Raw genomic sequence first — 54,672 nt, 5'->3', positions numbered from 1 at the left:
CGACCTGGAGTTGGCGCTCCACGCGGGTGAACACCTGGCCGTGGTCGGCCCGAGCGGCATCGGCAAGTCCACGCTTGCCGCGCTCACCGCTGGCCTGCTGCGTCCCGACCGCGGCGACGTACGGACCGCGGGCCGCCCCGCGCTCGTCCCGCAGGAGGCATACGTGCTGACCGGCACCGTACGGGAGAACCTGGCCTACCTGCGGGAGGACCCGGTGCCCGACGCCGAACTGCTCGCCGCGGCAGGCGCGGTGGGCGCCGGCCCCCTGGTGGAGGCGCTCGGCGGGCCGGACGCCGAGGTCGACCCGGCCCGGTTGTCCGCGGGGGAGCGGCAGCTGCTCGCGCTGGCCCGGACCTACCTGTCCCCGGCGGGACTCGTCGTGCTCGACGAGGCGACCTGCCACCTCGACCCGGCCGCCGAGGCCGTCGCCGAGGAGGCGTTCGCCCGGCGTCCCGGCGGAACGCTCGTGGTGATCGCGCACCGGATCAGCTCGGCGCGGCGGGCCGGCCGGGTCCTCGTGCTGGACGGCACACACGCGGTGTGCGGCACGCACGAGGACCTGCCGACCCGTTCGGCGCTCTACCGCGACCTGGTGGGCGGCTGGTCCGCCGAGGCAGTGGCGGGTACGGGCGCGGCTACAGGTACGGCTACGGCTACGGGTACGGCGTGACGCGTACGGCGCGGTGCCGTATCCGACCGCCGTGCCCGGCGCCCGCCCGCCCGTACGCCGACGGCCGCCGTCACACCCATCCGGCGACCTGGGAGATCCGGATCGCGTCCACCCGGTTGCGGGCCCCGGTCTTCCGGGTGATCGAGGCGAGGTAGTTGCGCACGGTGCCGTGCGACAGATGCAGCCGGTGCGCGATCTCGGTGACCGGGGCACCCTCCGCGCTCAGCGACAGCACGCTCAACTCCCGCCTGGTCAACGGCATTTCGGCGGCGTGCAGAAACTCCACGGCGAGCGACTCGTCGACGAACCGTTTCCCCTGCGCGGCCTGCCGTACGGCCGTCGGGAGCCGGTCGGCCGACCGGTCCTTGTTCACGAACCCCAGCGCGTGCGCCTCGTGGGCCCGCCGCAGATCGCCGGGCTTGCCCGCGCCGGTCAGCACCACCAGCGCGCACCGGGCCCGGGTCAGCCCGCCCAGGGCCCCCGCGGTGGCGAGCCCGTGCGTGGTGGGGTGCAGCGGGCCGGTGCCGGCGGCTCCCCGCGACGCGGTGCTCCCGTTCGCCGCCCGGCCGCCGCTCACCGTGCGGGACCCGCCGCGGCCGCGCGTCCCGCTCCCGCCCCGTGCGGCGCCCGGGCTCGTACCTGCTCCCGCGCCGGCCGGGTCCCGCACCGGTCTGGCCGGACCGTCGAGCGGGCCGCCGCCCGCGCCGACGTGCTGCCGCCAGCCCGTACAGTCCGCGTCCACCACGCAGACGTCCGGCCGTAAGGCCCGCGCGGCCTCCGCCAGCAACGGCCAGGCCGTGTCCGTCACCTCGAAGTCCGCCTCCCGGCCCAGCAGCGCCGCCAGCGCGGAGCGCAGCAGGCAGGTGTCATGGGCCACCAGTACACGTATCACCGGGTCATCCCCCTCGCGTGGTCGCATCGGTGCGCCGCCCTGATCCCCCTGCGGGTGATGTCCGCGACCCCCGGGACGAACGCGAACCCATTCATACCCGGCGGATCACCCCGTGCGGGTGAACTTCCGTCCCAGCCGGGGGCAGAACAGGAGTGGCAGGAGGCGCCAGGAGCGCACTCTGCGCCGACGCGCGCCCTCCCTTCGAGGTAATCGACGGTAGTTGCGCCGATACCGAACGTGGTCGTGTGATAGGGGTGCGCGTGAGGTGCGCGGCCGGGCCGGGCGAGGGTGCCGCTACGCCGCCGCCGTGTCGAGCAGGCCGCAGACCGTGCGGATGTCCTCCGTCACCTCGGCGACCGAGGTGCGCCCCGAGATCCAGCCGACCAGCGCCGCGTGCCAGGTGTGCCCGATCACCCGGACGGCCGAGAGCAGCGCTTCCGGCGGCTCGGCGGCGGCGACGCTTCCGGCGGCCTCGGCCTCCGCCGCCCCCGGTCGGCCCATCGCCTCCACGATGATCGAGGTGGTCAGCCGCGAGGCGGTGTCCACCTGGGCGCGGACCGAGCGGTCGGCGAAGATCATCGCCCGGAACATCGCGTCGGCGAGCAGCGGTTCGCGCTGGAGCGCACGGAAGGCGCGCAGCAGGGTGTCGGCGACGCGGGTACCCGGGTCGGGGGCGGTCGGCGGCCGGGTGCGCAGCGCGCTCTGCAACTGCCCGAGCTGGTCCTCCATGACCGCCACCAGCAGGTGGATCTTGGACGGGAAGTAGCGGTAGAGGGTGCCCAGGGCGACGTCGGACAGCTCGGCGACCTCGCGCATCTGCACGGCGTCGAAGCCGCCGCCGCAGGCCAGTTCGGTGCTGGCGGCCAGGATGCGGTCGCGCCGGGCCGCCTGCCGCGCGGTCAGTGCCGGGGCCGGTGGCCTGGGGTGTGCGCTCATCCGTCCTGTCCTTAGCCGTGCGGTGCCGAGTCCGGCCGGGGTCGGGGCCGGGGCCCGCCGCGCCGTGGCCGGTGCCGACGCCGCGCGCCCGGGTCGGGGGTGTGTGCATGATGGCAGCCGGGTGCGGGAGGGCGTGCCCCACCCCTGTACGATCTATCTGAAACTTGTTCTAGATTAGCGCGACCGGTTACGCTCCGGCCCAATCGCAGCGAGAAGGGAGCCGGAGTGACCTCTCCGTCCGGGCCACTGCGGATCGCGCTGCTGAGCTACAAGGGCAATCCGTTCTGCGGCGGCCAGGGTGTGTACGTCCGGCACCTGGCCCGCGAACTGGCCGCACTCGGCCACCGCGTCGAGGTGATCGGCGCGCAGCCCTATCCCGTACTGGACGCGCTCGGCGAGGGCGTGACCCTCACGGAGCTGCCCAGCCTGGACCTGTACCGGCAGCCCGACCCGTTCCGCACCCCGCGCCTGGCGGAGTACCGCGACTGGGTCGACGCGCTGGAGGTCGGCACCATGTGGACCGGCGGCTTCCCCGAGCCGCTGACCTTCAGCCTGCGCGCGCGCCGCCACCTCGCCGCCCGCCGCGCGGACTTCGACGTGGTGCACGACAACCAGACCCTCGGATACGGCCTGCTCGGCCTCGGCCTGCCGCTGGTCACCACGATCCACCACCCCATCACCGTGGACCGCCGCCTGGAGCTGGCCGCCGCCCCCGACCTCCGCAAGCGGATGTCGGTCCGCCGCTGGTACGGCTTCACGCGCATGCAGAAGCGGGTGGCCCGGCGGCTGCCGTCGGTGCTGACCGTCTCCGGGTCGTCGCGGCAGGAGATCGTCGCGGACCTCGGGGTGCGGCCCGAGCGGGTGCACACGGTGCCGATCGGCGCGGACGCCCGGCTGTTCGCGCCCGACCCGTCGGTGGCCGAGGTGCCCGGGCGGATCGTCACCACCTCCAGCGCGGACGTGCCGCTCAAGGGCCTGGTCTTCCTCGTCGAGGCGCTGGCGAAGGTCCGTACCCAGCGGCCCGACGCGCACCTGGTGGTCGTCGGCAAGCGGCCGGAGCGGGGGCCGGTGGCCGACGCCGTCGCCGCCTTCGGGCTGGCCGACGCGGTCGAGTTCGTCAAGGGCATCAGCGACGCCGAGCTGGTCGACCTGATCCGCAGCGCCGAGGTGGCGTGCGTGCCGTCGCTGTACGAGGGGTTCTCGCTGCCGGCGGCCGAGGCGATGGCCACTGGCACCCCGCTGGTGGCCACCACCGGGGGCGCCATACCGGAGGTGGCCGGGCCGGACAACGAGACCTGCCTCGCGGTGCCGCCCGGTGACGCGGGCGCGCTCGCCACCGCGCTCGAACGGCTGCTGGCCGCACCGGAGTTGCGGGCGCGGCTGGGCGCCGCCGGGCGGGCCCGGGTGCTGGAGCGCTTCACCTGGACGCGTGCGGCCGAGGCGACCGCCGAGCTGTACCGGGCGGCGATCGCCGCGCACCCGGGGCCGGTTCGGGCGCCGCTGCCCGCCGCGGGCCGTACGCATAGCGCCGCGGACGCGGGCAGGAGTACTCCTGCCGGCGCCGACCCGGCGGCAACTCCCGTACCGGGTGCGGCCGCCCCGCCCGGTGCGGCGGCGGACGGCCGGGACGGCGACGACCGGGACACCGCACATCCCTCAGACCCCGTGGGGAGCAACCGCTGATGCTGACCGTCGACTTCACCCGTTTCCCGCTCGCCGCCGGCGACCGCGTCCTGGACCTCGGGTGCGGGGCCGGGCGGCACGCCTTCGAGTGCTACCGGCGCGGCGCGCAGGTCGTCGCGCTGGACCGCAACGGCGAGGAGATCCGCGAGGTCGCCAAGTGGTTCGCGGCGATGCGCGAGGCGGGGGAGGCCCCGGCGGGCGCGTCCGCGCTGGCGATGGAGGGCGACGCGCTCCAACTCCCGTTCCCCGACGAGAGCTTCGACGTCGTGATCATCTCCGAGGTGATGGAGCACATCCCCGAGGACAAGGCGGTGCTCGCCGAGATGGTCCGGGTGCTGCGGCCCGGCGGCCGGATCGCGGTGACCGTGCCGCGCTACGGCCCGGAGAAGATCTGCTGGGCGCTGTCCGACGCCTATCACGAGGTCGAGGGCGGCCACATCCGCATCTACAAGGGCGACCAGCTCCTGGACCGGATGCGCGAGGCGGGCCTGAAGCCGTACGGCACCCACCACGCGCACGGCCTGCACGCGCCGTACTGGTGGATCAAGTGCGCGGTCGGCGTGGACAACGACCAGGCGCTGCCGGTGAAGCTGTACCACAAGCTGCTGGTCTGGGACATCATGAAGAAACCGCTGGCCACGCGGCTCGCCGAGCAGGTGCTCAATCCGGTGGTCGGCAAGAGCTTCGTGGCGTACGCGACGAAGCCGCGGCTGCCCGAGCGGGCGGCTGCCGCGGAAGCGACGACGGGCGCCGGGTCCGCCGCCGGCGCCGGGTCGGCCGCCGACTCCGGGTCCGCTGTCGGCGCGGACCGCGCGAAGTGACCTCGCCGAGCCGCGGGCAGGGCCGCCGCACCGAGCGGCTGGAACTGCCCGGCGTCCTCACCGCGGAGCAGGCCCGGCGGACGGTCGCCGCGATGGCCGCCGCGCAGCGCAGCGACGGCGCGATCCCGTGGTTCCGCGGTCACCACCTCGACCCGTGGGACCACACCGAGACCGCGATGGCCCTGGACGCGGCCGGCGAGCACGACCGCGCGGCGGCCGCGTACGACTGGCTGGCCCGGCACCAGAACCCCGACGGCTCCTGGTACGCCGCCTACCACGACGGCAGTGCCGACCAGCCCACTGACCTCGGCCGCGAGTCCAACTTCTGCGCCTACGTCGCCGTCGGCGCCTGGCACCACTACCTCGCCACCGGCGACGAGGCGTTCGCCGAGCGGATCTGGCCGACCGTGCACGCCGCCGTCGAGTACGTCCTGGCGCTCCAGCAGCCCGGCGGGCAGATCGGCTGGAAGCGCGAGGCGGACGGCACCGCCGTCAACGACGCGCTGCTCACCGGCAGTTCGTCGATCCACCAGGCGCTGCGCTGCGCGCTGGCCCTCGCCGAGCACCGCCGGGAGCCGCAGCCGGACTGGGAGTTGTCGGCCGGGCTGCTCGGCCACGCGGTGCGCCGCCACCCCGAGCGGTTCCTCGACAAGTCCCGCTACTCCATGGACTGGTACTACCCGGTGCTCACCGGCACCCTGCGCGGGCCGGCCGCCCTCACCCGGATCGACGCCGGCTGGTCCCGCTTCGTGGTCCCCGGGCTCGGGGTGCGCTGCGTGGACCCCAACCCCTGGGTCACCGGCGGCGAGTCCGCGGAACTCGCCCTCGCCCTCTGGGCGGTCGGCCGCACCGACGACGCCGTCCGGGTCCTCGCCGACATCCAGCACCTGCGCGCCGAGGACGGCCTGTACTGGACCGGGTACGTCTTCGCCGACCGCGCGGTGTGGCCGGTCGAACGCACCACCTGGACCGCGGCCGCCCTCCTCCTCGCGGTCGCCGCGCTGGGCGGCGAACCGGCCACCACCGCGGTCTTCGCCGCCGACGCCCTCCCCACCGCCCTCCCGTCCCCCTGCTGCTGACCGCTCCTCGGCCCGGCCTGGCCCGCCGCCACGCCCTACCCTTGGGGGATGAGCGACGGGAATGGGGCGCGGGCCGTCCGGGTGCTCCTCGCCGAGGACCAGGGCATGATGCGGGGGGCGCTGGCGCTGCTGCTGGACCTGGAGGACGACATGGAGGTCGTCGCGCAGGTCGGGGCGGGGGACCGGATCGTGGCCGAGGCGCTGGCGGCGCGGCCGGACGTCGCGCTGCTGGACATCGAACTGCCCGGGCGCAGCGGGCTCGACGCGGCCGCCGACCTGCGCGGGCAACTGCCGTCCTGCAAGGTGCTGATCCTCACGACGTTCGGCCGGCCCGGCTACCTGCGGCGGGCGATGGAGGCAGGCGCGGCCGGGTTCCTCGTCAAGGACGGCCCGGTGGAGGAGCTGGCCGGCGCGATCCGCCAAGTGCTGCGCGGGGAACGGGTGATCGACCCGGCCCTGGCGGCGGCAGCGCTCAGCGCCGGGCCCAGCCCGCTGACCGCCCGCGAGCGGGACGTCCTCAACGCCGCGGCCGACGGGGCGACCGTCGCGGACATCGCCCGGCGCGTCTTCCTCTCCGAGTCCACCGTGCGCAACTACCTCTCCGCGGCCATCGGCAAGACCGGCACCCGCAACCGCATCGAAGCCCTCCGCTCCGCCCGCCAGCACGGCTGGCTCTAGCCGCGCCTTCCGCGACGGCGGTGGCGGGTCGGGGGCTCATGACGCGGGGTTCTTCGTGGTTCCGGCTGCGGTGTGCTCGGTCAGGAGGGTGCGCAGGAAGGTGAGCGACTCGGTCGGGGTCAGTGCGGTGTCGCGGAGCAGGTCGTAGGCCAGTCGCAGCGGTTCGACCTCTTCCGGCTCCTCCAGGACGTGGCTGCCGCAGCTGCTCGGCGCGTACGCGACGGTGCGCCCCTGCGGGAGGTAGACCAGCTCCAGGGAGCCGTGCAGCGGATGCGGCCCGGTGTCGAACGGCACCACGTGCAGGGAGACGCCCGGGAGTTGGGCCATCTCGATGAGGTGTTCCAGCTGCCGGGTCCAGGTCTGCGGGTCGCGTGCCTTCCGGCGCAGCACGGCTTCGTCGATGAGGGCCCGGTAGTGGACCGGGTCCTCGTCGGTCAGCCGTTCCTGCCGCGCCAGCCGCCCGGCCACTCGCGCGTCGGCCTGCTGGGGGCTTCCCGTGCGTGCGGCCCGTACCTGCTCCTCCGCGTACGCGCGGGTCTGGAGGAGGTCCGGCACCGCGCTGAGCGCGTACTCCTGGATTCCGGCCGCCCCGGCCTCCAACGGCCCGAGCCCGATGAACGGCTGGTCCTTCGTCTCCCGTTTGGCCAGGTGCCACAGCCGCACCAGCAGGTCCCCGGTGCCGTAGACCTTGTCCAGCGCGGCGGCCGCCTGCACGGTGCCGAGCCGCTGGCCCCGCTCCAACCGGTGCAGGTACGACTGCTCGTACAGACACAACTCCGCGAGCTGCACCAGCGTTTACCCCGCCTCCTGCCGCAGGCGCGCCAGCTCGCTCGCATACCACTTCCGCGCTGACAGACCCTCCCAGTCGGCGCTCTTAGCGCCACCGTCCTTGCTCATCGCGGACCTCCTGCTGCTCGTGGACGCCGAGTGCGCCGTTGAAGGGGAGGTCACAGAATGTCGTTGATCCCACGCTCAAAGCGACGACACTTGGGGTGTCATTCCGGCGTCATCAAGGGCGTCATTCGGGTGTCATTCCGACCCGCGGCGGACTACCGTGACAGGCATGACGACAGCGACTCCGAACAGCACGCTCCGGGCCGTCCGCATGGGACTGCTCATGAGCCAGGACGAGTTCGCCCGCGCGTTGCGGGCAGCGGGGGAGCGCGCCGGGCAGCCCAACGACGCGAGCAAGCGGCTGGTCCAGCGCTGGGAGGCAGGTACCACCGCGGCTCCCCGTCCTGTCTACGCCCGCGCGTTGGAGTCCATCACCGGCCTGCCGATCGAGTCTCTCGGCTTCGCGCCGGCGATCCCTCAGGCGCGCGTGGTGGAGGACGGCGACGGCGGCCACGACGTCGAACCCGCGCGGCCCGGCGGCACCGCTCACGCCACGACGCCCGGCCGCGGGCGCGCCCCGCAACCCGCGCCGACGGGCAACTACAGCGGGGTGTGGCTGAGCCGCTACGAGTACTACTCCAGCAGCCGCGGGAAGACGTTCACCGGGCTCCACCACGTCGTCGTGCTCCAGCACGGCAACCGGCTGACGGTCCGCAGCATCCCCGGCTCGTCGGACTCGACCCTCACCGTGGACCTCACCATCGACGGGAGCGTCGTCACCGGAACGTGGGTGGAGCAGACGGCCGGTGACAGCTACTACCGCGGTGCCCGCTACCACGGCGCCATCCAGATGCTGGTCGAACCGACCGGGCGCCGTATGGCGGGCAAATGGGTCGGCTTCGGCAAGGAGATGGACATGAACACCGGGCCATGGGAACTGACCTTCGAGGACCCGTCGACGAACAAGGCCACCCTCGCCCGGTTCGCCCGCCTCCCCGGTGAAGCTCCTGGCACCGCCGAGTAGCGAGGGACACCGAGGGGCCGGACTCTGGTGCGGCTAGGCGCGTTTCGGGGTGGGGTTGGGGAGGAGGGGGATCAGGCAGGTGGCGGTGGCGACGAAGGCCGCGGCGATCAGGAAGGCGAGGCCGTAGCCCGAGGTGAGGGCGTGGGCGGGGTCGGCGCCGTGGGTGCGGCGGGTGGTGAAGCGGTCCGCGGCGGCCGTCGCGAGGATGGTCAGCCCGAGGGCGCCGCCGAGTTGCCGTGAGGTGTTGAGCAGTCCGGAGACGACGCCCTGCTCGCCCATGGCCACCCCGGAGGTCGCGGCCGCGGCGATCGGCGTCATCAGCAGGCCCGCGCCGAACATCGTGAGGATGCCCGGCCCGAGGATCGTCCCGGTGAAGCTGCCGTGCACGGTGAGCGTGCTCTGCCACACCAGCCCGGCCGCCGACAGCACCCCGCCGGCCGCGCCCACCAGCCGGGCGTCCGTCCGGCTCATCAGGCGCGGCGCGAGCTTGGAGCCGACGATGATCGCCACGGTGTGCGGCAGGAACGACACCCCGGCGCGCACCGGGCTCCAACCGAGCACGTTCTGCATGTAGAGGGAGAGGAAGTACCAGGTGGAGAAGGTCGCCGCGCCGCACCCGAGCAGCACCGTGTTCGCCGCCGACACCGACCGCACCCGCAGCAGCCGCAGCGGCATCAGCGGCGCCACCGTACGCGCCTCGACCAGGGCGAAGGCCGCGAGTAGCAGCGCGCCCGCGGCCAGCGGCAGCAGCGAGCGCACCGAGGCCCAGCCGTAGGACTCGCTCTGCGCGATGCCGTACGCCAGTCCGGCCACGCCCGCGGTGACCAGTACCGCGCCCGGCACGTCCAGCCGGCGGGCCCGCTCCGCGCGGCTCTCGGTCAGGCAGAGCGCCGCACCCACCAGCACCAGGGCGCCGACGGGCACATTGACCAGCAGCACCCACCGCCAGGACAGGTAGTCGGTGAGCAGCCCGCCGACCAGGCCGCCGGCCGCGCCGCCGCCGGCGCCGACCGCCGTCCACGTGCCGATCGCCCGGGTGCGCTCGGAGCCCTCGGGGAAGGACGTGGTGAGGATGGACAGCGTGGTCGGCGCGAGCACCGCTGCGCCCAGGCCCTGCACCGCGCGGGCACCGACCAGCATCCAGGCGTCCTGCGCCAGCCCGCCGGCCAGGCTCGCCGCGGTGAACAGGCCGAGGCCCACCAGGAAGGTGCGCTTGCGGCCGAAGAGGTCCGCGGCCCGCCCGCCCAGCAGCAGGAACCCGGCGAAGGTCAGCGCGTAGGCGTTGACCACCCACTGCTGCCCGCCGTCGCCCAGGGACAGCGCCGAACGCATCGACGGCAGCGCCACGTTGACCACCGACACGTCGAGTACGACCAGGAACTGGCCCGCACACACCATCGCGAGCACCGCCCACGCGGGAGCTGCCGCACGGCCGCCGGTACGGGAGGTGGGCGCCCGCCGCCCCAGGAGTTCGCTCATACGACCATCCTCCCGGCTGCCCCGCCCCACGGCATCGGGATTTCGACCTACCCGCGACCTACGCCCGACCTACCCCCGACCTACGCCCCGCGCCACCCCCAACCCGCGCACGCGCCGGCGCCAGAAGCCGCGAACCCACCCGCTGGACCTATCGCACGGTGACGACAGCAGCCGAGCATTCCTCGAAAACGTCGCCCGAACGGGGGACTTGCCGAGCGGGACGCCTGACGACCGGCCGCCGCGGACCATCATGAACGCTGGCCCGCACCGCAGTTCGGCCCGATCCGGCGCGGCGCCGACCACGGATCAGCACGGGCATGGCACGGGCATGGCACGGGCACGGACCGTCCCCGAACCGCACGCGCCCGCCGCCCGCAGGCTCGTCGCCATACCTCCGACCGATCACGAGGACCGACGAAGGACCGCCAGATGCCAGATCGTTCACCCGCCGGCCGCCCGGCCGGACCGCACCCGCTCCCCGGCACCCCGGCCCTCGCCCTCGGGGCGGCGGCGGTCTGCGCCCTGGCCTGGGCCGTGCTCACCCTCGGCGCACCACGGGAGGCGCGCGGCTGGGTGCAGACGGTCTCGATCGGCTACGGCGTGCTGCTGGTGGCGGCCGTGATCTGGGCCGGCAGCGCCTCGCACCGCCGGCACCGCACGGCCGACCGGCTCGCCGCCGCCGACAGCAGGAACGCCGACCTGCGCCGCAAGGCCACCCAGGCCGAGGCGTTCGCCGACGGCCACCAGCGGCAGCTGGCACGGATGGCCGCCGACGCGGACGCCGTCGCCGCCGAACTGGCCGCCGCGCGCGCCGAGACCGAGCAGTTGCGGGTCCGCCTGGAAGCGGCGGCCGCCGACGCGGGCGTCCTGGCCGACACCGCGATCCCGCGCACGGTCGAGATGCTCGGCTCCGGCGCCTCCGCGGCCACCGCGCTGGCCGCCGCCCCCGCGCTCGCCGACCCGCGGCACCGCCGGGTACTTGAGGTCTTCACCGCCGAACTCGCCGGCGCCGCCCGGCTGCGCGCGGCCACCCTCGCCGCGTGCGCCAACGCCGCGGGCCGGGTCCAGGCGCTGACCACCACGATGATGGCCGACCTGCGCGAGATGGAGAACCGTTACGACGAGGACGTCCTCGGCGACCTGCTCAAGCTGGACCACGCCACCGCGCAGGCCGGACGGCTGGCGGACAGCATCGCGGTGCTCACCGGCGGCCGGTCCGGGCGGCGGTGGACCAAGCCGATCGTGATGGAGAGCATCCTGCGCGGCGCGATCGGCCGGATCAGCGCCTACCAGCGGGTCCGGCTGCACTCCACGTCCACCGCCGCGGTCGTCGGCCACGCCGCCGAGGGCGTCATGCACGCGCTCGCCGAACTCGTCGACAACGCCACCCGGTTCTCGCCGCCCACCGAGACGGTGCACCTCTACGTCGAGGAGCTGACCACCGGCGTGGTGATCACCGTCGAGGACGCGGGCCTGGTGATGAGCCCCCCGGCGCTGCGCCGCGCCCAGCACGCGGTCTCGCACGACCCGCTGCGGCTGGGCACCTTGTCGGGCACCCGGCTCGGCCTGGCCGTCGTCGGCGGCGTCGCCGGGAAGTACGGGCTGACCGTCAACTTCCGGCCCTCCTCACGCGGCGGCACCGGGGTACTGCTGCTCATCCCGCAGCACCTGATCACGCGGCCGCGGGAGGAGACACCCGCGCACGGTACGCCGCAGGAGCCCGCGGAGCGCGAACGGGACCGGGACCGCGGCGCACCGCGTACGGCGGTGCCCGCGGCGACCGGTCCGGCCGCCTCCGGCGAACCGGTGATCGGCCCGAGCGGACTGCCGATGCGGCAGCCCGGTCACACCGCCCCCACCGCGCCCCTGCCGGTGCCCGCGCCCGCCGAGGGCACCGCCTGGTCCAGTCATCCGCCGGCCGGCCCCGATACCGGCACCGAAACCGAAACCAGCACCGCCGGGACGTTTCCCCACGCGCCCGAGCCCGTACCGCAGAGCGGGACCGTACCCGAACCCGCCGCGCCCCCCGCGGCGGACGACGACCTGTTCGCCCTGCCCAAGCGGGTCCGCGGCCACACCCTCGCCGCCGCCGAGCACGCCCTGCCCGGCCAGGGCCGGCCCGGCCGCGACGAGCCCGTCCCGCAGCCGGCCACCGGCAACATGGGCGCCCGCTTCGGCGCGTTCGTCGCCGCGGGCAAACGCCGGCGCGAACAGACCGCCCGCACCCGCGCCGCCGAGCCCCAGCAGCCCGCGGGACCGCAGCCCGCCGCACTCCAGCACGCTGAGCCGCAGCAGCACGCCGAGCCCCAGCAGCACGCCGAACCCCAGCACGCCAAACCGCAGGACGACCCGTACGACATGCCGCACGGCGCGCCCCACGACACCCCGCAGGACGGCACCCCCTCGCCGTAGGACCTGCGCGCCCAGGCACCCCCACCCGTCAGCGTCAGGACAACAGATTGGAGGAAGGGGCCCGCGACCCGCACCGCCGGGTGGACCTCGACCGCGATGCAGACCACCGACCGCAACCTCGACTGGTTGCTGGACAGCCTCCTCGACCGCACCCCGGGCAGCCGGCACGCGCTCGTGCTCTCCCGCGACGGCCTCAAGATGAGCTGGTCCACGAGCTTGAACGTCGACCAGGCCGACCAGCTCGCCGCCATCGCGTCGGGCATCCAGAGCCTGTCGCACGGCGCGTCCGTGGAGTTCGGGGACGGCAGCGGCGGGGTGCGGCAGTCGATGACCGAGTTCCACGGCGGCCTGCTGGTGATCGTGGAGGCCGGCGAGGGCGCGCACCTCGCGGTCGTGGCCGCGCAGGACGCCGACGCCGGCATGATCGGCCACAACACCAGCGAACTGGTGGAGCAGTTGAGCGACTACCTGACCGCGCCACCGCGCAGCCCCGCCGAGGAGCCCGCGTGACCCGCGCGAGCGTCGGCGGTGAGGACCCCGACCGGCTCTACACCGTCACCGGCGGCCGCAGCCGCGCCGACGACGACCGGCTGGACCTGGTCGCCCTGATCGTCAGCGAGTCGCAGCCCACCGCCGGGATGCAGTCCGAGCACGCCGCGATCCTGCGGACCTGCCGGCGCCCCACCGCGGTGGTGGAGCTGTCCGCGGACCTGCGGCTGCCGGTGAGCGTGGTGCGCATCCTGCTGGCCGACCTGCTGGACACCGGCATGATCACCGCCCGCCACCCCCGTACCCGTGCGGGCGCCCGGCTGCCCGACTCCGACCTTCTGAAGCAGGTGCTCGTTGGACTCCGCAAACTGTGAACCGCCCGCGCGCAGGCCGCTGGCCGACACCGCCGACGAGGGACTGAAGATCGTGATCGTCGGCGGGTTCGGGGTCGGCAAGACCACCATGGTCCGCTCGGTCAGCGAGATCCGCCCGCTGAACACCGAGGAGACGATGACCCAGGCGGGCGTCGGCATCGACGAGGCCGCCGGCGTCGACGGCAAGGCCACCACCACCGTCGCCTTCGACTTCGGCCGGATCAGCCTCAACGCGCGCATGGTGCTCTACCTGTTCGGGGCGCCCGGCCAGCAGCGCTTCTGGTTCCTGTGGGACCGGCTCTTCGCCGGCACCCTCGGCGCGGTGGTGCTGGTCGACCCGCGCCGGGTCGCCGACTCCTGGTACGCCATCGACCGGCTGGAGCACCACGGCCTGCCGTTCGTGGTGGCCCGCAACAGCTTCGGGCCGCCGGTGCACACCCTGGAGCAGATACGGGACGCCCTCACCCTCGACGACGCCGTTCCGCTCATCGACTGCGACGCGCGCGACCGGGAGTCCGGCAAGACCGTCCTGATCACGCTCGTCGACCACCTCTACGCCCTGTCCCGTGCCCAGGAGATGGCCCAGTGACCGACCACGCCCCCGCGGGTGCCGCGCTGTCCGCACCGCCCGCGCACTGCCCGGCCCCCTTCGGCGCCGTGGCCCTCGGCGGCCTGGAGTTCCAGCAGACCCCGGCCCGGCTCTACCAGGAACTGCGCCGCGCCCACGGCCCGGTGGCGCCGGTGCTGCTCGACGGCGGTGTGCCCGCCTGGCTGGTGCTCGGCTACCGCGAACTGCACTACGTCACCTCCAACGACGAGTTGTTCGCCCGCGACTCGCGCCGCTGGAACCAGTGGGAGGCGATCCCCGCGGACTGGCCGCTGCTGCCGTACGTCGGCTATCAGCCGTCGGTGCTCTTCGCGGAGGGCGCCGAGCACCAGCGGCGGGCCGGGGTGATCAGCGACGCGCTCGCCGAGGTCGACCAGTTCGAGCTGAAACGGCACTGCGAGGAGGTCGCCGACCGGCTGATCAACGCGTTCGCCGGGCGCGGCCGGGCGGACCTGATGGCCGACTACGCGCACCGGCTGCCGCTGCTGGCGGCGGTCTGGATGTGCGGGCTGCCGGAGGCGCAGACCGCCGACATGGTCCGCGACCTGACCACGTCGCTGGACGCCGCCGAGGGCGAGGACCCGGTCGCGGCCTACCTGCGGGTCCAGCAGCGGGTCCAGGCGCTGCTGGACCACAAGCGGGTGCTGCCCGGCCCGGACGTCGCCTCCCGGATGCTCGCCCACCGCGCGGGGCTGGCGGACATGGAGATCGTCCAGGACCTGGTCACGGTGATCGCCGCCGCGCAGCAGCCGACCGCGAACTGGATCGGCAACGCGCTGCGGCTGATGCTCACCGACGACCGGTTCGCCGTCACCCTGTCCGGCGGCCGGGGCAGCGCGGGCCAGGCGCTCAACGAGGTGCTGTGGGAGGACACCCCGACGCAGAACTTCATCGGCCGGTGGGCCACCCGCGACACGCAGCTCGGCGGCCGCCAGATCCGGCAGGGCGACTGCGTGCTGCTCGGCCTGGCCGCGGCCAACACCGACCCGGAGGTGCGGCCCGACGGGCCGGCCGGTGCCGCCGGCAACAGCGCGCACGTCTCCTTCAGCCACGGCGAGCACCGCTGCCCGTACCCGGCGCCGGAGTTGGCCGAGGCGATCGCCGGGACCGCGGTCGAGGTGCTGCTCGACCGGCTGCCGGACGTGGAGTTGTCGGTGGAGCCGCACGAGCTGGCCTGGCGGCCGTCGATCTGGATGCGCGGCCTGGAGCGGCTGCCGGTCCACTTCACCTCCGCGTACGTCGGCTGAAGCGGGCCGGCGGGCTCACACCGGGTCGAACTCCACCCGTACCGACGCCGGGCCTCGGGTGAACACACCCCGCTCGACGGGGAGTTCGCCGGCCGCCAGCCGCACCCCCGGCAGGGCGTCGAGCAGCTGGTTCACCCCGACCTCCACCTCCGTCTTCGCCAGCAGCGCTCCGACACAGAAGTGCCGGCCCAGGGCGAACGCCAGATGGTCGGCGGCCGCGGAGAACGCGTTGGTGCTGTTCAGGTCGGAGCGGAAGATGTCGAACACGTCCGGGTCGGCGTACCGCTCCTCGTCGCGGTTGGCGGCGCCGATCAGGCAGGTGACGGTGCTGCCCTTGCGGATGGTGCCGCCGCTGACCGGCACGTCGGTGGCGGCCTGCCGCATGATCATGTGCACCGGCGGGGTGTAGCGCAGCGTCTCGGCGAACGCGCGCGGCACCAGGGCGCGGTCCGCGCGGACCGCCGCGAGCTGGTCGGGGTGGCGCAGCAGGTTGGCGAAGACGCTCGCGATCGCCTTGTCGGTGGTCTCGCCGCCCGCGGCCAGCAGCAGGCTGCAGAACGCCTTGATGTCCTCGTCGTCCATCGCGGTGCCGTCCACCTCGGCCCGGCACAGCGCGGAGAGCAGGTCGTCGCCGGGGTGGGCGCGGCGGTCCCGGATGATCGGGAGCATGTACGCGGCGAACTCCACCCGGGTGCGCTGCCCGGCCGCGGTGACCTCCGGGTCCTGGGCGAGGTTGCCGAGGAACGCGATCACGGAGGTGTACCAGCCGTGGAAGCGGTCGTGGTCGGCCGGGTCCAGGCCGAGCATGTCGGCGATCACGTTGACCGGGAAGCGGGTGGCGTACTGCCCGACGAGCTCGGCCGAGCCGGTCCGCCGGAAGGCGTCGATCAGCCGGCGGGAGTTGCGCTCGATCACGGGCAGGAACTTCTCCTGGAGCTCTCGGCCGCGGAAGGCGGGCGCGACCAGGGCGCGGCGCACCGCGTGCTCGCGGCCGCTCATCTGGAGGATGGTCCGGCCGTGCACGGGTTCGAGCTGCCAGGCGTAGTTGTCGGTGGTGAACGTGCTGTCCTTGAAGGCGCGTTCGACGTCCTCGTAGCGCGAGACGATGTAGCTGCGCATGCCCTCGTGCCAGACGAGGGGCGTCTCCTGCCGCATCACCCGGTAGCTGGCGTACGGGTCCTCGGCGAACTGCGGCGACAGGATGTCGTGGGCCTGACCGGGTACGGGCATGGGACTCCTCGGGCGGATAGGACCGGCGGAACCTGCGCATACGTACGTACCCGGCCAGCGTAGGCACGAACAGGCGTTCCGGCCATACGAGTTGGCCGCCTGTCGCCGGGACCCGGGAGCGGCGCGGCGGGCGGGAGGCGACCGGCCGCCTACGCTGGCGGCATGGACAAGGACGTACGTACCGCCTTCGAGGCCGCCAAGGGCTTCATGCCGCTCGACGAGGGCCTGGCCCTGCACGCCGCCGCGAAGGAGGCCGCGGCCGGCCTCGGGCTGCCGCTGCTGGAGGTCGGCACGTACTGCGGGCGCTCCACGCTGCTGCTCGCCGAGGCCGCCGCGGCGGCCGGCACCGTCGTGGTGACGGTGGACCACCACCGCGGCAGCGAGGAGCAGCAGCCCGGCTGGGAGTACCACGACCCGGAGCTGGTGGACCCGGTCACCGGGCGGATGGACACCCTCCCGCAGTTCCGCCGCACCCTGTACGCCGCCGGGCTGGAGGAGCACGTGATCGCGGTGGTCGGCCGCTCCCCGCAGGTCGCGAAGGTGTGGCGGCAGCCGCTGGGCCTGGTCTTCGTCGACGGCGGCCACACCGACGAGCACGCGGGCGCGGACTACGAGGGGTGGGCGCCGCTGCTGGCCGAGGGCGGCCTGCTGGTGATCCACGACGTCTTCCCCGACCCGGCCGACGGCGGCCGGGCGCCGTACCGGATCTACCGGCGGGCGCTGGCGTCCGGGGCGTTCACCGAGGTGTCGGCGACCGGGTCGCTGCGGGTGCTGCGGCGCGGCGCCGGGCACCTGGACACCGGGCGGCCGGATGCCGGGCGGGCGGGCGCCCCCGGCGCGGACACGGCCGACCGCGGAAAGTGACGCCGGGTGCAAGGTGACAGCTCGGGCCGATAGAGTCGCGGGCGTGTTCAGCAACGGGTCACACGGGGGCGGTCGTGGCGGCGGACTCGCCGCAGCGGCCGTGGTGGCGGCGGCGGTGCTTGTGAGTGGCTGCGGAACAGCGGCGAACTCGGGCTCCGATACCGGCGGCACACGCAGCACCGGCAGCGCGTCGAGCGCCGACGGGAAGAACGCCGGCGGCGGCAGCGCCGCGCCCGGCAGCACCACCCCGTCCGCGACGCCGTCTGCTGAAACGCTTCCCCTGGCCGGGAAGGTCGTCGTGCTCGACCCGGGGCACAACCCGACCAACTACCAGCACACCGCGCAGATCAACCGGCTGGTCGACATCGGTACGAACCGCAAGGAATGCGACACCACGGGGACCGAGACCGACTCCGGCTATCCGGAGGCGACCTACACCCTGGACGTCTCCCGGCGGACGCGGGCGATCCTGGTCGCCCGCGGCGCGAAGGTGGTGCTGACCCAGAACGGCGACCGCCCGTACGGCCCCTGCGTCGACGAGCGGGCCCGGATCGGCAACGCCGCCCACGCGGACGCCGCGCTGTCCATCCACGCCGACGGCGCGCCCGCCGGTGCGCGCGGCTTCCATGTGATCGCGCCGAAGTCGCTGCACGCGGGCGGCGCCGACACCCGGAAGATCGCCGCTCCGTCGCTGCTGCTCGCCACCACGCTGCGGGCGCACTTCAAGGCGGCGACCGGTGAGCCCTTCGCCGACTACCTCGGCGGGGGCAAGGGGTTGATGGTCCGCGACGACCTGGGCGGGCTCAACCTCTCCACCGTTCCGAAGGTGTTCATCGAGTGCGGCAACATGCGCAACGCGCAGGACGCCGCGTCGTTGACGAGTGCCGGCTGGCGGCAGCGCGCCGCCCAGGGCATCGCCGACGGCCTCACCGCCTTTCTGCAGGGTTCCCCCGCGGGGCCTGCCGATGGGAAGAGGTGACAGGGCTGTAGCAGTCCGGTATGGATCGTGCACCAAGACGCATACCTGACACCCGGCCAAAGGTCACACCCGTACGATGGGGCACCGCTTCCCGCCCCGACGAACCGAATCCAGCATTCCGCATCGCAAAGGACAGGACCCGACGTGAACATCCGCTCCCTGACCCGAGGAGACGGCCTGGTGATCGGCTCAGCGGCGCTGCTGCTGATCGCCTCCTTCCTGCCGTTCTACAGTTACCCCAGCGGCTATTCCATGAGCGGTGGCGTCTCGCACAGCTCGCAGAACCTCTGGCACTCGGCCACGTTCCCGATCCTGCCGTCGGTTACGCTGGCCGCGATCATCGCCGCCGCGGCGCTGCTGGTCTCCCGGTCGGGGCAGTTCGCGGGTCGGCAGGTGCTCGGGCTGGCCCTCGACCAGTGGACGATCGCGCTGTCGCTGTTCGTCGGCTGGACCGCGGTGTGGTCGACGCTCTTCAACAACCAGGACAACGTCGACAAGAAGGTCGGCGCCTGGCTGACCCTGATCTTCGGTGTCGTCATCGCGGTGGCCGCGGTGCTCAACAGCCGGCTGCCCGCGCTGAAGGCCCCGCTGGCCGGCGCCCCGCGCCCGCAGCAGCCGCAGCCGTACGGTGTCGGCGGCCCGCAGCCCTACGGTGCGGCCCCGCAGCAGGCCGGCTACGGCTACCCGGGCGGCGCGCAGTCGGTGGACCCCGCCTACGCCGGCGCCCCGGCCCCGCAGCCGCCGTACGGCGGTTCGCCCGCGGCCGGTGTGCACTCGCAGCCGACCACGGCCGCCCCGTCGCCGTCCGCGGACTTCACCGCGTTCTGGTTCGCGGTGCCGGTCCCGCGGCCGCTGTTCGCCGAGGACGGCAGCGGCGGGCAGATCGCCGAACTGGCCCCGGGCACCTGGTACCTCGCGGTGGACCAGCGCGGCCAGGCACTCATCGCGCAGACCCAGGACGGGCGCCGCGGCGTCCTCCAGGACAGCAGCGGCATCCAGCGCGGCTGATCCGCGGCGCCCGACCGCGTCGGGCCGGTTCGCCGGGCGGGCACGGCCGTACGACCGGGCGCCGCACCACGGCCGGCCGCCTCCCTCATGACGGGGGAGGCGGCCGGCCGTCGTCGTGCCGGGACCCGGCCCGGGGTCGGCCCGCACCGGCAGTTGGTGGCAGGTCCACTTCAACAAGACGGCCCCGAGGCAGGTTTCGCCCACCGCGCCCGGGCAACACGACCGCCATGGCCAGACGGTATGGCGGCAACCCCGCCGCGGCGATCATCCTGCTCGCCGCAGACATCGCTGCACTCATCCTGATCCTCTGGATCTTCTTCTTCGTCTTCGACGCGAACCGCGGCAACGACCTCGTCGACGCGGTCCACCACGCGGCGAACTGGCTCGCGACCTGGTCGAGGGACATGTTCACCATCGACAACGCGAAGTGGCGCACCGTGGTCAACTACGGCCTGCCCGCCGCGGTCTACCTCGCGGTGGCCCATCTGGTCGCCCGCCGGGTCAACCGCGCCTGAACCCTTCCGGCTGCTCCTCGACCGGCAGGACCGCGGCGACGCGGAAACCGCCCGCCGGGGCCGGACCGGACGCCAGCGAGCCGCCCGCCGCGGCGAGCCGCTCGGTCAGCCCGCGCAGACCCGTGCCGGTGCGGACCCCGGGGCCCGGGCCGGGCCCGGCCGACGGCCCGGCCCCGTCGTCCGTGATGGTCAGGCGGACCTGTCCCCCGTCGGCGCGCAGTTCGATGGTCGCCTTCGAGGCGCGGCTGTGCCGTACGACGTTGGTGACGCCCTCGCGGACCACCCAGCCGAGCAGCGCCTCGGTCTGCGGCGGCAGCGGCGGGCCGGACTCGCGCACCGCCACCTCGATGTCGGAGGCGGCCAGCGCCGAACGGGCCCGCTCCAACTCGGTGGCCAGGCTGCCCTCGCGGTAGCCGGTGACCGCCTCACGGATCTCGGTGAGCGCCTGCCGGCCCACCGACTCGATGTCCGCGACCTGGGCGAGCGCCGCGTCCAGGTCGCGCGGCGCGAGCCGGCGGGCCGCCTCGGACTTCACCACGACCACCGACAGGGTGTGCCCGAGCAGGTCGTGCAGGTCCCGGGAGAACCGCAGCCGCTCCTGCGCGACCGCGGAGCGGGCCAGCTCCTGCCGGGTCGACCTGAGCTGGTCCACCGCGTGGAAGAGCGTGATGATCACCGAGACCACCAGCCCGGACAGGAACGAGCCGTACGCCAGGCTGATCGTGGACCAGATGCCCTCGTGCCGCAGCCCCGAGACGATCCCGGCCGCCGCGCTGGTCGGGATGAGCAGCAGCCCGAGCGAGCGGCGGCTGCCCGCCACACTGCCCACGCACAGCGACACCAGCACGAACAGCAGCAGGAAGTTGCCGCCGTAGCCGATCGCCAGCGCCAGCGCGGTCGCGCCCAGGCCGCCCAGCAGCCGCAGCGGCACCGGCCCGGAGCGCCGGCGGGCGCTGAAGGCGGAGCGCACGGTCAGTACGTAGAGCGTGCAGAAGACCGCCAGGCCCGCGGCGGCCGGCCACGGCTGGCCCACCCGGCCCTTGAGCAGGTCGATCAGCGGGCCGAGCACCATCAGCAGCCACGGGATCAGGGCGTTGCCGTCGGGTTTCCTGAGCCGCTCGATCTCCTCCTCGAACGGCTCGGAGCGGTACCACCACAGCTTCCTGCGCGGTCCGGCGCACCCCTTCGGTCCGCCCGCGCGCTCCGGTGCGGCGCCGTCCGCCGCGCCGGACGCCTGTCCCGCGTCCCCCGCCATCCCCGTCCCCCGTCCGGTGCCGCGCCGCGACGGCCGTGTGCGGCGCGGTGCTCCGACGGCCGCCCCGCCGACGAGCACCGCCCCACACCGTACCCAAGCAGGTGCCCGAACGCCCCCGGCCCAGCGGCGTGACCGCCCGCACCCTGTACGCCACTCGCCTCGCCGCCCCGAGCAAGCGCGCCGGCCGCTCCCTCCAGGGGCCGGCCGACCAGGAAGGCGGCGCCGACGACGTCCAAGGAGCCGTCTGCTCCCATGCCCCCGCCGAACGCGTCGGTGGCCCGCACGCCGGTGGCCCGCACACCGGGGGCCGGACTACGCCCGTCGCCGCTCCGCTTCGACGACGCCGGCCAGGAGCCGGGCCGTGGCTTCGGGTGCTTCCACCGGGAAGTGGTGGCTGCCGAGTTCGACCGGCACGATGGCGAGGCGGTCGGCGTAGCGGTCGATCGCTTCTTGCGCCAGCAGGTCGCGTATGGCGAACACGGTGATCGGCTGCCTCGTCTCACGCAGGGCCGCGTCCATGTCCCAGCGCACCAGGCCCTCGATGGAACGCAGGCCCGCGGGCTGCCTCACCGCGGCCATCCTCTCGAAGTACGCGTCTATGAGCGCGGGGTCGGTGCCCGCCGGGGAACCTCCCTCGACGAGGCCGCGCACCGCTGCGGGGAAGTCCGCACGGAACGTGTGCAGCATCGCGTCGGTCTGTTCGTCACTTTGGACGGGGAACAGGGACAGGTAGTGCAGCGAGTCGAGCGCGATCACGTGCGTGACCGTGCCGGGCAGCAAACGTCCGACCTCGACGGCGACGGCTCCGCCGAGGGAGTGCCCAGCGACGACGGCGCTGTCCACCGATTCGCTCTCCAGTACCGCCGCGACGTCACGGGCGAACTCCTGCATGGTCCACACATCGCGTGTGGACCAGGACTCGCCGTGCCCGGCGAGGTCGATGGCGAGGACGCGGTAGTTCTCGGGCAGGTGGCCGGTCACCGCGTCGAAGTCGCTGCGGTCGCAGGCCCAGCCGTGGACGAGGGCCAGGGTCGGGCCGCCGGCCGGGCCGCTGACCGTGTATCGGATCGCCGTGTGGTCAGAGCGCCGTATCGTCCGGTTCTCCGTGGTGCGGCTCGCGGTTGTCATGGTGTTTCTCTCCTGTGATCGGTATGACGCGGTACGGGAAGTGGGCTGGGAAGCGGGACGCGTACCGGCCGCGGTCGCCGCCGCGGCCCTCGTCCTACGCGATGGTGCGCGGCAGCCTGAGGCTGAGCAGAGCGGTTGCCGCGGTGGCAGCGAGCCAGGCCAGCAGGGTCACCAGCAGGGCGTCGCGCATGTTCCACGGGCCGAGCAGGGCCAGGAAGAGTGAGCCGATCGTCGCGACGCCGAGGGCGAGCGCGGCCTGCTGGGTCGTGGTCATCACGCCGCTGCCCACGCCTGCGCGCTCGTGGGGTACGTCCGAGAGGACGATGCGGAAGAGGACCGGCAGTTGGACGCCCTGGGCGAAGCCGATGACCAGGAAGGCGGGTGCCAGGCCCCACGCTTGCAGGTGCGGCCAGGAGTGCCAGAAGGTGAACATCAGCAGGACGCCCCCGGCGAACTGCAGCACGGACGCGAACGTCACCATCCGTCCGGCGCCGTGCCGGGCGACCAACCGGGGGCCGGTGAGTGAGGCGGCGAAGACGGCCAGCGCGAACGGGACCAGCGCGAGTCCGGCGACGACCGCGGTCATCCGCAGGCCCTGCTGGAGGGCGATGGCCAGGACGAACATCAGGCCGCCGAAGCCGATCCCGAAGGGCGGCAGGAGCGCCAGGCCGCGGCGCAGGGAATCCAGGCGCAGCAGGCTGGGCGGCACCAGCGGGGTGCGTCCCAGACGGTCGGCTCGCACTTCGACCCGCTGGAAGGCCAACGCGAGAAGCGGGCTCAGCGCGAGCAGCACCCAGGTCCACACCGGCCAGCCGGTCGCCCTGCCCTCGGTGAGCGGTAGCAGCAGTGCGGCAAGTGCCGCGGCGAGCAGGAGGGTACCCGGCACGTCGACCGGCTCGGGACGCGGGGAGCGGGTGTCCGGCACCGTGCGCAGCGACATCAGCAGGCCGACCACGGCTATCGGTACGTTCACCAGGAAGATCGCGCGCCAGCCCGAGCCCCACAGGTCCGCGGTGACCAGGACGCCGCCGAGGATCTGCCCGGCCACCATGGACAGGCCCTGAGTGGCGCCGTACAGGCCCACCGCCCTGGCCCGGCGGTCGCCGGTCGTGGACGCGTGGATGGTGCCCAGGACCTGCGGCATCATCATGGCCGCTGCCGCGCCCTGTGCCACTCGGGCGACGACCAGGGCCCAGGGATCGGGCGCGAGTCCACACGCGAGTGAGGTGATCCCGAAGCCGGCCAGGCCCGCGATGAACAGTCTGCGGCGGCCGAAGGTGTCGCCCAGTCGTCCGCCGAGGACGAGCAGGACCGCGTAGGCCAGGCCGTACCCGGCCACCACCAGCTCGAGCAGCGCGGGGCCCGCGCCGAGGTCCTTGTCGATGGTGGACAGGGCGACGTTGACGATGAAGAAGTCGATCAGCGGCAGGGCCGCGCCGAGCAGCACCGTGAACAGGCCCAGCGCGCTCAGGCCGGGCGGCTCGTGCCCAAAGGCGCCGTTCGTGCCCGCGGCGGCAGAGGGTGCGGCCCGCGGGGTAGTGGCTGGAGTGCCGGGGGAGGGGGAGTCGACAGGCATGTTCGCCTCGCAGTGGTCTGTGCGTTAGTGGCTTCAAGGTAGCACTAACGCAGCGACCGATGCGATTAATTCGCAGTGATCAATGCAATAATGGCGGCATGGCTACTACGGCTTCTGCTCCGTCCCGCACCGGCAACCGGCCCGGCGGCCGCTCCGCCCGGGTCCGCGCGGCCGTCCACCGGGCCATCCAGGAGCTGCTGGCCGACGAGCCCAACGAACCGCCGACGATCCCCGTCGTCGCCGCCCGCGCGGGAGTGCACCCCACCACTGTCTACCGCCGCTGGGGCTGTGTCGCCGACCTGCTCGCCGACGTCGCGACCAGCCGCTTCACCGGCGACATCGTGGTACCGGACACCGGAAGCCTCCGCGGGGACCTGGAACGCTACGCGGACGACCTCGCCAGGGACCTCTGCGATCCCGACACCCTCAACCTGGTACGCGCCACCATCGGCATCGGCGGAGAGCAGGGTGCCGCGGCGTGCCGCGGAGAGCGCGAACAGCAGCTCGAAGCCATCCTCGAACGGGAACAGGAGCGGGGCGGTCAGCCCCCCACCCTCGAGCGCACCACGGACGCGATCCTCGCCCCCCTCTACTACCGCGCCGTCTTCACCAACTTCCGCCTCACTTCCGAGTGGGCACACGGCCTGGTGGCACACCTGCTCGACGCCTGACAGCGGTGGGCCGTCCGCTGCCGCCCTGGGCGGCCACCTCCGCCCCGCACGCGCGAACCTGCTAGCGCCCCGATGACCGCTCGTCGTATGCGCGCTGGGCCGACTGGACCTGGTCGCTGTGCTCGACCGTCCATTCGTGGAGGCGGGTGAAAGGGCCGCGGAACGACTCGCCGAGGGGGGTGAGGGAGTACTCCACCCCGAGCGGAGAGGTCTCCAGCACCCGGCGCCGGACCATGCCGTTGCGTTCGAGCCGGCGCAGCGTCTGCGTCAGGACCCGCTGGGTGACGCCCTCCAACTGCCGCTTGATCTCGTTGAACCGCGTCGGTCGCTCCAGGACCGCCATGGCCATCATCGACCACTTGTCCGCGATCTGGTCGAGGATCGGCCGGCTCGGGCACTCGGCGCTGAACCGCGGAGCACCACGGGGCGGTTGGGGCGAAAGGTCGGTATCCATCGTGATCCTTGGTTGTCGACAAGTGCGTTATTGACCGTTCACAGGGCCGGGCCCAGGGTTGGTATGCATCGCAAACCTACTAGCCCATCGCAAACCTAGGGACATTCATGGACCCGGACCAGTACACAACGCTCCGTGTCGGCATCGATGCCGGAGTCGCGCGGATCACCTTGGACACTCCGCCGGTCAACGTGCTCAGCGGGACCCTGATCCGCGAACTGCACGACGTTCTCGGGGTGCTGCGGGACGACCGCTCGGTCCGCGTCATCGTGTTCTCCAGCGCCAACCCCGAGTTCTTCATCGCCCACGTCGACATCCACATCCTCGACGAGATGGCGGGGCTTGCGGAGATCGCGGACCGCAACCCGGACGCCAACCTCTTCCAGGGGGTCGGCGAACTGCTGCGCCACCAGCCCCAGGTGACGATCGTCAAACTGGCGGGCAAGGCCCGGGCCGGAGGTGCCGAGTTCGTCGCGGCCGCCGACATGGCCTTCGCCGCGCGGGAGACGGCGGGCATCGGCCAGAGCGAGGTGCTGATGGGCATCGTGCCCGGCGGCGGGGGAACGCAGTACCTGCGCGAGCGGGTCGGGCGCAACCGCGCGCTGGAGCTGCTGCTCACCGGTGACCTGGTGGACGCGGACACCGCGGCCGCCTACGGGTGGATCAACCGCGCGGTGCCCGCGTCCGAACTGGACGGGTTCGTGGACCAGGTGGCGGAGCGGATCGCCGCGCTCTCCCCGGAGCTGATCGCCGCCGCCAAGGAGCTGGTCCCGCCGGCGGACCTGTCCGACGGCCTGCGCGCGGAGAACACCGCCTGGGCCGAGCTGGTGAGCGGCGACCTGCCGGCACGGCTCATGACCGGCGCTCTGGAGCTGGGTGCGCAGACCCCGGCGGGCGAGCGCGACCTGGAGTCGCTGATGCGACGCGTCGCCGCCCGTCCGTAGCGCGAGAGCACCACGAGCAAGAGGAGAAGCGAGAAGCAATGAGGGCAGCGTTCTACGACACGTCCGGCCCCGCGAGCAGCGTGCTGCGGGTGGTGGACGTCGACCGCCCCGAGCCCGGCCCCGGCCAGGTCCGCGTCCGCATCGCACTGTCCGCGATCAACCCGGGCGACATGTTCATGCGGCTGAACTCCACCGCGCGGGACTTCCAGCGCATCGGCGAGCGCACCGGCCGTATCCCGCACCAGGACGGGACGGGCTGGATCGACGCGGTCGGCACGGGAGTCGACGCGAGCCGGATCGGCGAACACGTGTGGATCTGGATGGCCGGGTCGGGCGCCCTGTGGGGGACGGCGGCGGAGTGGACGGTCGTGCCGTCCGAGCAGGCCGTGGTGCTGCCGGACGGGACCTCCGACGAACTCGGGGCGTGCCTCGGCATACCGGCGATGACCGCGCACTGGTGCCTGCACGCGGACGGTTCGCCCCGCGACCGCACGGTACTGGTCGCGGCCGGTGCCGGCGCCGTCGGGCACTACGCGATCGAACTCGGCCGGCTCGCGGGCGCGCGGATCGCGACGACGGTCAGCGGACCGGAGAAGGCCGAGCTGGCTCGGGCCGCGGGCGCCGACCTCGTGGTGAACTACCGCGACGCCGACGCGGCGCGGCAGATCCTCGACGGAGTCGGGCCGGTCGACCGGGTCATCGAGGTCTCGCTGACCGGCAACCTCGAGCTGGACCTCGCCGTCGCCGGTCCGGGGGCCACCATCGTGACCTACTCGGCGTCCCCCGACGACCCGGCCCTGCCGGTCTTCCGGCTGATGTGGTCCAACCTGGTGCTGCGGTTCGCTCTGTTCCTCACCGAGCCGCGCGACGCGCTGCTGCGCTCCGCCGCCGAGATCACCGCGGCCCTGCGGAAGGACGCGCTCACGCCCCTGCCCGTGCACTCCTTCCGCCTCGACGACGTGGCCGCCGCACATGAGGCCGTCGAGGCCGGCATCGTCGGGAAGGCGGTACTCGACCTGCGCTGATCACTCCGACGGGCGTCGGCGCGGCCAACGGGTCGGCCCCCGCGACAAGTTCGGCGGTCACGTCGACGTCGGGACTGCGGTGGACAGACCGGCCTGTCTGTTGTTAGGTTCCTCCGGACAGACCGGTCTGTCCGGAGGAGGGGACCGTTGGCATCCCGCCGTGTGTACGGGGCAGCGCCGCTGGAGGTCCTCGCGTCCGCTCGGGACGCTCGGGACGCTCGGGACGGTCAGGGCGGACCCGGCGGACCCGGCGCGCTGGTCCTCGCGAGCTCGATCGGGCACGGGGTTCGGTCCGGGCTTCCAGGGCCCCATCGGCATGGTGACCGCCGGCGTGTCGGACCGCGACAGACCGGCGTCGATGGCCGCCGTCTTCGTCGTCGCCTACCTCGGTCTCGGCGCCGCCGCGATCGTGCCGGGCGCCCTGACGAGTGCGGGGATACCGCTCACCCGGATCGCGGCGGGACTGGCCCTGGTACTGGCGGCCCTCGGCGCCGCCGCGTTGACGACGGTTGTTCCACCACAGGAAAAGGTGAGTCGGATGCAGACTGACACGCGCGGTACACCTCGCGCACGGCTCCTCTCGGCCGCCGCGGAGCTGTTCTACCAGGAGGGCATCCGAAGCGTCGGCATCGGCCGGCTCCTCGAACACGCGGGGGTGGCGAAGGCCAGCTTGTACGACGCCTTCAAGTCCAAGGACGAGTTGGTCGCCGCCTACCTCCGCGACCGGTACGACGGCATGAAGGCGCGCTTCCAACGCACGCTCGCGAGCCGCCGCGACCCACGGGAGAGGGCGCTCGCGCCGTTCGACATCCAGCTGGAATTCGCCGCCGACAGCACCTACCGCGGATGCGCCTTCGCCCGCGCCACCGCCGAGTCGCACGCCGCCGGCGTGGACACCGTCGCCTCGGAGTACCGCGAGTGGCTCCGCACGACGTTCACCGACCTCGCGGCAGAGGCGGGCGCGGCCGACCCCTCGGCGGTGGCGATGCAACTGCACGCCCTGTGGGACGGGGCCGCGCAGTCCCTTCAGATGGACCGCGACCCCGCGGTGGTGCACGCCACGCGCGATGCGGCGGCCGCCCTGCTCGACGCGGCGCTGCCCGCCACCCGGACGGCGCCGTAGCCACCGCGGAACCCCTTGCTCCCTCCGCCTCCCTGTCTCCTTGTCCCTTTGCCCGTTTGTCCGTTTGTCCTTTGCCACGAACCAGGAGCGGCCCAGTGAACACCAGCGGTCCGACGCACCAGGCCCTCGGGCTCACCGCAGACGAGGTCCTCACCACCACGCGCGCGGTGCGCAGGCGCCTCGACCTGACCCGGCCCGTTCCGCGGGAGCTGATCCAGGAGGCGGTGAAGGTCGCCACCCAGGCACCGACCGGCCGCAACCAGCAGCAGTGGGACTTCGTCTTCATCGACGATCCGGCGACGAAGGCGAAAGCGGCCGACATCTGGCGCGCCGGGCTCATGGCCGGTGCTCCCGACGAGCACGACCCCACCCCGCTCCCGACCCGGATGAGCTTCGCCTCGTCGCAGTGGGGACGGATTCGGGGCAGCCTCGGCCATCTGGTCCAGCATCTGCACGAGGTGCCGGTGCTGATGATCCCGGTGGTGCGGGTCGCTCGTCGCGAGGAACTCCTCTCGATCCGGGGGCAGGCGCACAACTGGGGCTCGGTGGTTCCGGCGACCTGGAGTTTCATGCTCGCCGCGCGGGAACGCGGACTGGGAACGGCATGGACCGTCGCCCACCTCACGTTCGAGCGCGAGATGGCCGACCTGCTCGGCCTCCCGTTCGACAAAACCGTCCAGGTCGCGCTGACCCCGATCGCCTACACGATCGGCACCGACTTCAAGCCGGCCCCGCGCGCCGACGACAGGAACTTCAGCCACTGGAACCGCTGGTAGCCGTCCTCGACAGCGCCTCTTCGAGGGTCCGGGACGGCCGGCCGATGAGCCGCGTCAGGTCGCCGGAACTCACGTAGAACTCGTCGCGGGCAATACCGAGTTGGGTGTCGGCGAAGATCTCGGCCACCTTCTCGGGCATGCCCTGCTTCACCAGCATGGCCCGGTAGTCGCCGGCCGGCACGTCGCGGTACTCGACGTGCCGGCCGGACCACCGGGCGATGGCCGAGGCCACGTCGTCCATCGTGTACGAGCGCGCGCCGCCGAGCTCGTACACGGCGCCGGCGTGGCCCTCACCCACCAGCACCTCGGCCGCCGCGTCCCCGAGCTCGGCTCGGCTCGCCGGGCTGATCCTGCCTTTGCCCGAAGCGCCCTCGACCACACCGCGTGCCGCCGCCCGCGGCGCGACCTGCCCGGTGAGTATGTCCAGGTACATCGAGTTGCGCAGCACCGTGAACGGCACACCGGAGTCGCGCAGGTGCGACTCGGTAGCGGCATGCTCCCGGGCCATGGCCATCCCCGAACCGGCGGCGTGCGGCGTACTCGTGTAGGCGAGCAGCTCGACGCCGGCCTCGCCGGCCGCGTCGATGACCGCGGCATGCTGCGCCACGCGTCGGCCGAAGTCGCCACCCGAGATGAGCAGCGCGCGATCGCCGCCGCGCAGCGCCGCGCGAACCGTGGCGGCGTCGGCATAGTCGACACGTACCGCCCGGACGTTCTGGTCACCGAGTTTCGACAGGTCCCGGCCCGCGGCGGTGATGTCGGCCGCAGGGGCACCACGGCGCTTCAGGCCGGCAAGCACATGGCGTCCCAAGTGTCCGGTGGCGCCGAAAACAACAATCGTCATGAGGCCACCGCATCATTCGGCGGGCGGCGGCACCATGATCGAAGATGACGGTTCCATGCGCGGGTGTGACATCTGCGCACCGCGCTCGGACCGGTAGCGGCCGGGCGCGAGCCCGTACTCACGGCGAAACGCGTGCGCGAAGGCGAAACCGGTGGAGTAGCCCACTTTCCGGGCGATCGCGTCCAGCGGTTCCCCGGTCTCCCGCAGCAGCCGTGCGCCGCCGGCGAGGCGCAGCTGCGCCAGGTACTTCATCGGCGGCGTGCCGACGACCGACGCGAACCGGCGGCTGAACGCGCCACGTGACATGGCGCAGGCCGTGCTGAGCCGCTCCAGGGTCCACTGCTCGTGCGGCGCGTCGTGCAGGGCGTGCAGCGCCGGGGCGATGGAGGAGTCGGCCGCGGCCGGCCAGGCGTCTGTCCGCCGCTCTTCCGATGTCCGGCGCAGAAGATGCACCACCACCAGATCGACGAGGGCCGCCCGCATCACCTGTTCCCCCGGCGCCGGCCGGGTCACGTCACGGTCGACGAAGTCGGCCAGGTCCCGCAGGTCGACGTCGCCCTCACCGCGCGGATGCACCACGACGGCCGGCATCTGACCGAGATAGGGATGCAGCGGAACCTGACCGAGCCGGTAGACCCCGCAGAAGAACTCGAAGCCGGTCGTCGCGGACACATGGCCGAGGGCGTGCTCGGCTCCGTGGGGTACGAGCACGACATCGCCGGGATGAACGGTGACCGGCTCCATGCCGGCGGCTGTCAACCGGCCCTCACCCGCGAGCACCACGTGGAAGCCCGTGCCGGCGAAGCGTGGGAAGTGCATGCTCCAGGCCCCGTGCTTGCTGATGCGCCGCCCGTACGCGCGCCCCGCTCGCAGACTGCTGACGACGGTGCCGATGATGTCCACCGAGCCCACGCTAACAGCGCCGCCCGGCGCGATCCGGGCTGCGGGCCGACCCGGTCCGCCCCACCCTGAAGTGGCGTTCTCTTACGGAGAAGGAACGTTCTCCCTTGCCATCCGGCCGGATGCGTGCCACGCTCATCCAGTAAGAAGATAGACCGTTCTTTCTACTCGCAAGAGGTTCCTGTGATCACGCCTGTCATCCGGCGCTCCGCGCTCGTCGCCGCCGCTCTCGCCGCCGCAGCGGCCATCTCCATCCCGACCGCCGGCGCCGCCGCCGGCCACCACGCGACCACGTCCACGCCCAAGCCGACTGTCGTCTTCGTGCACGGAGCCTTCGCGGACTCCTCCGGGTGGTACGGCGCGATGGACCGCCTGCGCAAGGACGGCTATCCGGTCCGGGCCGCGAACAACCCGCTGCGCGGCCTGCCCGGGGACTCCGCCTACGTTCGGGACTTCCTCAACGGCATCAAGGGACCGATCATCCTGGTCGGTCATTCGTACGGCGGCGAGGTCATCACCAACGCGGCCGCGGGCGATCCGGACGTCAAGGCCCTCGTCTACGTGGCGGCCTCGGTGCCGGACGTCGGCGAGTCGCTGGCCGACCTGACGGCCCACCCGGTCGACCATCCCGCGACGGCCCTGCCGTTGCAGGAGCAGGAGTACACCAAGCCGGACGGAACCCAGGGCACTGACTCCTACATCGACCCGGCCCAGTTCCGTAAGGTGTTCGCCGCTGACGTCGGTCCCGCCGAGGCGACCGACATGGCGGACACGCAGGAGCCGATCGACCTGGCGGCCCTCAACCAGGCCGCCACAGCGGCCGCGTGGCGGACCATTCCCTCGTGGTACCTGGTCGCCAAGCAGGACAAGGCGATCAGCCCGGACCTCGAACGCTGGATGGCCCAGCGCATCGGAGCACACACCGTCGAGGTCAACTCCTCGCACGCCGCCATGGTCAGCCACCCCGGGGCGGTCGCGGACCTGGTCGAGCAGGCAGACCACGGCACCAGCTGACACGCGCCCACGCCGTGGGCGGGGAAGGCGGCCGTCCCCGCCCACGGGCTGTCGAGCGGCGCGTCGCCGCCCCCTGCACACGCAATGCATCCCAAGTCACGCCCCCGAGGGCGCGCCGGCGCGCGGCGAACACGCACCGTGCGGGATCGCGGGCCGCAACAACCGCCCTGCGGCCCACCTCCGCTGCGACGGTGCGACGCCGGAGTCGCGGCGCCGAAGCGGACCAGGCAGCCGACTGCCGGGTGCATGGTCACGCAGGGCGGCGGGAACCGCGCCAGAGAAGCCACGCAGAGACGACGAGGCAGAGGAGGCTCGGCGGAAGGAGCAGCGCATCCCGGACGAGACGGTGGCGAGCGGGAAGGCGCGAGAGAGCGAAGAGGGCCAGCGAGACGCCGACCAGGATCTGGGCCCAGGCGCCGGGACGACCGCGAGCGGCGGGGCTGATCGCCGTGGTCCTCCCGAGGAGATGGAGAATTCCTCCCACGACGAACACGACCGACAGAACTCCGCTTGCGATCTGCACTGAACCCCCCGTAGTGCACTTCCGCCAAGACGACGACACCGCCCGAGCCTCAGCCTAGGACGTCGGGGGCTATCGGGGCTGCCCGATACGGGCCCGGGGGAAGGTGTGGGGCAGACGAGTCGGGCTGTACGCCGGGTTCTGTCGCCCGGGCGCCTCGCGGCGGCCGGGGAGACGGCCATCCATCTAGGGCCGGCGTTGCCGCCGACCTCGTGCGGTCTACCCGCGGACTCGGGCGGGCAGCCCTCGAACGTCCGCGCAGAGCGCCGGTGAGGGCGCTCCTTTTGACCTTGCTCCGGGTGGGGTTTACCTAGCTGCCCAGGTCACCCTGGGCACTGGTGGTCTCTTACACCACCGTTTCACCCTTACCGAGGACCGAGGTCCCCGGCGGTCTGCTTTCTGTGGCACTGTCCCGCGGGTCACCCCGGGTGGCCGTTAGCCACCACCCTGCCCTGTGGAGCCCGGACGTTCCTCGGCGGATCACAGGTGATCCGACGCGACCGTCCGCCCGGCTCGTCTGCCGTACCCCCATCCTAGCCCGCGGCGGCCGCGGGCCACGCCTGGGCGGGGTCGAGGAGGACGGTGTCGCCGCGCAGGACGGCGCGGCGGGCGCGGCGCAGCAGGTCGCTGGGGGCGGTCGCCAGCTCGGCGGCGAGGTGGCGGCTGGTGCGGTCGAAGACCTCGAGGGCGGCGGCCGGGCGGCCGCCCTTCTGGAGGGCGCACATGAGCATGGCCGCCACGGACTCGTCGAGGGGCTGGGTGACGGACAGCGCGGACAGCTCGTCGATCGCCTCGGTGTGGCGGCCCAGCCGCAGTTGGCCGTCGACCTTGCGCCGGACCAGGAGGTTGCGGCGCTCGGTCAGGCGCATCCGCTCCAGTTCGGCGAGGGGCCCGGGCAGGCCGGCGAGGGGCTCGCCGCGGAAGAGGTCGAGGGCGCGGGCGGTGAGGCGTACGGCCTCGGCGAGGTCGCCGGTGCGGGCGGCGGCCGCGGCGGCGGTGGCGTGGCGTTCCACGCGGGCGGCGTCGACGGACACGGCGCCGGCCAGCCGGTAGCCGCAGCGGTCGCGGCTGATCACCGGGGGCTGCCCGGCCGCGGCGGCGGCGAGGATCTTGCGCAGCCGGTAGACGTAGACGGGTACGACGTTGGCCATGGGTGCCTCCATGCCCCAGACGCCGTCGAGCAGTTCCTGCGGGCCGAGCGCACGGCCGGGGCTCAGCGCCAGCGCGGCGAGCACCGACTGCTGCCGGGCCGGCCCGAGGTCCACCGGCCGGCCGTCCCGCCACGCCTGGAGCGGCCCGAGCAGGCAGATCCGGAGCGCCTCCTCCTGCGGATCGCGTACGGGGGTGGATACGGGTACGGGAGCAGGCACGGCGGACACGGGTACGGGTACGGGCACGGCAGCGGCTACGGGTACGCACCCCGCGTGCACGCCCGGCCGGCGCGGCCCGCGCCCGGGCACGACCACACCGCTGTCGAACGCGTACACGATCGCGGCCGAGCGGTCCGGCAGCCCCAGCTTCGCCAGCAGGTGCCCGAGCATCCCGCGCACCGCGGGCTCGGGCAGCCCCAGGCACGCGGCGATCTCGGGGTCCCGCAGGCCGCAGCCGACCGCGTGCAGCATCTGGCGCTCCTGCTGGGTGAGGGGGGACACGGTCGACAGCACGGTGCGACTCCAATCTCTGGCCGGTGCCGCCGAGTGTGGGTACGGGGGCGCCCGGGAGGACAGGTCACCGGACTGGCCATATCCGACCGATCCGCGTACACCGCGCTGACCTGCGCGAACACACGGCGGACGAGGCGGTCGGCCGGCAGCGGCGGGGCGGTCGGCCGGCACCGGCGAGGCAACAACGGCCGGGCGCCGCAGGCCGTTTCACCGTGATTTCATCGGCCGCTCCTAGCGTTCTGTCCGCGGTGCTCGACCGGGTGCGCGATGCCGGCCGCGCACCGGAACGGGGGCGAACGGGGGACGGTCGCCGGTGCGGCGGGGGTAGGAGCCGCACCGGGACCGCGCCCCCCGCGCGACTCGCAGCGCAGGCGCCCCCGTCCACGGCCCCGCCCGCGCCCGTCGCGTGGTCGGGGCCGCCGCAAGCGCGCCGCAAGGCACCGCAACGCACCGGAAGAACCGACACCGTTGGAGGACCGCCCCATGTCCCACGCTGGACGGCCGAACCGCCGCTCCGTTCTCAAGGCCGGAATGGGTCTGGCCGCCACCGCCACCGGCGTCCTGGGCGCCGGGCTCGCCGGCGCCGCCCCGGCCGCCGCCGCCCAGAACGGCACCCCGCTGTGCGACCAGGCCGGCGACTCCGCGAGCGCGGTCGGCCTCGGCTCGGGCGACCTCGGCATCCCCTACTACCGCGAGCACGACGGCACCTGGGGCTACGTCTTCGGCGACTCCTGGGCCGGCATGCAGCAGGCGGACGGTACGTACATCGGCTCGCCCGTCATGCTCAACCAGGCCGGCTTCGACGCGTCCGGGGCGACCCCGATCTCCTTCACCTGGGCCGAACCCAACGGCACGGCCCGCCAGTTGCTCAACTACACGCACAACGCGAACAACGGGTTCGGCACCGAGGTCAGCCGCATCCCGAACGACTGCATCGAGTTCGGCGGCCGCACCTACCTCCAGTACACGTCCGTGGCGACCTGGGGGCCGCCCGCCGGGTACGACGGCTCGCTGATGTCCGGCGTCGCGTACTCCGACGACTACGGCGCGACCTGGACCGACTTCCCGTACCACTGGGACGGCGACGTGCGGGGCGTCAACCAGTCGATGTACGGCATGTGGTCGTTCGCGGGCATCGACCCCGACGGCTGGCTGTACATCTTCTCCAAGCGCTGGAACGGCACCCACATCAACACCGCGGACGGCGGCGCGATCCAGCTCTTCCGCATCCAGCCCGGCGACTTCCACGACGGCAACTTCGGCGCGCAGCAGAACTGGGCGTACCTGAACGGCGCGTGGCAGTGGACCACGGCAGCGCCGCCGTCGGTCATCCTGTCCGGCAACAACACCGGCGAGTTCTCGGTGAAGCGGATCGGCGGCACGTACTGCATGAGCTACTTCGACGTGGTCCTCGGGGCGATCTGCACCCGCCGCGCGTCCCGCCCGGACGCGGTGTGGAGTACGCCGATCCCGCGGATCACCTCGCTGACCGTGCCGAACCTCTACGGCGGCTACATCCACCCGGGCAGCGCCTCGGCGGACGCGCTCACCCTCATCGTGTCCCAGTGGAACGGCACCGTGGGCCAGGCCCCGTACTGGGTCCGCCAGTTCGACGGGATCGGGTCCTAGGCCGGAAAAGGAAACGCGGGGGCGGCGGGAATTCGGGGCAGCGGGAATTCCGCGGCGGAACCGTGTTTGCGGGAACGGAAAAGGGGCAACGCTGCTGGACTGCGGTGCGCCGGGCCCGGCGATACAGTCCCGTTGGGGGGAATCGCCCCATATACGACCGGGAGAGCCATGGGTTTCGTGACGACACGGGACGGCACGGAGATCTTCTACAAGGACTGGGGGCACGGCCAGCCCATCGTGTTCAGCCACGGCTGGCCGCTGTCGTCCGACGACTGGGACCCCCAGCTGATGTACTTCCTCGACCACGGGTTCCGCGTGGTCGCGCACGACCGGCGCGGCCACGGGCGCTCCGCCCAGGTCCCCGACGGCCATGACATGGACCACTACGCCGACGACCTGGCCTCCGTGGTCACCCACCTCGACCTGCGCGACGCGATCCACGTCGGCCACTCCACCGGCGGCGGGGAGGTCATCCACTTCCTGGCGCGCCACGGGCAGGACCGGGCGGCCAAGGCGGTGCTGATCAGCGCGGTGCCACCGCTGATGGTGCGCACCGACAGCAATCCGGGCGGCGTGCCCAAGAGCGTCTTCGACGACTTCCAGACGCAGACCGCGCACCGCCGCTCGTCGTTCTTCCGGGAGGTCGCCGCCGGCCCGTTCTACGGGTTCAACCGGGAGGGCGCGACCCCGGACGAGGCCGTGATCCAGAACTGGTGGCGGCAGGGCATGACCGGCAGCGCGAAGGCGCACTACGACGGCGTCGTCGCGTTCAGCCAGACCGACTTCACCGAGGACCTGAAGAAGGTGACGCTCCCGGTGCTGGTCATGCACGGCGACGACGACCAGGTCGTGCCGTACGCCAACGCCGGACCGCGGTCGGCGGAGCTGCTGCCGAACGGCACGCTCAAGACGTACGAAGGGTTCCCGCACGGCATGATCACCACCCAGGCCGACGTGATCAACGCCGACCTGCTCGCCTTCGCCCGCGGCTGAGCCCCGCCGCGCGGCGCGCAGGCCGCCGGGTCCCGTCCGGCCTCTTCGGGACCCGGCCCGACCCGGCTCCCGCCCCCTGACCGGGGCGGGAGCCGGGTGTGTACGGCCGTAGGCTGCTACGGGGCCGGCCGAGGTGCGAAGGCACGGCGGCCGGCCCGTACGCCGTCTTCGGAACCCGAGGGAGAACCCGTGCTCGTCCTGCTGCCGCCGTCCGAGGGGAAGGCCACCGCCGTACGGGGGCGGCCGCTCGCGCTGGACGGCCTGTCGCTGCCCGAGCTGACCGCCGCGCGCGGGGCGGTCCTCGACGAGCTGGTGCGGCTGTGCGAGGGCGACGCGGACAAGGCCGCCGAGGTGCTCGGGCTCACCCCGGGGCTGCGCGGCGAACTCGCGAAGAACGCGGCGCTGCGCACCGCGCCCACCCTGCCCGCCGCCGAGCTCTACACCGGTGTGCTCTACGACGCGCTCGGCCTGGCCACCCTCGACGCGTCCGCGCTGCGGCGGGCCCGGCGCTCCGTCCTCGTCTTCTCCGGGCTGTGGGGCGTGCTGCGGCTCGCCGACCGGGTGCCGTCCTACCGCTGCTCGATGGGCGTACGGCTGCCCGGCACCGGGGGGCTCGCCTCCTACTGGCGGCCGCACCTGGACGCGGTGCTGCCCGAGGTCGCCGGCGGCGGGCTCGTCCTGGACCTGCGGTCCGCCGCGTACGCGGCCGCGTGGAAGCCGCAAGGGGCCCTCGCGGGGCGTACGGCGACGGTCCGGGTGCTCCAGGTGCGGGTCGTGGGCGGGGTCGAGAAGCGGTCCGTGGTCAGCCACTTCAACAAGGCGACCAAGGGGGAGCTGCTGCGCGCGCTCCTCACGGCCGGCGCCGCGCCCAAGACGGTTCCCGCCCTCGCCACCGCGCTGCGCGACCTCGGCTACGAGGTCGAGCACCCCCCGGGTTCGCCCCAACTCGACGTGCTCCTGCGGGGGCCCGGCGACTGAGGTCCTGCCCCTGGCGGCCGGGCCCACCTGACCGTGCGCTGTGGCTCGTCGCGCAGTCCCCCGCGCCCCTTCGTGGTGCGGCTCCTCCGAGGACGTTGCGCGCTCTGCAACGGGCGTTGCGGGGGGTGGTGGGGGCGGGTGAGGATGAGCCGCATGGAGAGTGTGCTGGACCTGGCCCCCGTGGTCCCCGTGGTCGTGTTGGAGCAGGTCGAGGACGCCGTACCGCTGGCGCGCGCGCTGGTGGCAGGGGGACTGCGGGCGATCGAGGTGACGCTGCGCACCCCGGCCGCGCCGGAGGCGATCCGCGCGATCGCCGCGGAGGTCCCGGACGCCGTGGTGGGCGCGGGTACGGTCCTGGGCCCGGCCGAGGTGGAGACGGCGAAGGCGGCGGGCGCGCGGTTCCTGGTGAGCCCGGGCTGGACGGAGGACCTGCTGGCGGCGATGCGGGCCTCGGGCCTGCCGAGCCTGCCCGGGGTCTCGACGGCCTCGGAGGTCCTGCGGCTGCTGGAACTCGGCGTGACCGACATGAAGTTCTTCCCCGCGGAAGCGGCCGGGGGCGCCCCGTACCTGAAGTCGCTGCACTCTCCGCTGCCGCGCGCCCGCTTCTGCCCGACCGGCGGCATCGACGCCGAACGCGCCGCCGCCTACCTGGAGTTGCCCAACGTCGCCTGCGTGGGCGGCACATGGATGCTGCCGCAGGAGGCCCTGCGGGCAAAGGCGTGGCACCGCGTCACACAACTGGCCCGTTCCGCGGCCGCGCTGGCCGGGTGAACCGCCCGCGCCTCACCCGCGGCCGGGCAGCTCCCGCAGGTGCGCGGTCGCGTTGACGTACCGCACGGACGTGTTGCCGTCGGCGTAGTGGTCCACCGCGCTCAGGGCGGCCGGGTCCAGCCGCATCCGGAAGAGCGCCTCGGGCGGGGCGCCGAGGGCCAGCCGGATCAGCGTCTTGATCGGCGTGACATGGCTGACCAGCAGGACCGTCCGGCCGCGGTGCGCGGCGAGCAGCGCCTCCCGGGCGGCCGCCACCCGCTCCGCGACCCGGGCGAAGCTCTCCCCGCCGGGCGGGGCGGCGGCCGGATCGCCGAGCCACGCGGTCATCGTCTCCGGGTCGCGCTGCCGCGCCTCGGCGAACGTCAGGCCGTCCCAAGCGCCGAAGTCCGTCTCGCGCAGGCCCTCCTCGACGGTGACGTCCAGGCCGAGCCGGTCCGCGACCGCGGCGGCGGTCTGCCGGCAGCGGGCGAGCGGCGAGCTGACCACGGCGTGCACGGCGCCAGGGCCGCCCGGCTCCTGAGCGCCCGGCTCCTTCGCGGCCAGGACCTGCGTGCCCAACTCCCGTGCGGCCAGCTCCGCCTGGGCCCGTCCCCGCGCCGACAGGCCCGGATCGGTCCCGCCGCTGCCGGAGAACCGCTGCTGCCCGGTGAGCGGTGTCTCCCCGTGCCGCAGCAGCACGAACGTGGTCGGGGTGCCCAGATCGGGCGCCCCCTGCCCCGTCGCGGCCACCGCCCTACAGCCCGGAGTCGGCCGTACGCACCAGAATCCGGCGGCAGTTCTCGCAGCGCACCACGGCGTCGGCCGGAGCGGCCCGCACTTCGTTCAGCTCGGTGATGTTCAGCTCCAGCCGGCAGCCCTCGCAGCGCTTCTGGTAGAGCCGGGCGGCGCCGATGCCGCCCTGCTGGGCGCGCAGCTTGTCGTAGAGCCCCAGCAGGTCGCCGGGGACGGCGTCGGCGAGCACCTCGCGCTCCTTGGCGACGGTGAAGCCCTCGGCGTCGATGCCCTCCAGCTCGGCGTTCTTGCGCTGCTCGGCCTCGGCCACCTTGGCCTCCAAGGCCGCGACCCGGTCGGCGAGTTCGGCGCCGCGCTCCTGCGCGTTCTCGCGGCGCTCCATCACCTCCAGGACGACGTCCTCCAGGTCGGACTGGCGCTTGGCGAGCGAGGCGATCTCGCGCTGGAGGTTCTCCAGGTCCTTCGGGGAGGTGACCGCCCCGGAGTCCAGCCGCTGCTGGTCGCGGACCGCGCGCTGCCGCACCTGGTCGACGTCCTGCTCCGCCTTGGTCTGCTCGCGGGCGGTGTCGCTCTCCTCGGTCCGGGCGGCGACGAGCAGGTCGCGCAGCTGGGCGAGGTCGGCGCCCAGCCGCTCCAGCTCGGCGTGCTCGGGGAGGTTGCGGCGCTTGTGGTCGAGCTGCGCGATACGCGCATCGAGGGCCTGGACTTCGAGAAGTCGGATCTGGTCGGCGGGCGCGGCGTTCAGCGGGGGGCTCCTGTGCTGCTGGAAGGGGAATTCGGGTTCGGCGACGAGCTGGTCGGGCCGGGCGGCCCGGTCACGTCCGAGGGGTCCGGCGCGGCGGACGGGTCCGTCATGGCGGCGGAGTCCGGCGTGGTGGAAGGCGCGTGGAGCGTCCAGGGGTCGGTGACCGCCCGCGAGACATGGGTCCGCAGATTCCAGCCGTGCCGGTCGGAGATCTCGTCGAGCTGGCCGGCGGCCTGCTCGCACCACGGCCACTCGGTGGCCCAGTGCGCGGCGTCCACCAGGGCGGGCGGCCCGGCCTGCCGGGCCTCGGAGGCGGGGTGGTGCCGCAGGTCGGCGGTGAGGAAGGCGTCCACCCCGGCCGCGCGGACCTCGGCGAAGAGGCTGTCGCCGGAGCCGCCGCAGACCGCGACCGTGCGGACCAGGGTGTCCGGGTCTCCGGCGACCCGCAGCCCGGTGGCGGTGTCCGGCAGGCCGCGCGCGGCCCGCGCCGCGAAGTCAGCCAGCCGCATCGGCACGTCGAGCGCGCACAGCCGGCCCAGGCCCCGGCGGCCGGCGGGGTCGGCCGGGTCGGGCACGAGCGGGCCGGTGACGCGCAGGTCCACGGCCGCGGCGAGCGCGTCGGAGACCCCGGGGTCGGCCCGGTCGGCGTTGGTGTGCGCCACCAGCAGGGCCACGCCGCCGCGGATCAGGTCGTGCACCACCCGGCCCTTGAAGCCGGCCGGGCCGACCGGCGCGACGGTGGTGGTGCCGCGCAGGTAGAGCGGGTGGTGGGTGACGAGCAGGTCCGCGCCGAGCCGGACCGCCTCGTCGACGACCTCCTGGACCGGGTCGACGGCGAACAGCACCCGGCCGACCGTCGCGGACGGGTCGCCGCAGACGAGGCCGACGGCGTCCCAGGACTCGGCCAGCTCCGGCGGCCAGAGGGCGTCCAGAGCGGCGAGCACGTCGGCAAGAGAGGGTGCGGGCACGTTACGAAGGTTACCCGCCGCGCCGGCCGGCCGGGATGCGAGCGGCCGACGCAGCACAACGGCTCGGGTGACAGCGTCGGTTCGCACGGGGCGACACCCTTACGTGTGAACTGTCCCGGCTCGCGTTGATCGTCGTGAAGTACGAAAACTACCGTCCTGAGCTGGAGGTGGAGAACCCACATGACCCTCGACACGACCGGTACCCGCCAGCTTTCGGACCCGACCCCGCCGGAGCGGGCGCCCGCCGCGGAACCGGCGGCCCGGCACCGTAGCGGCTTCACGATCAGCGCCGACGGGGCCTACGCGGCCTGCCTCGCGGCGGCGACCGTGCCGAGCGAGGAGGGCGAGGGGGGCGGCGGCTGGTACGTCGAGCGCTGGTCGCTGGACGGACCCGAGCCCTACGCGGTGGCGCTGCCCGGTCCGCGCCCGGAGGAGCCAGGCACACAGGTGCTCCCCCTCCCCGACGGCCGCGTGCTCGTACGGCGCGGTACGGCGGCCGGCACCGCCGCCGACGCCGCCCCCACCGGGACCCGCCACGACCTGTCCCTGCTCTACCCGTCCGGCACCGGCACCGGCAGCCAGGAGATCGGCGCGCTCACCGGCACCGACGTGCGGCTGCTCCCGCCGGCCCCGTTCGGCGCCTTCGCCACCTGCTACGACGCCGGCGGCGGCGTCACCTCGCTGTGGCAGCTGTGCGACGCGGGCGGCGGCAGCGGGGGCGGCCCGGTGCACCTGCTGACGCTGCCCGGCCGCTGCACCGGCGGCGCCTGGTTGGACCGCACCGGGCGGCTGCTCGCCCTGGACCGCGAACTGGACGGGCGGACCAAGACCGTGGCGGTCGACCTGTTCGCCGGCCAGGTCAACCCGCTGCTCCAGCTCACCGAGGACAGCGACGACCGGCTGCTGCTCGCCGAGCCGGACAGCGGGCTGCTGATCGTCCGCAGCGACGCCACCGGCGAGCCCCGGCTCGGCTGGGGCGTGCTCGGCAGCCGCCACCCGGTGCGCTTCCCCGACACCCTGCGGGTGGCCGGTGCGCTGCTCTCGCCCGTCGCCGCGCAGCCCGGGCAGAGCCTCGCCCCGGAGGCGTGCGTGGTCGCCTTCCGTTCGGCGGTGCCCGGCGGGCGGTCCTCGCTCGCGCTGTGGCGGCCGGGCGAGCGCCGGCTGCACTGGCGCCGTGCGCCCGCGGACTGGCTCGGCCCGGCCGCCCGCTGGCTGCCGCGCTCCCCGCTGCACCTGCCGACGCCCGCCGCCCTGCACCCGTACGACCCGCCGCCGCAGGTCGCCCCGGCGCCGCGCGCACTGCCCGCGCCGCGGGTGGTGCGGGCCCGCGCGCTGCCCCCGGCGCGCCGCACGCTCGCGGTGCTCCCGCTCCAGAACGCGCCGCTGACACAGCAGGCCCCCTGCCCCGGCGGCGGCATGATCCTCGGTAGACTCGCCCGCGTCACCGAGGGTGAACGCCCGCGCGTGAGCATGTAGTCAGGTGGGTACAGGGGGAGAGCAGAAAGATGGCGAACACGACCAGGGCCGATCAGGCGCGCGACCACGCGCACCAGGGAGCGGACGAGGACGTGGCCGGCCGGCACCGGGGCGAGGCCTCGGCGGAGGACGGCGAAGCGGCGGCGCCGCACGGCAAGCACCGTCGTGAGGGAACCGGCTGAGGCCGGACCGGCAGCGGCTCCGGCAGCGGAGCGGCGGACGACAGCGGAACGCGGTACCCGTCGGGTGCCGCGTTCCGGATTCCGGGGGGGAGTCGACGTCGATGGCGACACGGTGGGGTCTGATCGTCGAGGAGGCCAAGGGCGGGCGCTACGGCTTCGTGCACAACACCGTGCTGGAGGTGTTCACCGGCACCCGCGAGGAGGCCCTCGCCCGGCTGGAGGGCCACGCCACCACCTTCCAGCCGCGCCAGCTGCGGCATCCGCCCCGCACCCGGCTGTTCCGCTCGGCCGACGGCTTCCTGCTGGTCGGCAGCGACGTGCCCAGCGAGTACGCCACCGACTGGCACGTCCTGTGCCGGTTCAGCGTCGCGGAGCTGGTGCGCGACAGCGAGGACACCCGGCGCGAGGTCGAGGCGGAGTGGCGGGCCCGGGAGGAGCAGCGGGCCCGGGACCGGGCGGAGAAGAAGCGGCAGAAACGTCTCGGCTACTGACCTGCGTGCCCGATGTTCAGGCGGGATGTGTCAGGCGGGATGTTCAGGCGCGTTGTTCCGGTGCGGGGGGCAGCGGCTCGAGCACCGGGTTGGTGAGGTGCTGGTAGATGATCGAGGTGCGGAAGCCGACGATCTCGCGGCGGTTGGTGAACTGGTCCAGCAGGAAGGCGTGCAGGTGGTCGATGTCCTGGGCCGTGACATGGACGAGGAAGTCGTCGCTGCCGGCCATCGTGTAGACCGAGACGACCTCCGGCAACCGGGTCACCGACTGCTCGAAGGCGGCGACCACGTCCCGGCGCAGCGGCCGGACCTGCGTGGACACCATGGCCTGGACCGGGCGGTTGAGCGCGCGCAGGGAGACCTGGGCCCGGTACCCCTCGATGACGCCGCGCTTGTGCAGCAGCCGGGTGCGCTCCAGGCAGGTGGACGGTGCGATGCCGAGCTTCTCCGCGAGCGCGCGGTTGGAGAGCCGACCGTCCACCTGTAGATGGCGCACGATCGCCGAATCAATGTCGTCCATGACCACCCTCCACGGCCGCCGTCCGAATTTCGTTCGGCATAGCGCCAGTTCGTCCGAGCGTCACTCTAGCTTCAGGCGCATGAGCCACGCGTTCGCACATGAAGAGGTCCTTGTCCGTCGTGGCAGCCGCTCGGGGCTGCCGCTGGTCGTCGCTGTCCACTCCCGGGCGCTGGGCCCGGCGGTCGGCGGGTGCCGGCTGCGCCGCTACGACACGTGGCAGGACGGGCTGGCCGACGCGCTGCGCCTGTCGGAGGCCATGACGTACAAGGCCGCGGTGGCCGGTCTGGACTTCGGCGGCGGCAAGAGCGTGATCGCCCTCGGCCGGGACACCGAACTCACCGAGCGGCTGCGCGAGGCCGCGCTCGAGGACCTGGGCGAGCTGATCGCCGCCATGGAGGGGTCGTACCGGACCGGCCCCGACATCGGCACCGGCCCGGACGACATGGTGGTCCTGAAGCGCTTCTCGCCGTACGCCTACTGCGCGCCAGGCGAACACGGCGGCACCGGCGATTCCGGCGGTCCCACCGCCACCGGCGTCCTGGCCGCCCTCCGCGCGGGCGCCCGGCACGTGTTCGGCAGCGCCTCCAGCGCCGGCCGGACGGTGGTCATCAGCGGGTTCGGGTCGGTCGGCGGCGGCATCGCGGCGGGCCTGGCCGCCGAGGGCGCCCGCGTCCTGGTGTCGGACGTGGACCGGTCCCGCAAGGACACCGCCCTGGCGTACGGGTACGGATGGGTCGAGCCCGATGAGGCGCTGTCCGCGCCCGCCGACATCTTCGTCCCCGCGGCCGTCGGCGGCGTCCTCAGTGCGGCGACCGTGCCCAGGCTGACCGCACCCCTGGTCGTCGGCCCGGCCAACAACCAGCTCACCGAGGAGTCCGTCGCCGACGCCCTCGCCGCGCACGGCGTGGTCTGGGTCCCGGACTACGTGGCCGGCGCCGGGGGCATCGTCTACGCGCTGAGCCGGGAATCGGAGCACTACGGCCACGAAGCCGCCCAGCAGCGGGTGGAGCGCATCGGCGACACCGTCAGCCACGTGCTGGACCTGGCCCGTTCGACCGGCGTGACCCCGCAGCAGGCCGCCCGGCGGATCGCCGAGACCCGGCTCGCCTCCGCCGTCCGTCCGGAATAGGCCGGGGCCGACCGCGGGTTGTGCGGGTATGGAACCGGTGGAAGGTGTGTCCCAGGTGCGAGCCGCGGGGACGCCGCTCGCGGTCGGCGTGCTGGACCAGCAGTGTCCGCGAGCGGTGTTCGACCGGGTCACCAACCGGTGGGCGGTGCTGATCTTCGACGCCCTGTTCGACGGGCCGCGCCGGTTCTCCGAACTGACCGCCGAGGTCGCCGGTATCAGCGAGAAGATGCTGTCGCAGAACCTCAAGGTCCTGGTGCGCGCCGGACTGGTCGAACGCTCCGTGGCGCCGACCGTGCCGCCCCAGGTCACATACAGCCTGACCGCGCTCGGCGCGGACCTGACTGTGCGGCTGCACACCCTGGTGCGCTGGGTCGACGACCACATCGGCCCCATGGTGCAGGCGCGGGAGCGTTACGACGCGGAAGCGCCCTGACGGGAAAGCCCCAGCTTGGGACGCAGCCAGCGCGCGATGTTCGCGACGGTCCGGTCGGCCTCGGGGGCCCGGCCCGCCATCAACGGGTAGATGTGCTGCATCCCTTCGCCCACTTCGAGGGTGACGTCGACGCCCGCGTGCGTGGCCAGGCGCGCGAAGCGTTCGGCGTCGGCCCGCATCGTCTCGTACCCGCCGCAGGTCAGATAGACGGGTGGCAGTCCGGTGGCGTCCGCGTACAGGGGATTGGCCAGCGGGTCGGTGGGGGAGCCGTGCTCGCCGAGGAACATCGCGGCGAGCGCGAGCGTGGTCGGCCGGCTGGCGAAGACGTCGTGCGCGGCGTTGGTGTCGAAGGTCTCACCGGTGGCTTCCATGTCGTACCAGGGGGAGACCGCCACGATCCCCGCGGGCAGCGGGTCGTGGTCGTCGCGCAGTTTCAGGACGGTCGAGGTCGCTAGCCCGCCGCCGCCGGAATCGCCCGCGACGGCGATACGGCCGGGTTCGACGCCGGTGCGCAGGAGATCGCGGTAGACCGCCACCGCGTCCTCGAGTTGGGCCGGAAAGGGATGCTCCGGCGCCAGCCGGTAATCGATCACCAGGGCACGGCAACCGGTCGCTTTCGCGAGATGGGCGGCGAATTTGCGATGGGTGTCTTTCGAGTTCGCGACGAAAGCGCCGCCGTGGAGGAAGAGGATGACGCGGTCGGTCGCCGAGCCGAGCGGTGTGCACCACAGCGCCGGCCGCCCCCCGGCCTCGACCTCCTCGTACGTCACGCCGGTGGGCTCCGCGGACTGCGCCTGTAGTTCGTCCATCATGTCGCGCAGCGTCGGCAGATCCATGTCGGGCCGGTCGCGCATACGGTCGGCCATCGACTGGAGTGCGGCGCGGAGGGCGTCGGATTCGGGGCTCGGCATCACGGAATTCCGATCATTCGGGAAAGGCGCGGGTGGGGACGTGCACGGACGCGGGTATTCGCGTAAAGGTGCACATCGGTGCGGCGGAATCGCCGACTTCCGCAAAGCTATGCCTTTTCCCGATCGGACGTAAGAGCTTACTTTTTTGTCAGGGCCGGGCGCCGGCGAAAGGATCGAGGTCAAGCGGACCGCCGGGCCGGAAACTTCTGGTGTCAGCCCGCGGCCAGCAGCCGCTGGACCCAGGCGGCCCGGGTCGTCGAAGCGGTGCGCGAGAGCGCGGCGTGCGGGGCCATGGCGTCGAAGCCGTGGAAGCCGCCCGGCCAGACGTGCAGTTCGCACTGGACGCCGGCCTGGAGCAGCCGGGCGGCGTAGTCGATGGCCTCGTCGCGGAAGGTCTCCACCGAGCCGACGTCGATGAAGGCGGTGGGCAGGCCGGCAAGGTCGGTGGCCCGGGCCGGTGCCGCGTAGATGCTGACGTCGTCGGTGCCCCGGCGTTCGCCGAGCAGGGCGTGCCACCCGGTCGTGTTGCTGGTGCGGTCCCAGATGCCCTCGCCGTCGAGTTCCCGGCTGCTCGGTGTGACGAAGCGGTCGTCGAGCATCGGGCACATCAGCACCTGGGCGAGCGGCCGGGGGCCGCCCCGGTCGCGGGCCAGGAGTGCGACGCCGGCCGCGAGTCCGCCGCCGGCGCTCGTTCCGGCGAGCACGACACGGTCCCGGTCGCCGCCTATCCGCCCGGCGTGTTCGTGCACCCACAGCAGCCCCGCGTAGCAGTCCTCGACGGGTGCGGGGTCCGGGTGTTCCGGTGCGAGGCGGTAGCCGGCGGACACCACCACGGCGCCGTTGGCGACGGCCCAGTCGAGGACGGTGCCGACCCCGGTGCGCTGGTCGCCGATGATCATGCCGCCGCCGTGCAGGTAGTAGATGACGGGTGCTCCCGCCGCCAGACCGGCGGGCCGCAGGACGAGCAGCGGGACCTCGGGGGCGCCGTCGGGGCCGGGGACGGCGAGGTCTCGCACCTCGACGGTGCCGCCGCGGGTCAGGTCCTCGCCCGGGGCGGCGAAGAGCCCGGCCCGCAGGGCGCCGATGTCCTGGGCGGTGACGGTCGGGGAGAGCTGCTGGTGGACCAGCGCCAGGACGGCGCCGAGTTCCGGGTCGAGGGGCGGGTGGTTCGTCGTCATCGGCGGTTCCTCGGTTGCGGGGGTGGTGTCGGGGATCGGGGCGGGGTGCGTCAACGGGCCGTCAGCGCGTGCGGCCGGGAGGGCTTACGGCGTAGGCGGCTTCGAGCGGGTCGATGACGGTGTCGGCGATCCAGCGCGCGACCCCGGCCGGGTAGGGCGCGGACAGCGCGAGCACGATGTGGCCGAACCCGCCGTCGACCGCCGCGCGGATGGTGGCGCGGGTGTCCTGGGGCCGGTCGTAGGAGACCGGCAGCACGATGGACCGGGTGATCTCGGCCGGGTCGCGGCCGATCTCGGCGCACAGCCGGTCGAGTACGGCGCTGCGGGCGATCGCCTGCTCGATGCTGTCGGCGGGCGCGTTCCACAGGTCGGCGTGCTCGGCCACCACGCGCAGGGTGCGAGTCGCCTTCCCGCCGATCAGGATCGGCGGGTGGGGGCGCTGGACGGGTTTGGGACTGGCGAACGCGCCGGTCAGCCGGTGGTGGCGGCCCTGGAAGTCGAACGGTTCGGTCGCGGTCCAGAGCCTGCGGATGACCGTGCACGCCTCGGCGAGGCTTTCGACGGCGTGCGCGGCGTCGTGGAAGGGGAGGCCGTGCGCCGCGTACTCCCGCCGGGCGGTGGGCACGTCGGGCCGGGAGCCGGCGCCGATGCCGAACTCGAGCCGGCCGCCGGAGACGATGTCGACGGTGGCGGCGATCTTGGCCAGCACGGCCGGCGGCCGGAACCTGTTGCTGGTGACCATCACCCCGAGCCGCAGCCGCTCGGTGCGGGCCGCGAGGGCCGACAGCAGCGTCCAGCCCTCGAGGGCCGGGCCGTCCGGGTCGCCGCCGATCGGCATGAGGTGGTCGAAGAGCCAGGCGTGCTCGATCTGCGGGATGCCGTCCGCTTCCTGCCACACCCGCAGGATGTCGTCGTAGGCGACGTGGGTGGGAGCGGTCATGATGCCGAAGCTGGTCCGGCGGGGCGGCGCGAGAGGGAACCCGGTGTCGCGGGAGGACGCGGTGTCGATCACGGGGCGGACGCCTTTCGGAGGTTCGGCAGGCACGGCGGTGCCCGTGCGGCGAGGCGTCTGGCAGGATGGAAATGCGGAGCCCCGCTCCGAATCACGATATGGAACGTCGCTCCGCTTTGCAAGTGAAGTGAAAGGATGCCTCCGATGCCCACGCCCAGCACCTCGCCCCCGGGCGGCCGCAAGCGGTCCGACGTCCGCCGGAACGAGCAGACCCTGCTGGACGCCGCGGCGGCCGTGTTCGCCCGGGCGGGCGTCCACGCTCCCGTGCGGGAGATCGCCGCGGAGTCGGGGCTCGGCATGGGCACGATCTACCGCCACTTCCCGACCCGCTCGGAGCTGGTGGTCGCGGTCTTCAAGCACCAGGTCGACGCGCTCGCCACCGACGCGCACGCGCCGTCCGCGGAGGTCGGGCCGTACGAGGCCCTGCGGCTGTGGGTTCACCGGTTCGCCGACTTCCTCGTCACCAAACACGGCCTGGCCGAGGCCATGCGCTCGGACCCGACCGGGTTCGACTACCTGCACAACGAGTTCGTCGAACGCCTGCTGCCCGTGCTCGACCAGCTGCTGCGAGCGTCCGCCGCCGCCGGCGCCACCCGCGCGGACGTCCGCGCCTTCGACCTGATGCTCGCCGTCGGCAACCTGTGCATCGGGGTCGACACCTTCCCCGACTACCAGGCCCGCCGCATGATCGACCTGCTGCTCGCCGGCCTGGCGCAGCCCTCCCTGCCGCCCACGGCCCCCGACCCGCGCTGACGCCCGCGCCCGCCCACGCGCTCAGCCGGCGGTGGTGACGCCCAGGGAGAAGTCGTACGCCCCCACGCCATGGCGCCCCAGGCCCATCATCAGCACCCCGGCGCCCTCCAGCCACCGCGCCATCGCCAGGTCGCCGGTGTCCCACGGGCGCAGCCCGATGCTCTCGACGAACGCCGACGTGCGCGCCTTGGCCCGCGCGTCGTCGCCGGCGAGGAACACGTCCACCGGGCGCCCCTGGGCGAGGACGCCGCCGAAGACGGTGTTGAACGCCTTGACGACGTGAGTGCTCGCCGGAGCGGCCTTCGCGATCTCCTGTGCGACGGAGGTGCCCTCGGGCGTGACGACCCCGGTGGCGGCGGAGTTGAAGGGGTTCGAGATGTCGACGACGACCTTGCCGGCCAGCGCGTCCCCGTACCGGCTGACGACCGGCACGGCGCTGCCGGCGGGCACGGCGAGGATGACGATGTCCCCGGCCGGGGCCGCGTCCATGGTGCCCGCGGTGGCGCCGCGGCCCAGTGCGGCGGCCACGTCCGCGGCCTTGGCGGCGTCCCGGCCGACGACCTCGACGGCGTGGGCGCCGTCGAGCGCCCGGTTGGCGAGCACCCGGGCCATCTGCCCCAGGCCGATGATGCTGATGCTGCTCATGGTGAGCGCTCCTTCTCTGCGTCGGGCTCTTGCGTCGGGCTCTTGCGCTGGGCTCTGCGTCGGGTGGTCCTCGACAGGTCCGGCTCCGCCGGATCAGGCCCGGCGCGCTGCGCGCCGTTCCTCGTGGGTGTCCAACAGGCGGGGCGGGGGCCGTGCTTCCCGTCCGTCCATCGATAGAAGGAGGCGCTGCGATAGATTTTCTGCATGCCTGCACGCCCGCTGCCCTTGCGCGGAGCGGATTTCTAGACGACTGGTCTAATCTGCTGCTAGCGTGCCCGTATGGCAGGTACCAAGGTGGACACGGGGCAGAGCCTTCTGGAGACCGCGCGGCGGATCGTGGCCACGAAGGGCTACGCCGCGGTCGGCATCAATGAGGTCCTGGCCGCGGCCGGCGTCCCGAAGGGGTCCTTCTACCACTACTTCGCTTCGAAGGACGCCTTCGGCGAGGCGATGATGAAGAGCTACTTCGACGACTACCTGGCCGTCATGGACGGCATCGCCGCCGACCGCCGCAGGAGCCCCGCCGAGCGCCTGATGGCCTACTGGCAGAGGTTCCACGACACGCAGGCGGCGGACGACTGCCAGGGCGGATGCCTGGTCGTCAAGCTCGGCGCGGAGGTCGCCGACCTCTCCGAGGCGATGAGGGCGGCGACGAAGACCGGGACCACCGCGATCGTCGACCGCCTGGAGCGGATGATCGCCGACGGCGTCGCGGACGGCTCCGTGTCCGTCGAGGAGAGCCCCCGCATGGCGGCCGAGGCGCTCTACGACCTGTGGATCGGAGCGAGCATGATGGCGAAGATCCACCGCAGTGCGCGCCCGCTGGACCGTGCCATGGCCGTCACCCGCCAAGTCCTCCACATCTGACGAGCCCTTCGACGGGCCTTCCCCGCCCCCCGTACGCCGGACTAGTAGACCGGTCTAGTAGAAACGAGGTCACCATGACCACCGAGCTCATCCACCGCGACGCGAGCGGACTCGCCGAGCTGATCCGCGACCGGAAGGTCTCCTCCGTCGAGGTGGTGCGGGCGCACCTCGACCGCATCGAGGCGGCCGATCCCAAGGTCAACGCCATCGTCACGCTCGCCGACGGGGCTCTGGAGGCGGCGAAGGCCGCGGACGCGGCGGTGGCGGCCGGCGTGGCGGTCGGGCCGCTGCACGGTGTGCCGTTCACGGCCAAGGACTCGTTCGACACCGCCGGAGTGCTGACCCAGCGCGGTTCCCCGATCTTCGCGGGCCGCGTCCCGGACCGGGACGCCACCAGCGTGGCCCGCCTGAAGCGGGCCGGTGCGATCCTCCTGGCGAAGACCAACCTCCCGGAGTTCTCGTACTCGACCGAGTCCGACAACCTCCTGACGGGCCGCACGAACAACCCCTGGAACCTCGGCCGTACACCCGGCGGTTCGAGCGGCGGCGAGTCAGCGGCGATCGCGGCGGGCATGTCGCCCCTCGGGCTCGGCAGCGACCTGGCCATCTCGGTGCGCGGGCCGGCCGCGCACACCGGCATCGCCGCGCTCAAGCCGACGCACGGGCGCATCCCGATGACCGGGGTCTGGCCCCGGGCGCCCCGCCGTGACTGGCACGTGGGCCCGATGGCCCGCACCGTCCGCGACCTCGCCCTGGCCTACGCGCTGCTGTCCGGGCCGGACGGCGCCGACGGTCTTGCCAGCGTGCCGCGGGAGTTCGACGCCGGCCTGGGCACGTCGCCGGACCGGCCGGTGCGTGTCGGATGGCTGGTCGACTCCGGGCTCGGCCCGATCGACCCGGAGGTCGCCGCCACCGTGCGGGACGCCGCCGAAGCGCTGCGGAGCGCGGGGGCCGAGGTCGACGCGGTGGACATCCCGGCCCTGGAGCGGGACAACCCGCTCGACCTCTTCTACCGACAGCACGTCATGGAGGTCAGACCGGCCTTCCGGGAGGCCACCGCAGGCCACGAGGACCGGATGGGCAGGGTCTCGAAGCACATGCTCGCCGGCCCCGACACGCCCCTGCACGACTACGTCCTGGCCGAACAGGGCGTCGAACGCCTCCGGGACGCGTTCGCCGCGTACTTCCAGCGGTACGACATCCTCCTGCTCCCGGTCCTGCCCGTTCCCGCACACGGACACGGCGCCGCCCGGCTCACCGTCGACGGCCGTTCCGTGGACGCCGCGCACATCCAGACGGCGACCGTTCCGTTCAACCTGACCGGCCTCCCGGCGCTGTCCCTGCGGTTCGGCACCAGCGGCGAGGGCCTGCCGATCGGCGTGCAGCTGGCGGCGGGCTGGCACTGCGAGTCGACGGTGCTGCACACCGCCTCCCTGCTGGAGTCCCTCAGCCCGGTCCGCGACCAGCACCCCGCGATCTGACCCCGGGTTCCGTGAACGGCGGCCCGTCCGGCAGCCCGTCCTGCCGCGCCCCGGCTTCCGTCACGCCGCGGGCGGCTCGTCCGGTGGGCGGGGCCCGGCGAGTTGGTCGCGGACGTCGCGCGGCACGCTCATGCCGTGGTCGCGCAGGTCGGCGATGAAACGGGCGGCCAGCGGGTCTGGCCGCGTGGACGTCACCGCCACCAGTTGCCGGACCCACCGCGGGGAGAAGGAGCGCACCGCTCCCGGAAAGCCGTGGCTGACCGCGCTCACGGGGCACACCGCGACCCCCAGCCCGGCGGCCGCGAGCTGCGGCGCCGTCGCCGTCACCGAGGTGCGCATCACCGTCTCCGGATGGACCCCCTCGCGGGCGAAGGCCTGGTCGAGCCAGCCGCTGAGGCCGTTGTCCGGGGCGAAGTGGACGAGCGGCACCCCGTCGAGATCCGCGAGGCGTACGGCCGGCCGCCCGGCCAGCGGATGGTCGGCGGGCGCCGCCCACACGATCTCCTCCTCCGCGACGGCGGTGATCGTGAAGCGGCCCGCCGAGGGCGCGGTCAGCACGGCCACGTCGACCTCGTCGGACTCGACGAGACCGAGCGCCTCGTCCATCGCCGTGGACTCGCGCAGCGTGATCGCCACCTCCGGGTGGCGGCGGCGCCACTGGCGGATGACGGCCGCCAGCAGCGGCACCGTCAGGCTCTGCGCGCAGACCAGGCGCAGGACGCCGCCGGCTGCCTGACCGGCCGCGCGCGCCGACCGCACCGCGGCCGCGGCCGCCTCGATCGCGCGCCTGGCGTCCGCGACGGCGGCCCGCCCCGCGGAAGTGAGCTTGACCCCGCGGGCCTCGCGGCGCAGCAGGACCGTCCGCGTCTCCCGTTCCAGCGAAGCGAGCTGATGGGAGACGGCGGGCTGCGACGAGTGCAGCAGCAGCGCGGCCTGTGTGATCGACCCGGAGTCCGCGACGGCGACGAGGCACTCCAGTGCCCGCAGAGAAGCCATCCATGGATCTTATCGCAAGCCTTCGAAGTATGAGGATTGTGGAGGGAAGCCCGCAGGCCGCCCGGTTGCTCTCACCCATGGGACCGCTCGCCACGTCCGGCGAGGGGCTCACACGAAGCGAAGGAGAGAGACATGGCGCAGGTGTTCGTCACCGGCGGTTCCGGGTTCATCGGCCAGGTACTCGTACGCCGGCTCCTCGGCGCGGGGCACGCGGTACGGGTCCTGGTGCGAAGCGAGGCATCGGCCGCGAAGGTCTCGGCGCTGGGCGCGGAGCCCGTGCGGGGCGAGTTGACCGAGCCGCTGACGTGGCGGGAGGACGTGGCGGGCAGCGACGTGGTGTTCCACCTCGCCGCCGAGACCGATGTCACCGCCGACCGCGACCGCCACGAACTGGTGACGGTGCGCGGCACCCGGGCGGCCGTCGACGCCGCTCGCCACGCGGGGGTGCCGCGTTTCGTCCACTGCGGCAGCGAAGCCGCGCTGCTGGCCGGCGACCCGCTCGTGGACGTGGACGAGACCGCGCCGCTGCGGCCCGACTCGGCAGCCGCCTACAGCGCCACGAAGGCCGTGGCCGAGCGGATCGTGCTCGACGCGAACGCCCCGGGCCTCGCCACCGTGTCGATCCGCCCGCGGTTCGTCTGGGGACCCGGCAGCTTCCTCGTCGAGGGCCTGGCCGCGGCGGCGAAGGCGGGCCGGTTCGCCTGGATCGACGGCGGCCGGCACACGACCGACGTCACGTACGTCGACAACGCCGTCGAGGGACTCGTGCTCGGATGGCAGCGCGGCCGGCCGGGCCAGGCCTACTTCGTCACCGACCGGCACCGCGTCACCCTCCGCGCGTTCCTTGAGGCCCAGTTCGCGATCCTCGGCGTGGACGTCGCGGTACCCGACCTGGACGCCGAGACCGCGGCCGGTCAAGTCCCCGTCCCCGCCCGCTGGTTCCTCGGGCAGCAGTGCACCCTGCGCACGGACAGGGCGGTGGCCGACCTCGGATACGAGCCGATCGTCCAGCATGCCGCCGGCCTCGACGCGCTGCGCGACTCCGTGGCCGCCGGCGGGAACACGCCGTCCGTGCTCCCGCCCATCGTGTGACGGTCCCCGTCGAACGGAATCCCGTCGAAACGGAACACCGGCGGTGCGCAACCGTCGCCCGCCGTACATCACGGAACCGACCGCCAGGGAGCGGTCCGACGTTGGGAGAGGCCCATGTCCGAGACGTTCGAGGCGATCAACTGGCCGCAGGCCATGACGCCCAGTCGATCCCCCATCCACTTCACCAACGAGCTGGAGGTCGAGGCATCTCCGGAAACGGTCTGGTCCCTGCTCGTCGATCCCCGCACGTGGCCCTCCTTCTACCCGGGCGTGGGGGAGGTGCGGCTGCTCGACGGCCATGACGCGCTGCGCCTGGGCACGCGGTTCGAGACCAACCTGGCCGGCCAGGACGTGTTCGCCTCCGTACAGGAGTTCCGGCCCCGGACGCGGATCGCGTGGGGCGGCCACCCCAAGGCGTCCGAGGAGTCCAGGGCCTACCACGCCTGGATCATCACCCCCACGCCGACGGGGACCCATCTGTGGACCGAGGAGACGATGCAAGGTCCGCTCTGGGTCGAACTGGCGAAGCAGGACCCCGAGGTCTTCTGGCGCACGCACGAGAACCTGCTCGCGGCGCTCGCCAAGGTGGCGGCCGAGCGGGAGGAGCAGGCCGGTTGACGCGCCTTCGGCGCCTCGCGCCGCTGCCAACGGAACACCCGGAACGCCCAGAACACCCCGAACGGAAGGACGGACGATGTACGACAAGGTGATGTGGCCGGAACCGTACGACCCGAAGACGTCGGCGCTCTACGCCCTCAATGACATCGACGTGAAGGCGCCGCCCGAAGTGGTGTGGAAGCTGCTCGTCGACGCCGAGAACTGGTCGCGCTACCGGGTCTCATCGCAGTGCACCGGGCTTTAGGTGCCGGTACTTCGTCACGAAAACCAAGTGGGCGTGAAGAACGAAGGCACGGTGTCGGCCGGTACGGGATGTTCTGATACTCGGCCATAAACCGACTGGAGTAGGGTGATCGG

General features: G+C 73.4%; 55 protein-coding genes, 1 other RNA gene and 2 pseudogenes (1 of these 58 only partly in view). 36 read left to right on the top strand and 22 right to left on the bottom strand.

The features are described 5' to 3' along the window. Positions 1 to 670, top strand: partial view of an ATP-binding cassette domain-containing protein gene (locus AC3EVP_RS04835; RefSeq protein ID WP_435126796.1) — the final stretch only. It extends 1,076 nt beyond the left edge of the window; 670 of the gene's 1,746 nt are visible here — the last part of the coding sequence; its start codon lies off the left edge, out of view; it ends in the stop codon at positions 668 to 670. Between the two features lie 70 nt (positions 671 to 740). On the opposite strand, the gene AC3EVP_RS04830 is transcribed toward AC3EVP_RS04835, so the two are convergent. Continuing rightward, a complete protein-coding gene (locus AC3EVP_RS04830) occupies positions 741 to 1,562 on the bottom strand; it encodes a response regulator transcription factor (protein ID WP_435126433.1) in 822 nt (273 codons plus the stop codon). 294 nt (positions 1,563 to 1,856) lie between these two features. Then, a complete protein-coding gene (locus AC3EVP_RS04825; protein WP_435126431.1) occupies positions 1,857 to 2,498 on the bottom strand; it encodes a TetR family transcriptional regulator in 642 nt (213 codons plus the stop codon). A gap of 225 nt (positions 2,499 to 2,723) precedes the next feature. On the opposite strand from AC3EVP_RS04825, the gene AC3EVP_RS04820 reads away from it, so the two are divergent. Genes AC3EVP_RS04820 through AC3EVP_RS04805 form a run of 4 tightly spaced genes read left to right on the top strand, consistent with a single transcriptional unit; the run spans position 2,724 to position 6,759 of the window. After that, positions 2,724 to 4,181 carry a glycosyltransferase family 4 protein gene (locus AC3EVP_RS04820; RefSeq protein ID WP_435126428.1) on the top strand — a complete coding sequence of 486 codons (1,458 nt, stop codon included), beginning with the start codon at positions 2,724 to 2,726 and terminating at the stop codon, positions 4,179 to 4,181. Further along, on the top strand, positions 4,181 to 5,002 hold the full coding sequence (locus tag AC3EVP_RS04815) for a class I SAM-dependent methyltransferase (RefSeq protein WP_435126426.1): 822 nt from the start codon (positions 4,181 to 4,183) through the stop codon (positions 5,000 to 5,002). The genes AC3EVP_RS04820 and AC3EVP_RS04815 overlap by 1 nt, the downstream gene beginning before the upstream one ends. Continuing rightward, complete coding sequence (locus AC3EVP_RS04810) at positions 4,999 to 6,081, top strand: prenyltransferase/squalene oxidase repeat-containing protein (RefSeq protein ID WP_435126423.1); 1,083 nt, start codon at positions 4,999 to 5,001, stop codon at positions 6,079 to 6,081. The genes AC3EVP_RS04815 and AC3EVP_RS04810 overlap by 4 nt, the downstream gene beginning before the upstream one ends. A 48-nt stretch (positions 6,082 to 6,129) precedes the next feature. After that, positions 6,130 to 6,759, top strand: coding sequence for a response regulator (locus AC3EVP_RS04805; RefSeq protein WP_335981121.1), 630 nt, complete (start codon positions 6,130 to 6,132; stop codon positions 6,757 to 6,759). A 36-nt stretch (positions 6,760 to 6,795) separates the two neighbouring features. Here the strand turns inward: AC3EVP_RS04805 and AC3EVP_RS04800 are convergent, their stop codons facing one another. Further along, entirely contained in the window at positions 6,796 to 7,548 is a 753-nt protein-coding gene (locus tag AC3EVP_RS04800; protein ID WP_435126420.1) for a DUF5753 domain-containing protein, read from the bottom strand. Positions 7,549 to 7,822: 274 nt separating this feature from the next. Here AC3EVP_RS04800 and AC3EVP_RS04795 point away from each other — a divergent pair, with 274 nt between their 5' ends. Continuing rightward, positions 7,823 to 8,617 (top strand): helix-turn-helix domain-containing protein, encoded by a 795-nt coding sequence (locus tag AC3EVP_RS04795; protein ID WP_435126418.1) that lies wholly within the window; start codon positions 7,823 to 7,825, stop codon positions 8,615 to 8,617. Between the two features lie 33 nt (positions 8,618 to 8,650). Here AC3EVP_RS04795 and AC3EVP_RS04790 read toward each other — a convergent pair whose 3' ends face one another. Further along, on the bottom strand, positions 8,651 to 10,096 hold the full coding sequence (locus AC3EVP_RS04790; protein WP_435126416.1) for an MFS transporter: 1,446 nt from the start codon (positions 10,094 to 10,096) through the stop codon (positions 8,651 to 8,653). Positions 10,097 to 10,525: 429 nt separating this feature from the next. On the opposite strand from AC3EVP_RS04790, the gene AC3EVP_RS04785 reads away from it, so the two are divergent. The 5 genes from AC3EVP_RS04785 (at position 10,526) to AC3EVP_RS04765 (ending at position 15,225) form a co-directional block, all read left to right on the top strand. Beyond that, positions 10,526 to 12,508 carry a sensor histidine kinase gene (locus tag AC3EVP_RS04785; protein ID WP_435126413.1) on the top strand — a complete coding sequence of 661 codons (1,983 nt, stop codon included), beginning with the start codon at positions 10,526 to 10,528 and terminating at the stop codon, positions 12,506 to 12,508. Positions 12,509 to 12,604: 96 nt separating this feature from the next. Then, positions 12,605 to 13,018 (top strand): roadblock/LC7 domain-containing protein, encoded by a 414-nt coding sequence (locus tag AC3EVP_RS04780; RefSeq protein ID WP_335981128.1) that lies wholly within the window; start codon positions 12,605 to 12,607, stop codon positions 13,016 to 13,018. After that, positions 13,015 to 13,371 (top strand): DUF742 domain-containing protein, encoded by a 357-nt coding sequence (locus AC3EVP_RS04775; RefSeq protein WP_335981130.1) that lies wholly within the window; start codon positions 13,015 to 13,017, stop codon positions 13,369 to 13,371. The genes AC3EVP_RS04780 and AC3EVP_RS04775 overlap by 4 nt, the downstream gene beginning before the upstream one ends. Continuing rightward, positions 13,352 to 13,960 (top strand): GTP-binding protein, encoded by a 609-nt coding sequence (locus AC3EVP_RS04770; RefSeq protein ID WP_335981131.1) that lies wholly within the window; start codon positions 13,352 to 13,354, stop codon positions 13,958 to 13,960. Before AC3EVP_RS04775 ends, AC3EVP_RS04770 begins: the two co-directional genes overlap by 20 nt. Beyond that, the gene (locus AC3EVP_RS04765; protein ID WP_435126408.1) at positions 13,957 to 15,225 is read left to right on the top strand and encodes a cytochrome P450; all 1,269 of its coding nucleotides are present in this window, start codon (positions 13,957 to 13,959) and stop codon (positions 15,223 to 15,225) included. The genes AC3EVP_RS04770 and AC3EVP_RS04765 overlap by 4 nt, the downstream gene beginning before the upstream one ends. Before the next feature lie 15 nt (positions 15,226 to 15,240). On the opposite strand, the gene AC3EVP_RS04760 is transcribed toward AC3EVP_RS04765, so the two are convergent. Next, a complete protein-coding gene (locus AC3EVP_RS04760) occupies positions 15,241 to 16,455 on the bottom strand; it encodes a cytochrome P450 (RefSeq protein ID WP_435126405.1) in 1,215 nt (404 codons plus the stop codon). Positions 16,456 to 16,617: 162 nt separating this feature from the next. Here AC3EVP_RS04760 and AC3EVP_RS04755 point away from each other — a divergent pair, with 162 nt between their 5' ends. The 4 genes from AC3EVP_RS04755 to AC3EVP_RS04740 all read left to right on the top strand — a co-directional run bounded on the left by AC3EVP_RS04755 (position 16,618) and on the right by AC3EVP_RS04740 (position 19,821). After that, the gene (locus tag AC3EVP_RS04755) at positions 16,618 to 17,319 is read left to right on the top strand and encodes a class I SAM-dependent methyltransferase (protein ID WP_435126402.1); all 702 of its coding nucleotides are present in this window, start codon (positions 16,618 to 16,620) and stop codon (positions 17,317 to 17,319) included. 43 nt (positions 17,320 to 17,362) lie between these two features. Continuing rightward, positions 17,363 to 18,298 carry an N-acetylmuramoyl-L-alanine amidase gene (locus AC3EVP_RS04750; protein WP_435126398.1) on the top strand — a complete coding sequence of 312 codons (936 nt, stop codon included), beginning with the start codon at positions 17,363 to 17,365 and terminating at the stop codon, positions 18,296 to 18,298. Between the two features lie 144 nt (positions 18,299 to 18,442). Continuing rightward, positions 18,443 to 19,306, top strand: coding sequence for a hypothetical protein (locus AC3EVP_RS04745; RefSeq protein ID WP_435126396.1), 864 nt, complete (start codon positions 18,443 to 18,445; stop codon positions 19,304 to 19,306). Positions 19,307 to 19,533: 227 nt separating this feature from the next. Further along, a complete protein-coding gene (locus AC3EVP_RS04740; protein WP_335981139.1) occupies positions 19,534 to 19,821 on the top strand; it encodes a hypothetical protein in 288 nt (95 codons plus the stop codon). Here AC3EVP_RS04740 and AC3EVP_RS04735 read toward each other — a convergent pair. From AC3EVP_RS04735 to AC3EVP_RS04725, 3 genes are all read right to left on the bottom strand, one after another. Next, positions 19,808 to 21,076, bottom strand: coding sequence for a sensor histidine kinase (locus AC3EVP_RS04735; RefSeq protein WP_435126392.1), 1,269 nt, complete (start codon positions 21,074 to 21,076; stop codon positions 19,808 to 19,810). The genes AC3EVP_RS04740 and AC3EVP_RS04735 overlap by 14 nt on opposite strands. Before the next feature lie 312 nt (positions 21,077 to 21,388). Continuing rightward, positions 21,389 to 22,204, bottom strand: coding sequence for an alpha/beta fold hydrolase (locus tag AC3EVP_RS04730; protein WP_435126390.1), 816 nt, complete (start codon positions 22,202 to 22,204; stop codon positions 21,389 to 21,391). 94 nt (positions 22,205 to 22,298) lie between these two features. Beyond that, positions 22,299 to 23,780 carry an MFS transporter gene (locus tag AC3EVP_RS04725; protein ID WP_435126387.1) on the bottom strand — a complete coding sequence of 494 codons (1,482 nt, stop codon included), beginning with the start codon at positions 23,778 to 23,780 and terminating at the stop codon, positions 22,299 to 22,301. 98 nt (positions 23,781 to 23,878) lie between these two features. Between AC3EVP_RS04725 and AC3EVP_RS04720 the strand changes: the two genes are divergently transcribed. Beyond that, entirely contained in the window at positions 23,879 to 24,451 is a 573-nt protein-coding gene (locus AC3EVP_RS04720; RefSeq protein WP_435126384.1) for a TetR-like C-terminal domain-containing protein, read from the top strand. A gap of 61 nt (positions 24,452 to 24,512) precedes the next feature. Here AC3EVP_RS04720 and AC3EVP_RS04715 read toward each other — a convergent pair whose 3' ends face one another. Next, the gene (locus AC3EVP_RS04715; RefSeq protein WP_335981144.1) at positions 24,513 to 24,905 is read right to left on the bottom strand and encodes a winged helix-turn-helix transcriptional regulator; all 393 of its coding nucleotides are present in this window, start codon (positions 24,903 to 24,905) and stop codon (positions 24,513 to 24,515) included. Between the two features lie 107 nt (positions 24,906 to 25,012). Between AC3EVP_RS04715 and AC3EVP_RS04710 the strand changes: the two genes are divergently transcribed. The 4 genes from AC3EVP_RS04710 (at position 25,013) to AC3EVP_RS04695 (ending at position 28,773) form a co-directional block, all read left to right on the top strand. After that, the gene (locus tag AC3EVP_RS04710) at positions 25,013 to 25,849 is read left to right on the top strand and encodes an enoyl-CoA hydratase/isomerase family protein (RefSeq protein ID WP_435126380.1); all 837 of its coding nucleotides are present in this window, start codon (positions 25,013 to 25,015) and stop codon (positions 25,847 to 25,849) included. 38 nt (positions 25,850 to 25,887) lie between these two features. Further along, positions 25,888 to 26,874 (top strand): NADPH:quinone reductase, encoded by a 987-nt coding sequence (locus AC3EVP_RS04705; protein WP_435126377.1) that lies wholly within the window; start codon positions 25,888 to 25,890, stop codon positions 26,872 to 26,874. A gap of 331 nt (positions 26,875 to 27,205) precedes the next feature. Further along, the gene (locus tag AC3EVP_RS04700) at positions 27,206 to 27,997 is read left to right on the top strand and encodes a TetR/AcrR family transcriptional regulator (RefSeq protein WP_435126374.1); all 792 of its coding nucleotides are present in this window, start codon (positions 27,206 to 27,208) and stop codon (positions 27,995 to 27,997) included. Positions 27,998 to 28,092: 95 nt separating this feature from the next. Continuing rightward, positions 28,093 to 28,773 carry a nitroreductase family protein gene (locus AC3EVP_RS04695; protein ID WP_435126371.1) on the top strand — a complete coding sequence of 227 codons (681 nt, stop codon included), beginning with the start codon at positions 28,093 to 28,095 and terminating at the stop codon, positions 28,771 to 28,773. On the opposite strand, the gene AC3EVP_RS04690 is transcribed toward AC3EVP_RS04695, so the two are convergent. After that, positions 28,751 to 29,617: an NmrA family NAD(P)-binding protein gene (locus AC3EVP_RS04690; protein ID WP_435126368.1), complete on the bottom strand. Its 867-nt coding sequence runs from the start codon at positions 29,615 to 29,617 to the stop codon at positions 28,751 to 28,753. The genes AC3EVP_RS04695 and AC3EVP_RS04690 overlap by 23 nt on opposite strands. Positions 29,618 to 29,629: 12 nt before the next feature. Beyond that, the gene (locus AC3EVP_RS04685) at positions 29,630 to 30,520 is read right to left on the bottom strand and encodes a helix-turn-helix domain-containing protein (RefSeq protein ID WP_435126365.1); all 891 of its coding nucleotides are present in this window, start codon (positions 30,518 to 30,520) and stop codon (positions 29,630 to 29,632) included. Positions 30,521 to 30,700: 180 nt separating this feature from the next. On the opposite strand from AC3EVP_RS04685, the gene AC3EVP_RS04680 reads away from it, so the two are divergent. Further along, the gene (locus AC3EVP_RS04680) at positions 30,701 to 31,531 is read left to right on the top strand and encodes an alpha/beta fold hydrolase (protein WP_435126362.1); all 831 of its coding nucleotides are present in this window, start codon (positions 30,701 to 30,703) and stop codon (positions 31,529 to 31,531) included. A gap of 634 nt (positions 31,532 to 32,165) precedes the next feature. Here the strand turns inward: AC3EVP_RS04680 and rnpB are convergent. Both rnpB and AC3EVP_RS04670 read right to left on the bottom strand, forming a co-directional pair. Continuing rightward, positions 32,166 to 32,567: RNase P RNA component class A (gene rnpB / locus AC3EVP_RS04675), an RNA gene on the bottom strand. Between the two features lie 17 nt (positions 32,568 to 32,584). Then, a complete protein-coding gene (locus tag AC3EVP_RS04670; protein WP_435126359.1) occupies positions 32,585 to 33,715 on the bottom strand; it encodes an AfsR/SARP family transcriptional regulator in 1,131 nt (376 codons plus the stop codon). A gap of 483 nt (positions 33,716 to 34,198) precedes the next feature. Here AC3EVP_RS04670 and AC3EVP_RS04665 point away from each other — a divergent pair, with 483 nt between their 5' ends. The 4 genes from AC3EVP_RS04665 (at position 34,199) to eda (ending at position 38,086) form a co-directional block, all read left to right on the top strand. Continuing rightward, the gene (locus tag AC3EVP_RS04665; protein WP_335981155.1) at positions 34,199 to 35,344 is read left to right on the top strand and encodes a glycoside hydrolase family 183 protein; all 1,146 of its coding nucleotides are present in this window, start codon (positions 34,199 to 34,201) and stop codon (positions 35,342 to 35,344) included. A gap of 168 nt (positions 35,345 to 35,512) precedes the next feature. Continuing rightward, positions 35,513 to 36,337, top strand: a complete 825-nt coding sequence (locus AC3EVP_RS04660) for an alpha/beta fold hydrolase (RefSeq protein ID WP_435126355.1) — start codon at positions 35,513 to 35,515, stop codon at positions 36,335 to 36,337. A 189-nt stretch (positions 36,338 to 36,526) separates the two neighbouring features. Then, entirely contained in the window at positions 36,527 to 37,315 is a 789-nt protein-coding gene (yaaA, locus tag AC3EVP_RS04655; RefSeq protein WP_435126352.1) for a peroxide stress protein YaaA, read from the top strand. 153 nt (positions 37,316 to 37,468) lie between these two features. After that, a complete protein-coding gene (gene eda / locus AC3EVP_RS04650) occupies positions 37,469 to 38,086 on the top strand; it encodes a bifunctional 4-hydroxy-2-oxoglutarate aldolase/2-dehydro-3-deoxy-phosphogluconate aldolase (protein ID WP_435126349.1) in 618 nt (205 codons plus the stop codon). A gap of 12 nt (positions 38,087 to 38,098) precedes the next feature. Here the strand turns inward: eda and AC3EVP_RS04645 are convergent. The 3 genes and pseudogenes from AC3EVP_RS04645 to AC3EVP_RS04635 form a co-directional block, all read right to left on the bottom strand. Next, positions 38,099 to 38,830: pseudogene (locus tag AC3EVP_RS04645) on the bottom strand (histidine phosphatase family protein); the annotation flags it as partial. Then, entirely contained in the window at positions 38,820 to 39,563 is a 744-nt protein-coding gene (locus AC3EVP_RS04640) for a zinc ribbon domain-containing protein (protein WP_435126794.1), read from the bottom strand. The gene AC3EVP_RS04640 and the pseudogene AC3EVP_RS04645, both read right to left, overlap by 11 nt. Further along, positions 39,560 to 40,531: a Nif3-like dinuclear metal center hexameric protein gene (locus AC3EVP_RS04635; protein ID WP_435126346.1), complete on the bottom strand. Its 972-nt coding sequence runs from the start codon at positions 40,529 to 40,531 to the stop codon at positions 39,560 to 39,562. The genes AC3EVP_RS04640 and AC3EVP_RS04635 overlap by 4 nt, the downstream gene beginning before the upstream one ends. Before the next feature lie 180 nt (positions 40,532 to 40,711). Between AC3EVP_RS04635 and AC3EVP_RS04630 the strand changes: the two genes are divergently transcribed. The 3 genes from AC3EVP_RS04630 to AC3EVP_RS04620 all read left to right on the top strand — a co-directional run bounded on the left by AC3EVP_RS04630 (position 40,712) and on the right by AC3EVP_RS04620 (position 42,680). Then, the gene (locus AC3EVP_RS04630) at positions 40,712 to 42,007 is read left to right on the top strand and encodes a hypothetical protein (protein WP_435126343.1); all 1,296 of its coding nucleotides are present in this window, start codon (positions 40,712 to 40,714) and stop codon (positions 42,005 to 42,007) included. A 29-nt stretch (positions 42,008 to 42,036) separates the two neighbouring features. Next, positions 42,037 to 42,189 carry a hypothetical protein gene (locus AC3EVP_RS04625; protein ID WP_335981161.1) on the top strand — a complete coding sequence of 51 codons (153 nt, stop codon included), beginning with the start codon at positions 42,037 to 42,039 and terminating at the stop codon, positions 42,187 to 42,189. A 101-nt stretch (positions 42,190 to 42,290) separates the two neighbouring features. Beyond that, positions 42,291 to 42,680, top strand: coding sequence for a hypothetical protein (locus AC3EVP_RS04620; protein ID WP_435126339.1), 390 nt, complete (start codon positions 42,291 to 42,293; stop codon positions 42,678 to 42,680). Positions 42,681 to 42,723: 43 nt separating this feature from the next. Here the strand turns inward: AC3EVP_RS04620 and AC3EVP_RS04615 are convergent, their stop codons facing one another. Then, a complete protein-coding gene (locus tag AC3EVP_RS04615) occupies positions 42,724 to 43,200 on the bottom strand; it encodes an Lrp/AsnC family transcriptional regulator (protein ID WP_335981163.1) in 477 nt (158 codons plus the stop codon). Positions 43,201 to 43,279: 79 nt separating this feature from the next. On the opposite strand from AC3EVP_RS04615, the gene AC3EVP_RS04610 reads away from it, so the two are divergent. Together AC3EVP_RS04610 and AC3EVP_RS04605 are read left to right on the top strand one after the other, a co-directional pair. Beyond that, the gene (locus AC3EVP_RS04610; RefSeq protein ID WP_435126334.1) at positions 43,280 to 44,329 is read left to right on the top strand and encodes a Glu/Leu/Phe/Val dehydrogenase dimerization domain-containing protein; all 1,050 of its coding nucleotides are present in this window, start codon (positions 43,280 to 43,282) and stop codon (positions 44,327 to 44,329) included. Positions 44,330 to 44,384: 55 nt separating this feature from the next. Then, positions 44,385 to 44,762 (top strand): winged helix-turn-helix transcriptional regulator, encoded by a 378-nt coding sequence (locus AC3EVP_RS04605; protein WP_335981165.1) that lies wholly within the window; start codon positions 44,385 to 44,387, stop codon positions 44,760 to 44,762. On the opposite strand, the gene AC3EVP_RS04600 is transcribed toward AC3EVP_RS04605, so the two are convergent. The 3 genes from AC3EVP_RS04600 to AC3EVP_RS04590 form a co-directional block, all read right to left on the bottom strand. After that, positions 44,741 to 45,673, bottom strand: a complete 933-nt coding sequence (locus tag AC3EVP_RS04600) for an alpha/beta hydrolase (RefSeq protein ID WP_435126330.1) — start codon at positions 45,671 to 45,673, stop codon at positions 44,741 to 44,743. The two genes, AC3EVP_RS04605 and AC3EVP_RS04600, sit on opposite strands and share 22 nt — an antisense overlap. Positions 45,674 to 45,885: 212 nt before the next feature. Next, positions 45,886 to 46,851: an alpha/beta hydrolase gene (locus AC3EVP_RS04595; RefSeq protein WP_335981167.1), complete on the bottom strand. Its 966-nt coding sequence runs from the start codon at positions 46,849 to 46,851 to the stop codon at positions 45,886 to 45,888. 61 nt (positions 46,852 to 46,912) lie between these two features. After that, positions 46,913 to 47,791, bottom strand: coding sequence for an LLM class flavin-dependent oxidoreductase (locus AC3EVP_RS04590; RefSeq protein WP_435126326.1), 879 nt, complete (start codon positions 47,789 to 47,791; stop codon positions 46,913 to 46,915). A 216-nt stretch (positions 47,792 to 48,007) separates the two neighbouring features. On the opposite strand from AC3EVP_RS04590, the gene AC3EVP_RS04585 reads away from it, so the two are divergent. Further along, positions 48,008 to 48,616: a TetR/AcrR family transcriptional regulator gene (locus tag AC3EVP_RS04585; protein WP_435126323.1), complete on the top strand. Its 609-nt coding sequence runs from the start codon at positions 48,008 to 48,010 to the stop codon at positions 48,614 to 48,616. Between the two features lie 21 nt (positions 48,617 to 48,637). Here AC3EVP_RS04585 and AC3EVP_RS04580 read toward each other — a convergent pair. Next, positions 48,638 to 49,276 (bottom strand): annotated as a pseudogene (locus AC3EVP_RS04580) (NADPH-dependent F420 reductase); the annotation flags it as partial. 264 nt (positions 49,277 to 49,540) lie between these two features. On the opposite strand from AC3EVP_RS04580, the gene AC3EVP_RS04575 reads away from it, so the two are divergent. Together AC3EVP_RS04575 and AC3EVP_RS04570 are read left to right on the top strand one after the other, a co-directional pair. Further along, the gene (locus tag AC3EVP_RS04575; RefSeq protein WP_335981170.1) at positions 49,541 to 50,128 is read left to right on the top strand and encodes a TetR/AcrR family transcriptional regulator; all 588 of its coding nucleotides are present in this window, start codon (positions 49,541 to 49,543) and stop codon (positions 50,126 to 50,128) included. A gap of 74 nt (positions 50,129 to 50,202) precedes the next feature. After that, positions 50,203 to 51,609 carry an amidase gene (locus AC3EVP_RS04570; protein WP_435126319.1) on the top strand — a complete coding sequence of 469 codons (1,407 nt, stop codon included), beginning with the start codon at positions 50,203 to 50,205 and terminating at the stop codon, positions 51,607 to 51,609. 60 nt (positions 51,610 to 51,669) lie between these two features. Here AC3EVP_RS04570 and AC3EVP_RS04565 read toward each other — a convergent pair whose 3' ends face one another. Then, a complete protein-coding gene (locus AC3EVP_RS04565) occupies positions 51,670 to 52,605 on the bottom strand; it encodes a LysR family transcriptional regulator (protein ID WP_435126316.1) in 936 nt (311 codons plus the stop codon). A 132-nt stretch (positions 52,606 to 52,737) separates the two neighbouring features. On the opposite strand from AC3EVP_RS04565, the gene AC3EVP_RS04560 reads away from it, so the two are divergent. From AC3EVP_RS04560 to AC3EVP_RS04550, 3 genes are all read left to right on the top strand, one after another. Then, complete coding sequence (locus AC3EVP_RS04560; RefSeq protein ID WP_435126313.1) at positions 52,738 to 53,697, top strand: NAD-dependent epimerase/dehydratase family protein; 960 nt, start codon at positions 52,738 to 52,740, stop codon at positions 53,695 to 53,697. A gap of 114 nt (positions 53,698 to 53,811) precedes the next feature. Next, positions 53,812 to 54,315: an SRPBCC domain-containing protein gene (locus tag AC3EVP_RS04555; protein WP_435126310.1), complete on the top strand. Its 504-nt coding sequence runs from the start codon at positions 53,812 to 53,814 to the stop codon at positions 54,313 to 54,315. Between the two features lie 76 nt (positions 54,316 to 54,391). After that, entirely contained in the window at positions 54,392 to 54,559 is a 168-nt protein-coding gene (locus AC3EVP_RS04550) for a hypothetical protein (protein ID WP_435126307.1), read from the top strand. Positions 54,560 to 54,672: the final 113 nt, after the last annotated feature.

The organism is Actinacidiphila sp. bgisy144, from assembly GCF_057708105.1.
This window is presented reverse-complemented; position numbering and strand designations above follow the sequence as displayed.

Coding starts and splice junctions, on each gene's coding strand:
- AC3EVP_RS04795 (WP_435126418.1), top strand. CDS start 7,823: ATGACGACAGCGACTCCGAACAGCACGCTCCGGGCCGTCCGCATGGGA.
- AC3EVP_RS04630 (WP_435126343.1), top strand. CDS start 40,712: ATGACCCTCGACACGACCGGTACCCGCCAGCTTTCGGACCCGACCCCG.
- AC3EVP_RS04825 (WP_435126431.1), bottom strand. CDS start 2,498: ATGAGCGCACACCCCAGGCCACCGGCCCCGGCACTGACCGCGCGGCAG.
- AC3EVP_RS04550 (WP_435126307.1), top strand. CDS start 54,392: ATGTACGACAAGGTGATGTGGCCGGAACCGTACGACCCGAAGACGTCG.
- AC3EVP_RS04715 (WP_335981144.1), bottom strand. CDS start 24,905: ATGGATACCGACCTTTCGCCCCAACCGCCCCGTGGTGCTCCGCGGTTC.
- AC3EVP_RS04595 (WP_335981167.1), bottom strand. CDS start 46,851: ATGACGACGAACCACCCGCCCCTCGACCCGGAACTCGGCGCCGTCCTG.
- AC3EVP_RS04815 (WP_435126426.1), top strand. CDS start 4,181: ATGCTGACCGTCGACTTCACCCGTTTCCCGCTCGCCGCCGGCGACCGC.
- AC3EVP_RS04575 (WP_335981170.1), top strand. CDS start 49,541: ATGGCAGGTACCAAGGTGGACACGGGGCAGAGCCTTCTGGAGACCGCG.
- AC3EVP_RS04760 (WP_435126405.1), bottom strand. CDS start 16,455: ATGCCCGTACCCGGTCAGGCCCACGACATCCTGTCGCCGCAGTTCGCC.
- AC3EVP_RS04625 (WP_335981161.1), top strand. CDS start 42,037: ATGGCGAACACGACCAGGGCCGATCAGGCGCGCGACCACGCGCACCAG.
- AC3EVP_RS04690 (WP_435126368.1), bottom strand. CDS start 29,617: ATGACGATTGTTGTTTTCGGCGCCACCGGACACTTGGGACGCCATGTG.
- AC3EVP_RS04600 (WP_435126330.1), bottom strand. CDS start 45,673: ATGCCGAGCCCCGAATCCGACGCCCTCCGCGCCGCACTCCAGTCGATG.
- AC3EVP_RS04555 (WP_435126310.1), top strand. CDS start 53,812: ATGTCCGAGACGTTCGAGGCGATCAACTGGCCGCAGGCCATGACGCCC.
- AC3EVP_RS04610 (WP_435126334.1), top strand. CDS start 43,280: ATGAGCCACGCGTTCGCACATGAAGAGGTCCTTGTCCGTCGTGGCAGC.
- AC3EVP_RS04705 (WP_435126377.1), top strand. CDS start 25,888: ATGAGGGCAGCGTTCTACGACACGTCCGGCCCCGCGAGCAGCGTGCTG.
- AC3EVP_RS04785 (WP_435126413.1), top strand. CDS start 10,526: ATGCCAGATCGTTCACCCGCCGGCCGCCCGGCCGGACCGCACCCGCTC.
- AC3EVP_RS04725 (WP_435126387.1), bottom strand. CDS start 23,780: ATGCCTGTCGACTCCCCCTCCCCCGGCACTCCAGCCACTACCCCGCGG.
- AC3EVP_RS04585 (WP_435126323.1), top strand. CDS start 48,008: ATGCCCACGCCCAGCACCTCGCCCCCGGGCGGCCGCAAGCGGTCCGAC.
- AC3EVP_RS04665 (WP_335981155.1), top strand. CDS start 34,199: ATGTCCCACGCTGGACGGCCGAACCGCCGCTCCGTTCTCAAGGCCGGA.
- AC3EVP_RS04740 (WP_335981139.1), top strand. CDS start 19,534: ATGGCCAGACGGTATGGCGGCAACCCCGCCGCGGCGATCATCCTGCTC.
- AC3EVP_RS04570 (WP_435126319.1), top strand. CDS start 50,203: ATGACCACCGAGCTCATCCACCGCGACGCGAGCGGACTCGCCGAGCTG.
- AC3EVP_RS04615 (WP_335981163.1), bottom strand. CDS start 43,200: ATGGACGACATTGATTCGGCGATCGTGCGCCATCTACAGGTGGACGGT.
- AC3EVP_RS04590 (WP_435126326.1), bottom strand. CDS start 47,791: ATGACCGCTCCCACCCACGTCGCCTACGACGACATCCTGCGGGTGTGG.
- AC3EVP_RS04790 (WP_435126416.1), bottom strand. CDS start 10,096: ATGAGCGAACTCCTGGGGCGGCGGGCGCCCACCTCCCGTACCGGCGGC.
- AC3EVP_RS04660 (WP_435126355.1), top strand. CDS start 35,513: ATGGGTTTCGTGACGACACGGGACGGCACGGAGATCTTCTACAAGGAC.
- AC3EVP_RS04565 (WP_435126316.1), bottom strand. CDS start 52,605: ATGGCTTCTCTGCGGGCACTGGAGTGCCTCGTCGCCGTCGCGGACTCC.
- AC3EVP_RS04560 (WP_435126313.1), top strand. CDS start 52,738: ATGGCGCAGGTGTTCGTCACCGGCGGTTCCGGGTTCATCGGCCAGGTA.
- AC3EVP_RS04805 (WP_335981121.1), top strand. CDS start 6,130: ATGAGCGACGGGAATGGGGCGCGGGCCGTCCGGGTGCTCCTCGCCGAG.
- AC3EVP_RS04620 (WP_435126339.1), top strand. CDS start 42,291: ATGGCGACACGGTGGGGTCTGATCGTCGAGGAGGCCAAGGGCGGGCGC.
- AC3EVP_RS04720 (WP_435126384.1), top strand. CDS start 23,879: ATGGCTACTACGGCTTCTGCTCCGTCCCGCACCGGCAACCGGCCCGGC.
- AC3EVP_RS04730 (WP_435126390.1), bottom strand. CDS start 22,204: ATGACAACCGCGAGCCGCACCACGGAGAACCGGACGATACGGCGCTCT.
- AC3EVP_RS04780 (WP_335981128.1), top strand. CDS start 12,605: ATGCAGACCACCGACCGCAACCTCGACTGGTTGCTGGACAGCCTCCTC.
- AC3EVP_RS04735 (WP_435126392.1), bottom strand. CDS start 21,076: ATGGCGGGGGACGCGGGACAGGCGTCCGGCGCGGCGGACGGCGCCGCA.
- eda (WP_435126349.1), top strand. CDS start 37,469: ATGGAGAGTGTGCTGGACCTGGCCCCCGTGGTCCCCGTGGTCGTGTTG.
- AC3EVP_RS04755 (WP_435126402.1), top strand. CDS start 16,618: ATGGACAAGGACGTACGTACCGCCTTCGAGGCCGCCAAGGGCTTCATG.
- AC3EVP_RS04710 (WP_435126380.1), top strand. CDS start 25,013: ATGGACCCGGACCAGTACACAACGCTCCGTGTCGGCATCGATGCCGGA.